Source organism: Sandarakinorhabdus sp. (genome assembly GCF_051860625.1).
Taxonomy (GTDB): domain Bacteria; phylum Pseudomonadota; class Alphaproteobacteria; order Sphingomonadales; family Sphingomonadaceae; genus Sandarakinorhabdus.
The window spans coordinates 1-56,393 of record NZ_JBHYDQ010000012.1; the positions used below are offsets into that span (position 1 = coordinate 1).

The window sequence follows — 56,393 nt, forward strand, 5'->3', positions numbered from 1 at the left end:
CAAATTACACCCAAAGCCGCCTGACGATGACGGCCCGGTGCCACACCCCAAATTACACCACATTGACGGACACGACCATGTAGCTCATGATACCCCCCGGCAAATAACGTACGCTTACGCACGTTATATTTTCTAGCCGACTTTTACGACAATGCAACCATAATGGTTGCGCCGCCGCTGCAAAAACTGGGCAATATCAGACTGATCCGGCTTGCACCTCGGGCCGCGTGATTCCAGCCCATGGTTGTTTCGCAACCATTGCTTCACAATCCAGCAATCGTGGATAACGGGTTAGCGAAAGATTAAAACGCCGCGCATTGTAAAGTTGCGGCACCAGCGCCAGATCGGCGATGCTGATATCATCCCCGATCAGACAACGGCCGCCAAATTGCTGAGCCATTGCCTCAAGCGCTGCCAGACCATCGGCCATCCAATGATGCAGCCAGCCGCTGACGGCCGCATCGTCCTGCCCCATTTCGCTGCGCAGCCAGCGCTGCACGCGCAGATTTCCCAGCGGGTGCACCTCCGCCGCCACGATCAAAGCCGCCGCCCGCGCCCGTGCCCGATTGGCCGGATCGGCCGGCAACAGCGGCGGATCGGGAAACAGCTCGTCCAGATATTCGATGATGGCCAGGCTCTGCGTCAGCACAACCCCGTCATGCTCCAGCACAGGCACCAGCCCTTGCAGATTGAGCGCCAGATGACCCTGCCCTCGTTGCTCGTTATCGAGCAAATTCACCGCAACGCTGTCATAGGCCAGGCCCTTGGCCGCCAACGCCAGCCGCACCCGCCACGCCGCCGTCGATCGCCAGTAACCGTGCAGCCGGATCATGGCTGACCCTATTTGGTATGAAACGGATTGCGCCCGCCGCGGAAACTCAACCGAATCGGCAGGCCGCCAAAATCCAGATCGCCCGACAGGCTGTTGGTCAGGTACCGTTGATAGCTGGCCGGCAATGCATCGGTGCGGTTGCCGAACACCACGAACGTCGGCGGACGCGTCGCCACTTGAGTGACATAGCGCAATTTCACCCGTGTGCCGCCAGGCGCCGGCGGCGGATTGCGGTCCGTCGCGGCTTCGAACCAGCGATTGAGCGCTGATGTCGGCACCCGGCGTGACCAGCGCGTGCGCGTGGTGAACGCCACTTCGATCAAGATATCCAGCCCCTTGCCGGTCGCGCCCGAACAGGTGAGCAATGGCACGCCCTTCACCTGGCTCAGCCCCTCGTCCAGCGCCTTGCGCACGCCCTGGAACAATTTGCTCTGGTCGTGCGCCGCATCCCATTTGTTGAGCGCGATGATCAGCGCGCGACCTTCCGAAAGCACCTTGTCGGCGATGCGCAGATCCTGCGCCTCCAGGCCCAGCGTCGCATCGAGCAGCAACACCACCACCTCGGCAAAATCGATGGCCAAGCCCGTGTCGGTCGCCGCCAGCCGCTCCAATTTGTCGGTTACCTTGGCCCGCTTGCGCAAACCGGCAGTGTCAATCAGGCGCACCTGGCGGATCTGGCCTTCGCGGTCCGGCCATTCCCATTCGATGGCGATCGAATCGCGGGTGATGCCGGCCTCGGGCCCGGTCACCAGCCGCTGTTCGCCCAGCAAGCGATTGATCAAAGTCGATTTTCCAGCGTTCGGCCGGCCAACGATGGCAAGCTTCAGCGGACCTTCCGGTGCCGGCTCTGCGTCTTCGCTGTCCGCAACGTCCATGCCCGCAGCTTCGGCTGCTTCCGCTGCAGCAACCTCAGCCTCATCCTCCAGAAACGGCTTCAGCGCTTCATAGAGATCGGCCAGCCCGAGGCCATGTTCGGCCGACATGCCGATCGGTTCGCCAAAGCCCAGCGAATGGCCTTCATTGAACCCGGCCTCGGCCGCCAGCCCTTCAGCCTTGTTGGCCACCAGCACCAGCGGCACCCCGCGCCGGCGCAACCAGGCGGCGAAATGTTCATCCAGCGGCGTGATCCCGGCGCGCGCATCATAGACCAGCAATGCCACCGTCGCCCGGCTCACCGCCGCTTCGGTCTGGGCGCGCATCCGGCCGGACAGGCTTTCCTCGCTGCCATCCTCGAACCCGGCGGTGTCCACCGCCACGAAATCCAGATCGAACAGGCTGGCGGCGCCTTCACGGCGATCGCGGGTCACGCCGGGCTGATCATCCACCAGCGCCAGCCTGCGGCCGACCAGCCGGTTGAACAGGGTGGATTTGCCCACATTGGGGCGGCCAACAATGGCCACCCGCGGTGCATCAGCGGGAAGATCGAGGATATTGCCAACATTCATGGCCAGCGCCTTACCAGCGCTGGCGATTTAGCGATAGGCGGTCAGCGTGCCATCATCGGTGAGCATGTACATCATTCCGCCCGCCACCACCGGCGGCAGAAAGGCAGGCGCCTTCAGCTTGATGCTGGTCAACTGCTTGCCCTCATAGGGGTCCACCGCAACCAGCTCGCGGTTCGATCCAGCCATCCACAGCCGTTCGCTGGCCAGCACCGGCCCGGCCCACTGGATCGGATCCTGTTTCTTCTTGGGCTTGCGATATTGATCGAGCTTGGTGATCCAGCGCACCTTGCCTTCGGCGCGGGTCACGCACAGCACTTCGCCATCGACCGTGACGATGTACAGGAATTCGCCCGCTGCCCACGGCGTCCACACGCCGGCGAAATTGCGTTCCCAGGCACGCTGCCCGGTCGCCATTTCCAGCGCCACCATGCGGCCGCCATGGCCGATGGCAAACACCCGGCCGCGGTCGATCACCGGCGATCCGTCGATATCGGCCAGCGCCGCCATTGCCGTCGAGCGGCCGGTGCGCGCCAGTTGATCCTGCCACACGGTGCGGCCGTTTTCGGCCCTCAGCGCGTTCAATTCACCCGAGCAGAACCCGGCCACCACCGTATCCTGCGCAATCGCCGGCGCGCCGGTGCCCAGGATGCAGGCGACCTCAACCGTGCCGGCCACCGTCCACAGCAATTCGCCAGACGCGCCATCCAGCGCGTGCAACTGATTGTCCTGGCTCAGGAAAAATACCCGGTTGCCGTCCACGCTCGGCGAACCGCGCAGCGGTTGCACCAGCGGGCGTTCCCACAGGATCTTGCCACTGGCCGCGTCCATCGCCGACGCGATGCCATAGCCGGTCGCGATATAGACGCGGCCATCGCCATAGGACACACCGCCGCCGAACGCCGCACGGTTGCCGCGCTTGGGCAGCCGCACTTCATTCTGCCAGGCCAGGCGCCCGGTGCCGGCATCAAATGCCCGCACTTCGCCGGCCGTGTCGATGGTGAACACCTTGCCGCCGCCGACCACCGGCTCGGCATTCAGCCGCGCGGTGCCACTGCTGCCCTTGCCGATATTGGCCGTCCACGCCTGCACCGGGTTCGCCGCCAGCGTCAGATGCCCGCCGATCTTGGACGGTGATCCGCCGGGCTGTGCCCATTCGGCATTGGTTTCGGGCGCCGGCAGCACCACGGCCGTATTCTGCAACTCGGCTTCGGCTTCGGCTTCGGCTTCGAAGCTCAGGATCGGGATACGCTCGCCGATGGTCGGCGTGCGGGTCTTGGCTTTCTTGAACACGCCGCAGCCGGCCAGCGCCACACACATCAGCAACAGAATCAGCAACGACCGCCAGGCCGTGACGCGCGTCATGTCGGGATTGGCCATATTCATCCCGATCATCCTCATTGCGGCCCAGCGCCAGGCAGTTGTGGCGGCCCATCTTCCGTTTCGCTGGGCAGGCCCAGCGTCGCCACATCAACCCCCACGGCAATCGCCAGCTGCGCGGCGCGCGTGCGCAACGACGCGCTGGCCTGCTCGTCCTTCACCAGCGCGATCAGAATCGGCTTGGCGGCCTCCGGCTGCCCGGCGCGGATATGCGCCACCGCCACCAGTTCGCCCGCCACGCCGAACCAGGCATTGCCCGGCACCGCCAGCGGCTTCAGTTTGGCCACGACATCGGCCGGGCGCATCTGATCAAATCCGGTGCGCACTGCCTTCACCAGCGCAGCATCGCGCAGCGGCTGCGGCATGGCGCCGTCGTTGGCCACAGCTTCATAAAGCCCGCGCGCCTTGGCCTTATCACCGCCGGCCAGCGCATCATTGGCCAACACCATGCGGGCCAGACCGGCGTAGGCACCGGGGCCTTCGCGCACCATCGCATCGAGCACCGGGCGGGCGCGGGCGCCATCGCCGACCTCAAGCTGTTCGATGGCACGGGTCAGCGCGGCACCGGCCGTGCCGGCGGCCTTTTCCTGCTGGTCCTGCCAGAACAGCCAGCCGGCCAGCCCGCCCAGGCCCAGCAGCAGCAGCGCCACCGCAATCCAGCCAAAGCGCCGCCACAGGCCAGCCAGTTGCGCGCGACGATATTCCTCGTCGACTTCGCGCACGAAGCTGTTGTCGGGGGTGGCTGGCGTGTTGGCCAAAGTTCAAGGCTCCACTGTTGCCGGGGCAATTGCCACGGCCTGTCTTGCCGGCGGGTGAATGCCCCACGGCGCCGCAAAGGTAAAGGCCCGCCCCGCTTATCGGTAAAGCTGCGCTTCGCCCGGAAAGCTGCGGTCGCGCACGGCGCCGGCATAGCGCTCGGCCGCCGCCGAAATATGGGTCTTCAGATCGTCGAACCGCTCGACGAACCGCGGCACCCGTTCAAACATGCCCAGCATGTCATCGACCACCAGCACCTGGCCATCACAGGCCGGCGAGGCGCCGATGCCGATGGTCGGACAGGCCACGGTTTCGGTGATAGCACGCGCCAGCGGCTCGACGACGCCTTCCACGACCAGCGCGAAACAGCCGGCCGCCGCCACCGCCCTGGCATCATCCAGTATCTTGGCCGCCTCCGCCTCGCTGCGCCCGCGCGCGCCATAGCCGCCCAGCGCATTGACCGCCTGCGGGGTCAGCCCGACATGCGCCATCACCGGAATGCCGCGCTCGGCAAGGAACTTCACCGTCGGCGCCATTACCGCACCGCCCTCCAGCTTCACCGCCGCCGCGCCGGTTTCCTGCATCACCCGCGCTGCCGTGCGGAACGCCGCTTCCGGGCTTTCCTCATAAGTGCCGAACGGCAGATCGATCACCACCACGCTGCGGTATGATCCGCGCACCACCGCCGCCCCATGCGCGATCATCATCTCCACGCTCACCTTCACCGTGGTGTCGAGGCCATAAATCACCTGCCCCAGCGAATCGCCGACCAGCAGCAGATCGCAGTGGGAATCGAGCAATTGCGCCATCCGCGCCGTGTAGGCGGTCAGCATGACGATCGGTTCGCCGCCCTTGCGCCGGGCAATGGCCGGCACGGTCAACCGCCGCACCGGCTCCGGCACCGGGTGCGCGCGGGAGGTGGCGGTATCAAGTGTGAAGGTCGTGCTCATGACCGCCGGCTCTACGCCGGCGGTCATCACACATCAACCGAACAGCTTGGCCGCTGTTTTGGCAATCAACTCGCCCTGGTGGCGCGCGCCGGCCAGATCGGTCTCGCTCGGCATCCGACTGCCGTCACCGCCAGCGATGGTGGTCGCACCATAGGGCGCGCCGCCCACCACTTCATCGATGCGCATCTGGCCCTGGTGGCTGTAGGGCAAGCCGACGATCACCATGCCGAAGTGCAGCAGATTGGTGATGATCGAAAACAGCGTCGTCTCATTGCCGCCATGCTGGGTGGCGCTGCTGGTGAAGGCACCGCCGACCTTGCCGTGCAGCGCGCCCTTGGCCCACAGGCCACCGGCGCCATCGAAGAACGCCGCCAGCTGCCCCGGCATGCGGCCGAAACGCGTCGGCGCGCCGACGATGATTGCGTCATAATCGGGCAATTCGTCGACCGTGGCGATCGGCGCCGCCTGATCCTGCTTGAAATGATTGGATGAAGCGACCGTGTCAGGCACGGTTTCCGGCACGCGCTTGATGTCCACATGTGCGCCGGCCGCACGCGCGCCTTCGGCAACGGCTTCAGCCATCGCCTCGATATGACCATAGCTCGAATAATAGAGCACCAGCAGTTTTGGCATGTTCGTCTCTCCTGATCTTGCCGGGTTATCCGGAACGAACCCAGCAATAACCCCTCGCGTTCCATCGGAAAATCTGGATAATATCGAACAGAATAATCAGGTTTTTCGATATGTCTGTGCCCGGCACGCCCACGCTCGATCAATTGGCGGTGATGATCGCCATCGCCGATCACGGCAGCCTGGCCGCCGCCGCTCGCGCGCTGGGCCGCGCCACGTCGGTGATCGCCTATCAACTGGACGGCCTGGAGATGCAGCTCGGCCTGGCGCTGTTTCATCGGGGCACCACCCGCCGGCCGCAGCTCACCGATGCCGGCAAGCTGGTGCTCGCCCACGCCCGCGAAACATTGGCCAATGTCAGCCAGCTGAAGGCGGGGGTCGCTGCACTCAGCGCCGGCCAGGAAGCCGAATTATCGCTCAGTGTCACGGTGATGTTTCCCACCAATATGCTGGTCGCCGCGCTCACCGCGCTGCAGGCACAATTCCCCACCCTGTCGGTACGCTTGCATGTCGAGGCGCTAGGCGCGGTGCAGGCCCGGCTGTTCGACGGTTCGGCGACGCTGGCCATCGGTGGCCCGATCGAGGGCGTGAATGAACGGCTCGTACGCCGCGCCCTCGCTGGTGTGCCGCTGGTGCCGGTGGCCGCCCCCGGCCATCCACTGACCCGGCCCGATATCCCGCCCGGCGAAGCCCAGCGCCATCTGCAACTGGTGCTCACTGACCGGTCACGGCTGACCGAGGGCAAGGATTTCGGCGTGCTTTCGCCGCGCAGTTGGCGGCTGGGCGACATGAGCGCCAAGCATGCTTTGCTGAAAAGCGGCGCCGGCTGGGGCAACATGCCAGTGCCGATGATCACCGCCGATCTGGCGGCGGGCACGCTGGTGCAGCTCAGCCTGCCCGACTGGCCCGGCACCATCTACCCGATCGAGTTGCTGCACCGCCCCGACCACACGCCCGGCCCGGCGGCCCGCTGGCTGATGGACTGGCTGGCTGGCCAGCCAGGCTGAACCGCGACAGAAACGCCCGGTTGCCGGTTGCAGCAATCTGGCTTATTCGCATCAATCAATCGGACCCGGTGCTGCCGGGTGGCTCATCCGGGCGCCTATCCCCCGGCAACGACTATTCCGCTTGCGTACCAGACCCGCAAAGGGCGGCAGGCGGCTGTGTGACAGGGCAATTTTTCTCATGACCAGGCTCCAGGCGCTGTCGCGCGAATGGCTGGCCAATCCGCGCGGCGATATCCTCGCCGGCATCGTCGTCGCGCTGGCGCTGATCCCCGAAGCCATCGGCTTTTCGATCATCGCCGGCGTCGATCCGGCGGTGGGGCTCTATGCCTCTTTCTCCATCGCTGTGATCATCGCGCTGGTCGGCGGCCGGCCCGGCATGATCTCTGCGGCCACCGCCGCCGTCGCTGTCGTGGTGGTGTCGCTGGTGCGCGATCATGGCGTCGAATATCTGTTCGCGGCCACCATCCTGATGGGCGTCATCCAATATGGCGCCGGCTATCTGCGCGTCGATCTCTTGATGCGCTTCGTGTCGAAATCGGTGATCACCGGCTTCGTCAACGCGCTGGCCATCCTGATCTTCATGGCGCAGTTGCCGGAATTGATCGGCGTCACACCGATCACCTATGCACTGGTCGCCGCCGCGCTGGCGATCATCTACATCTTTCCGCGCCTGACGAGGGCCGTCCCGTCACCACTGGTCGCCATCATCGTGCTCACGGCAATCGCGATCTGGCTTGATCTCGATGTGAACCGCGTGGGCGACAAGGGCGCGCTGCCCTCCACCCTGCCGTTGTTCCGCCTGCCCGATGTGCCGCTCAGCCTCGACACGCTGCGCATCATCCTGCCCTATTCGCTCACCATGGCGGCGGTCGGCCTGATCGAAAGCCTGCTCACCGCGCAGATCGTCGACGATCTCACCGACACGCCTTCAGCCAAGAAGCGCGAAGTCCATGGTCAGGGCATCGCCAATTTCGTCACCGGCTTTCTGGGCGGCATGGGCGGCTGCGCGATGATCGGCCAATCGGTGATCAACGTGAAATCCGGCGGCACCGGGCGATTGTCGGCGTTCGTCGCCGGCAGCACCCTGTTGTTCCTGATCGTCGTGCTCGGCCCCGTCGTGGCGCAGATCCCGATGCCGGCGCTGGTTGCAGTGATGATCATGGTCTCCATCGGCACCTTCAGTTGGACATCGATCAAGAATCTGCGTGTCCACCCCTGGCAATCCAGCCTGGTCATGCTCGCCACCGTCAGCGTGGTGGTCGTCACCCAGGATCTGGCCGAAGGTGTGCTGGCCGGCGTGCTGCTGTCGGGCATCTTCTTTGCTGCCAAGGTCAGCCGGCTGTTCAGCGTCACTGCCGAACTGTCGGCCGATGGCGCCACCCGCACCTACCGGGTGAAGGGCGAGATGTTCTTTGCCTCGGCCGAAAGCTTCGAAGCCGCCTTCGATTTCCGCGAAGTGATCGACCGGGTCATCATCGATGTCCACGCGGCGCATTTCTGGGATATTTCCGCCGTTGCCACGCTCGACAAGGTGGTATTGAAATTCCGCCGCGAAGGCACCGACGTGGAATTGATCGGCCTCAACGAAGCCAGCGCCACGCTAATCGATCGTTTCGCCACCCACGACAAGGCGGGGGCGACATTCGATGTCGCCGCCCATTGAGGACCGGCCCATGCAGACCATTCTTGCCCCCATCGACCCGTCCGCCTTTGCCACCAGCGTGGTCGATCACGCCGCCTGGGCCGCGGCCAAATTGGGCGCCGGCGTTGAACTGCTCCACGTCATCCAGCGCAGCGATGCCGTGATTGCCCGCAACGATCACAGCGGCGCCATCGGTCTGGCGGCCAGAAGCGGCCTGATGGAAGAATTGGTGCGCATCAACGAAGCCGAAGCCAAGCTGGCCCGCGAGCGCGGCCGGCTGGTGCTGGCCGAAGCCGAACACCAACTGACAGCCGCCGGCGTCAGCGGCATCAAACAGACCCACCGCCACGGCGGCATCATCGAAACCATCGTGGAACGCGAAGTCGATGCCGATCTGGTGGTGATCGGCAAGCGCGGCGAAGACGCCGATTTCGCCCGCGGCCATATCGGCAGCACGGTGGAACGCATCATCCGCGAAAGCATCCGCCCGGTGCTGGTTGCCGAGCGGACATTCACCGCGCCAAGCATCGCCGTGCTCGCCTATGATGGCGGCGCCAGCGCCCGTAAGGCGGCGCACTATATCGCCTCCAGTCCGTTGTTCACCGATATCGCCGTCCATGTCGTGATGGCCGGCGCCAACGACGACAATCACCGCCGCCACCGCGACTGGATCGTCGGTGTCCTGCCCGATGCCACGCTGCACGAATATCCCGGCGCCCCGGCGCAGGTCGTGCAGGAAGTCGTCAATCGCGTTGGCGCACAATTGCTGGTGATGGGCGCCTATGGCCACTCTTCGCTGCGCAATTTCTTCGTCGGCTCGACCACCACCGGCCTGATGCAGGCCTGCCAGGTGCCAGTGCTGCTGTTCCGCTGAACGCGGTGGTTTCTGAAGCCCTTCGCACCCTAGCCATATTGCCGCGTTTACACGTCGCCCCAAGCTGCTGATACTCCCGCCAAAGCGCATGGTAATCGATGCGGCACCGATGGGGATGGACAGGATGACAGCAGCGGTGCCCGGCGGCGCGCCCACGTTGCGCACCAAACTGGCCTACGGCTTCGGGGCAGCCGCCTATGGTATCAAGGATGGCGGGTTCAGCTATTTCCTGTTGCTGTTCTACAGCCAGGTCATCGGGCTGGACGCGCGGCTGGTTGGCCTCGCCATCACCATCGCGCTGATCTTCGATGCAATAAGTGATCCCATCGTCGGCTATTGGTCGGACAATCTCCGGTCGAAATGGGGCCGGCGTCACCCGTTCATGTATGCATCGGCCATCCCGGTGGCCGCTACCTATTTCCTGATCTGGAATCCGCCCGCCGGCTGGTCGCAAACAGCGCTGTTCTGGTATCTGCTTGGTTTGGCCGTGCTGATCCGCACCGCCATCACCTTTTATGAAACGCCCAGTTCCGCACTCGCACCGGAACTGGCGACGGATTATGATCAGCGCGCGTCGCTGCTCGGCTGGCGCTATTATTTCGGCTGGACCGGCGGCAGCATCATGACGGTGATGAACTTTGCCGTGCTGTTTCCGATGTTTGCCACCGCCGCCATCCCCAACGGGCAGTTCAACCGTGATGCCTATCAGGTCTATGGCATCATCGCCTCAGTGGTGATCTTCACGGCCATCATGGTGTCGTCGCTGGGCACCCACGGCCGGATCAAGCATCTGCGGCTGCCGCCGCCCAAACGTGACATCAGCTTGCGCACGGTGTTCAAGGAGATCTTCGAAACGCTTGGCAATCGCAGCTTCGGTGCAGTGTTCGGCGCCACGATGCTCGGCGCAGTTGCAAGCGGCCTGTCGGCATCGCTGTCCTTCTATTTCTCCGCCTATTTCTGGGGCTTTTCCCCGGAGCAGATCGGCCTGATCACGGCCAGCGTGTTCATGTCCGCCGTCATCGGCGCGGTGATTGCCCCCATGGCGACCAAACGCATCGGCAAGAAACGTGGTGCCATTGTCATCGGGCTGCTCGCCGGCACCATCCTGCCGCTGCCGATCGTGCTGCGCCTGTTCGGCTGGCTGCCGGAAAATGGCGATCCGTCGCTGTTCTGGCTTGTGCTGATCATCACCATGATCGATGTCGGGCTGATCATCAGCTTCCAGATCCTCGGCTCGGCGATGCTCGCGGATCTCGTCGAGCAAGCCGAACTCAAGACCGGCCGGCGCTCAGAGGGCCTGTTCTTCGCCGCTGCCACCTTCATCCGCAAATCCGTGCAGGGCCTCGGCGTGATGGCGGCGAGCTTCGTGCTCACCCTGGCCCAATTCCCCAAGGGCGCCAGCCCGGATCAGGTGCCGGCCAGCAGCCTGTGGCAACTGGGCGCCTGGTATGTGCCGGTTATCCTCACCCTCTGGCTGCTGATGATCGCGGTGATCTCCACCTACCGCCTCAGCCGTGCCGATCACGAGGAAAATCTGCGGCAACTGGCCGTCAAGGCAGCCGAATAGCGGATCAGGCCTGCGCCAGCTCCAACACCACGTCCCACTCCGCATCCGTCACCGGTGCGACCGACAGCCGGAACTGCCGAAACATCGCCATCCCCGCCAGCCGCGGCTCGGCCTTCATCGCCGCCAGCGTCACCGGCTTCGGCAACGCCGCCTTCGGCCCGACCAGCACGGCAGGAAAGCGCGCCTTGGGATCGCTGGGGTCGATGAAATGTTCGCCCACCACCTCGGCAATGCCGACCACGGCCAGGCCCTCGTTCGAATGGTAGAAGAACAGCTCTTCGCCCAGTTTCATCGCGCGCAGATATTGCGCCGCCTGGTTGTTGCGCACGCCATCCCATACAGTCTGGCCGTCCTTCACCAACTGGTCCCAGCTATATTTGAACGGCTCCGATTTCACCAACCAGCGCGCCATGTCAGGCCCCCAATTCCGCGACCCACGCGTCCGGCTTGAAGCCGATCAACGCCACATTCGCGCCTTCCAAAATCGGCCGCTTGATCATCGACGGATTGGCCAGCATCAGTGCCACCGCCCTCTCGGTATCCAGGCCTTGCTTGTCCGCCTCCGGCAATTTCTTGAAGGTCGTGCCGGCGCGGTTCAGCACCGCCTCCCACCCCCAGCGCGCCACCCAGCCGTCCAGCGCATCGGCTGGCACCCCGGCCTTCTTGTAGTCATGGAAATCATACGCAACGCCGCGCTCGGTCAAGAAACTGCGCGCCTTCTTCACCGTGTCGCAATTGGGAATGCCATATAAAATCATGATTTTGCCCCTATTTCGAGCCCGGCGTGAAATCCCGCAGCCGCGCAACGGTCGCTGCGTCCAGCCGCTTGATCAGCGCCACCACCAGATCGACCATGCCATCAAAATCCGCCCGGTCGATGATGCCATTATGGGCATGGGTGTATCGCGCCGGCACCACCAGATTGACCGTCGGCACCCCGCCATTGCTCTTCTGGATGGCGGCGCTGTCGTCGCCATAGCCCTGCACCAGGTCGCGCTGCAGCGGCACCTTGATGGCGTCTGCTGTCGCTGCCACCAGCGCGGTCAGCTTGCGGTTGGGCTGCGCCGAACTGTCATACAGGAAAATCCCCGGCCCGCCGCCAAGCACGGCCTGCGTCTCGTCCGGGTTCAGGCCGGGCTGATCGCCCGCCACACCGCCTTCGATGGCGATGCCGATATCGGCCTTGATCACGTCGGCGGCGGTTTCAGCGCCGCGCAGGCCGGTTTCCTCCTGCACGGTCGCCGCCACGAAAATCTGGTTGGGGTGGCCGTCCTTGGCCAGCCGGCGCAGCGCCTCGATCACCACGACCAAGCCGACGCGATCATCCCAGGCCTTGCCCAGATAACGGCCGCTGCCCAGCACCGCGAACGGCGCATCCGGCACCACCGGATCACCGGGGCTGATGCCCAGCGCGGCGACTTCGGCGGCATTTTTCGCACCGACATCCAGATAGATGCTGCCGCGCGAAACCACACGGGTGCGCTCGTCGGCCGGCGTCACATGCACATCGCGGATGCCGGTGATCGCCTTTACCGGGCCCTTGCTGCCGATGATCACCCAACGCTGCCCCAGCAGCGCCTGATCCAGCCAGCCGCCCAGCATCTGCATGGTCATGAAACCGCCGGGCGTCACCCGGCGCACCATGCCGCCGATCTCGTCCATATGGGCATCAAGCATGATGCGCGGGCCGGTGCTGCCGTGCTGGGCGATTACCGAGCCCAGCCCGTCATAGCTGATCTTGTCAGCCAGCGGCGCCAGTTCACGCACCATGATGGCGCGCACCGGTTCCTCAAATCCCGGCGGGCCTGGCGCATCGGCCAGTTCACCGAGCAGACGCTCGATCCGGTCGCCCGGTGCCGCCACGGCAGGCGCAGAAAGGCAGGCAGTGATGCCCAGCAGCAAGACGGCGCGACGCATGATCATTCCCCCGGTTGTTTATATTCCACTGGCACAGCCAAGCGTATGTCGCCAAGCCTGCTGCGGTGCCGCGACGCGTGACAGCGGCATTCGGGCACCTTATGTTCTGTTATAACACTGTCCTACAGCATGGCGCATCGCTATTGTGCATGACGTCGCAAACCATCACCGCTGAATACAACGAATCGATTTAACGCATGAATTCAAGCGCCAATCCCGGCATTTTCGTCAAGGCTGTCAAAACCGAAGGCCAGTAGCAAACGATGGACATCGTCTGGTTCAAACGGGATTTGCGCGTGCATGACCATGCGCCGCTCACCGCCGCGGTCGCCAGCGGCCGGCCGGTGCTGCCGCTGTACATCATAGAGCCGGAACTTTGGGCGCAGCCGGATGCCAGCGGCAGGCAGTTTGCGTTCCTGGCGGAAGCGCTGGCCGATCTCGACCGCAGCCTGGCAGTGCGCAGCGCCCGGCTCGCGGTTCGGGTCGGCGATGCGGTGCAGGTGCTGCACGATCTCCACACCGCGCACGGCATCACCGCCCTCCACGCCCACGAAGAAACCGGCAATCTGTGGAGCTTCGCCCGCGACAAGGCCGCCCGGCGCTGGGCGCGCGGCGCCGGCGTCCCGGTGATCGAAGCCCGCCAGCATGGCGTGTGGCGCGCACTGAACAACCGCAACGGCTGGGCGGCGCGCTGGGAAGCGATGATGCGCAGTCCCCGCCTGCCCGCGCCCGCCGCAATCCGCATGGTCGATGTTGCCGGCGACCCCCTGCCGGATGCCGCCGCGCTCGGCCTCGCGCCCGACCCCTGCGACCGCCAGCCCGGCGGCCGCCGCGAAGGCCTGAAACTGCTGAAAAGCTTCCTCGCTTCCCGCGGCCGCCCGTATCGCGCCGCCATGTCCGCGCCTGCCAGCGGTGCCGATCATTGCTCGCGGCTCTCACCGCACCTGGCGCTCGGCACAATCTCGATGCGCGAAGCCTATCAGGCGGCACTGGCCGCGCGCAGCACCTGGAAAAACGAGGGCGATCTCACCTTCACCCGTTCCATCGACAGCTTCATCAGCCGGCTGCACTGGCATTGCCACTTCATCCAGAAGCTGGAGGACGCGCCCTGGCTGGAGGCGCGCTGCCTGCATCCGGCCTATGCCGGCCTGCCCCAGCACGACGCCGAACGGCTGACGGCATGGGCGACCGGCACCACCGGCTGGCCCTTCGTCGATGCCTGCATGCGCAGCCTGGCCGCCACCGGCTGGCTGAATTTCCGCATGCGCGCCATGGTGATGGCCATCGCCAGCTACCATCTGCGCCTCGATTGGCGCCACAGCGGCGCGGTGCTGGCGCGGCTGTTCACCGATTACGAACCGGGCATCCACTGGAGCCAGGTGCAGATGCAATCGGGCACCACCGGCACCAACATCCCGCGCATATACAACCCGGTGAAGCAGGGCCATGATCAGGATCCGGACGGCAATTTCATCCGGCGCTGGCTGCCGGAACTGGCGCATCTGCCAACGCCGCTGCTGCACGAGCCATGGTTGGCACCCGCCGACTTGCGCGGTGCCTATCCGCTGCCGCTGGTGCACCACGAACAGGCCGCCCGCGACGCCAAGGCTGCCATCACCGCCCTCCGCCGCGACCCCGCCCACGCCGCCCCGGCCCGCGCCATCGTGATCAAGCACGGCAGCCGCAAGGCCGGCCTGCCCAGCACGGAGCGCAAGCGCAAACGAGCCGCGCCGACGGCACAAGGCAGCCTTGACCTGTGAGCGACGGCAATCCCATCACCCCGGCCGGCATGGCGAGCCTACGCGCCCGATACGATCATTTGCTGCACGGCGAACGCCCGCCGGTGGTGGAGACGGTGCGCTGGGCCGCCGGGAATGGCGACCGCAGCGAAAACGGCGATTATATCTATGGGCGCAAGCGTTTGCGCGAAATTGACCGCGAACTCGGCCACCTCGCCAAACGCATGGCCGCCGCCCGTGTGGTCGATCCCGCCACCCAGACGGAGCGCCACAAGGTGCTGTTCGGCTGCACCGTCGAAATCGCCGACGATGACGACAACCGCCGCACCCTCACCCTGGTCGGCGACGATGAGCAGGATGCCAGCCGAAACCGCATCGGCTGGAGCGCGCCGCTGGCTCGTGCCCTGCGCGGGGCAAAATTGGGCGATGTCCGCGTCGTGCGCCTGCCCGGCGGCGAAAAGAACTGGGAGGTGATGGCGATCAACTGGCCGTGAATCATGCCCGCCGCTGCGTGACCGCCGCCGCGATCAACACCAGCGCCAGACAACCCAGGCTGGCATATAATTGCACCGCCAGTTCCGGCGTCCGCGCCATCGCCACCAGCACCGCCAGCATCGCTGCCACCGCCGCATAGCGCCCCCAACTGAGCAACGGCCCGGTGCCCACGTTCAGCCGGATCGCCGCAATCACGGTGAGCATATAGACAAAGATGATGATCGCGCCGGAGGCATTGACCAGAAAGGCAAATACCACGCCGGGCGACAACACCGATGCCACCACGCTGGCAAAGCCCACCGCGGTACAGGCGATGATCGATCGCGCCGGCACGCCCCGCTGCGTGATCTTCACGCTCCAGCGCGGTGCATCGCCATTGGCGGCCAAGGTGAACAGCGCTCGCGACGCCACATAGATCGCCGAATTCAGGCACGACAACACCGCCACCAGCACAACAAGGTTCATCATGAACGCCGCCCCCGGCACCCCGACGATATCCAGCGCCATCGCGAACGGCGATTGCCCGGCCACCACGCTGCGCCACGGCACGATGCACATGATCAGGAAGATCGCGCCGATGTAGAAGATGCTTATCCGCAGGATCAGCGTGCTGGCCATCTTGGCGACCATGTCCGCCGAATCCTCGGCCTCGGCCGCCGCCACCGTCACGATTTCGGCACCGACCATGGCAAAGATCACCGCCGTCACCCCGGCCATCACCGCGCCCCAGCCCATCGGCGCGAACCCGCCATCCGCCGTCAGATTGGCCAGACCCGGCGACACGCCCGGCCCGACCCCGAACAGAAAGGCCGCACACACCATGATGAACAGCAGGATGGCGACCACCTTGATCGTGGAAAACCAGAATTCGAACTCGCCGAAGCTGCGCGTCGACAGCAGGTTGGACGCGGTCATCAACAGCATCACCACCAGCCCGATAATCCACGTCGGCAGGTTCACCCACTGCGCGATGATCGCCGCGCCGGCTATCGCCTCGATACCGATCACGATCGCCCAGAAATACCAGTACAGCCACCCCGCCGTGAATCCGGCCCAGCGGCCAATCCCGGCCCGCGAAAATTCCGTAAAGGCCCCGGCGCCAGGCAGCGCCGCCGCCAGTGCCGCAATCACCCGCATCACCAGCAGCACGATCAATCCAGCCAAGGCGTAGCTGATGACGACAGCCGGCCCGATCGTGGCGATGGCGGCGCTGCTGCCGACGAACAAGCCAGCGCCGATCACCCCGCCCAGCGTAATCATCGTCACGTGGCGGCGCTTCAGCGATTTGGCCAGCGCCGGCATATCCGCGCCGGCCACTGCCGCGTCGTTCATTCCCGTCACCTTTGCCACAAGCTACCCCCGCTCCAGCCATCGTGCTAGGCACATATGTCACCATGGCACGCCAATTGGCGGATGGACATACACCGGGGCGCCCGTGCCAGATTGGCAGCGTCGTTTGCAATCAACGAGATCGACAGCATGACCAAGGAAGAACTCAAGCAATGGATGGCCGCTCGCGCCATCGCCGAGGTCGAATGCATCGTCCCCGACATGAACGGTATCATCCGCGGCAAGGTGCTGCCGGCGCCGAAATTCCTGCGCGTGGTGGAGGATCAATCGCTGCGCATGCCATCAAGCATCTTCATGGTGACGGTCGCCGGCGGCTATCCCGAAGATCTCGACATCGCGCCGCTGTCTGACCCGGACGTCATCGTCATTCCCGACCTTTCCACCCTGCGCGTCGCGCCAGGCTACAAGACCCAGACGGCCTATGTGATTGCCGATGCGCATTATTCGGGAGGCAATCCGGTGGAGATCGCGCCGCGCAACGTGCTGCGCCGCATCCTCAATCTTTATGCGGAACGCGGCTGGACCCCGGTGGTGGCACCCGAACTGGAATTCTACCTCACTGCCACCAACGCCGATCCCGATCTGCCGCTGCACACACCCGCCGGGCGGTCCGGCCGCGCCGAAACCGTATCCGAACCCTATGGCCTGGAGGCAATCAACGAATATGAGGATCTGATCGAGGAGCTCTATGATTTCGCCGAACGCGCCGGGCTGGAGCTCGACACGCTGATCCATGAAGCCGGCGCCGGCCAACTGGAGATCAACCTGCTGCACGGCGATGCCATGGCCCGCGCCGATCAGGCCCTGCTGTTCAAGCGCATCGTCCGCCAGGTTGCCCAGCGCCACGGCATCCACGCCACCTTCATGGCCAAACCCATGCAGAACCAGCCGGGTTCGGCGATGCACATCCACCAATCGGTGATCGATGCCGATGGCAACAATATCTTCGCCCTGCCTGATGGCAGCGATTCGCCGCTGTTCCACGCCTATATCGGCGGGCTGCAGCGCCTGCTGCCGCAGATCGCGCCGCTGTTCGCGCCCAATGTCAACAGCTTCCGCCGTATGAAGCCGGCCCACGACGCGCCGATCAACGTACAATGGGGGCTGGACAACCGCACCTGTGGCCTGCGGGTGCCGCGGTCGCACGGCACCGATCGCCGCGTCGAAAACCGCCTGCCCGGCGCCGATGCCAACCCTTATCTGGCCATCGCGTCATCGCTGCTGTGCGGCCTCATTGGCATGATCGACAATATCGAACCGCGCGAGGCCATCACCGGTTCGGCCTATCGCATGGCCCGCACCCTGCCGCGCACCCTCTACGAAGCGCTCGACCGTTTCGCCAATTGCAAGCCGATCCGGCAATATCTGGGCGAGGATTTCATCAGCACCTTCATCGCCATCAAGCAGGCCGAACTCGACGCCTATCAGGAGGTCATCTCCTCTTGGGAGCGCGAGCATCTGCTGCTCAAGGTCTGAAACGGGTGAAGGCCGACATCTGCATCATCGGCGCCGGCCTCACCGGGCTCAGCGCTGGCCTGGCGCTGGCCCAGGCCGGTGCGTCAGTGATCATTCTGGAGGCCGGCCAGCCCGGCGCCGGCGCCACCGGGGCCAGCGGCGGGCAACTGATCCCCGGCTTCCGGCAGGGCGCCGTTGCACTGGTTGAACGCTTTGGGGTGGAACGCGCCCGCCGCCTGTTCGACCTCACACTGGCTGCGCGCGACCGCTCCGCCATGCTGGCAACAGACGCTTGCGCCTTCCGCCCCACCGGGCATCTCACCGCCGCCAGCTTCAAGTCCGACCGGCAATGGATGGATGCCGAAGCCCGCTGTCTGGCGGTGGACATGAATTACCCCGATGCCGAACTGGTTGAGCCGGCCGATCTGCCCCGCCACGTCGGCGCGACTCTCTATCACGGCGGCCTGCTCGATCATGGCGGCGGCCATATCGATCCGGGCGCCTATGCCCTGGCGCTTGCCGGCCACGCCATCGCCGCTGGCGCGCTGCTGCACGAGAACAACCCGGCGCTGGCCGTCACCACGACCGCCACGGACGTGACCGTCACCACCAACACCGGCACGGTGCAGGCCGACCAACTGATCATCGCTTGCGATGCCAGCGTCGATCAACTCAGCATCGACGGCAGCCGCAGCAAATTCGCCGGCCAGTTGATGCCGGTTCAAAGCTACAGCATCGCCACCGCGCCCTTGCCCGCCGATCTTGCCAACTGGCTGCTGCCGGGCAACGCCGCCGTCTCCGACACGCGCTTCGCGCTGGATTATTACCGCCTCGATGCCCAGCGCCGCCTGCTGTTCAGCGGCGGCGAACGCTACACACCCGACCCGCCCGACGATATCACTGCCGTGGTGCGCCCGCGCCTTGCCGCGGTGTTCCCGATGCTGGCCGATGCAACGCTGGACCGCGCCTGGCGCGGCACCGTCGCCATCAGCGTCTCCCGCTTTCCCATCCTCGGGCAGCAAAGGCGCCTGTGGCACGCCCACGGCTATTCCGGCCATGGGTTGCTGTTGGCGCAGGCCAGCGGCCAGGCCATCGCCGATGCCATTCTCGGCAACCGCGCAGACTTTGATCTGCTCGCCAGCCTGCCGATGCGGCGCTGGCCGGGCGGTGCGGTGGTGCGCCGGCCGCTCTACACCGCCGGCATGCTGGCACTGGCACTGCGTGACCGCCTGAAGGCCGCCGCCTGATGCGCCCCCAGAGTCGCCCGCTCATCGGCATCATCTGCTGCAACCGCCAGATCGGCAGTGAAACCGCGCAAGCGGTGATGAACCGCTATGTCCACGGCGTTGCCCGCCACGCGGCGGCCGATGCTGTGTTGCTGCCGGCTTTGGAGCCGGGCCAGGTTATCGCCAACATCGTGCGCCGCCTCGATGCCGTGCTGCTTACCGGTAGCCTGTCCAATCTCGAACCTGCCCGCTCCGGCGCCAGCGATGGCACCGGACCGTTTGATCCCCACCGCGACCATCTCGCCGTCACGCTGCTGGAGGCGGCCGCCCAGTACAACAAACCATTGTTCGGCATCTGCCGCGGTTTGCAGGAAATCAACGTCGCGCTCGGCGGCACGCTGCGCGCCGATCTGGCGGCGATCAGCGGGATGCACCATGCGCCGGCCGAAGTGGATTTTGCTGGCATGTTCGATTACACCCATGATGTCGCACTCACCCCGGGCGGCGTGCTCGCCGCCATGACCGGTCAGACCAGCCTCACCGTCAACAGCGTGCATTATCAGGGCATTGCCAACCTCGCCCATGGCCTCACCATTGAAGCGCGCGCGCCTGACGGCCTGATCGAAGCCGTGTCTGGCCGCAGCGGCAGCGCGCCGTTGCTCGGCGTGCAGTGGCATCCCGAATGGAATGCCGATAACGATCATTACAGCCGCGCTTTCTTCGCCCTGCTGGGCCAGGCCGCGCGCGGCGAAAGCGGGGATCAGTGATGCGCAATTACGATATCGACGAACTGCGGCGGCTCGACGTCGCGCATCATCTGCCGCCACAGGCCGATTTTGCCGAGATCGTCGCGCTGGGCGGCAGCCGGGTGATCACCCGCGCGCAAGGGGTCACTATCGAAGACGGCGACGGCAACCGCATCCTCGATGCCATGGCCGGGCTTTGGTGCGTGCAGGTCGGTTATGGCCGCGCTGAACTGGCGGAGGCCGCCCACGCCCAGATGCTCGAACTCCCCTATTACAACGGCTTCTTCAAGACCGCGACGCCGCCGGCGATCACCCTTGCCGCCAAGGTCGCGGAATTGACCGACTATAAACTGCCGCACGTGTTCTTCAGCAACAGTGGTTCCGAAGCCATGGACACCGCCATGCGCATGATCCGTCGATATTGGGACATCAAGGGCGAACCCGGCCGCACGCAGTTCATCGCACGGACCAACGGCTATCACGGCACCACCATCGGCAGCATGTCCTTGGGCGGCATGGCCCGCATGCATGCCCAGGGGCCGCGGCTGGAGGGCATCCATCATGTCCGCCAGCCCTATGGCTTTGGCGAAGCCGAAGGTCTGGATGATGCGGCCTTTATCGCCGCGCTGGCCGACGATCTGGAAGCCCGCATCGCTGCCGTCGGCGCCCACAATATCGCGGCGTTTGTCGCCGAGCCGGTGCAGGGCGCCGGCGGCGTCATCATCCCGCCGGCCGGTTACTGGGACGCCATCGTGCCCATCGTCCGCCGCCACGGCATATTGCTGGTGATGGACGAAGTGATCTGCGGTTTCGGCCGGCTGGGCAAATGGTTCGGCCACCAGCATTTCGGGATTTCGCCCGATATCATCACCATGGCCAAGGGCATTTCATCAGGCTATCTGCCGATCAGCGCCACCGCCGTCACCGCCAAAATCGCCGAAACCCTGCGCACCGGCGGCGAGTTCGTGCATGGTTTTACCTATTCCGGCCACCCGGTCGCCGCCGCCGTCGCGCTGGCCAATATCGCCATCATGGAACGCGAAAATCTGGTGGCCGGCGTCGCCAACGATCTGGCCCCCTATCTGGCCAGCGCGCTCGCCCGCCTGAAACCGCATCCGCTGGTCGGTGAAGTGCGCAGCATCGGGCTGCTCGGTGCTGTCGAGATTGTCGCCGACAAAGCCGACAACAGGCGGTTCGGGCCATCACCCGGCACCGCCGGGCCAATCGTGCGCGATGCTGCCATCGCCCGCGGCGTGATGGTTCGTGCCGTTTACGATAGGCTGGTGATGTGCCCGCCACTGATCATCACGCACGCCCAAATCGATTTGATCGTCGAGCGTCTGGGCCAGGCGCTGGAAGACGCCGCCCCCGCTCTGGCAGCTCTCGCATGAGCGTGTCCATTGCCCCCGCCAGCGAGTGCGAAGCCTTCCTCGCCGCCAACCCCCATGTCGACGCCATCGACATGATCTTCACCAACATGGCCGGCGTGGCGCGCGGCAAGCGCTTGCGCCGACACGAACTGCTCAGCGTGTACAAACAGGGTCGCTTCCTGCCCGGCTCCTTGCTGGTCAACGATATCCGCGGCGACGATGTGCCCGAAACCGGGCTGGTGTGGGAAGATGGCGACGCCGATCGCCTGGCCTGGCCGGTGCCGGGCACGCTGGCGCTCACGCCGCAATGCGGGCCGGGCACGGCGCAATTGCTCACCAGCCTACACGAACTCGATGGCCAGCCCTGCACCCTCGATCCGCGCCAGATCCTGTCCACACAGATCGCCGCGCTGGCCGCACGCGGGCTGACGCCGGTGGTGGCCTGTGAGCTGGAATTCTACCTGCTCGATGCCGACACCAGCACGCCCCGCCCGGCCAACGGCGCCTCCCTGCCCCACGTCTATGGCCTTGCCGAACTTGCGGCCGTGCGCCCGTTTCTCGATGCCGTGAACGCCGCAGGCGATGCCGCCGGCATCCGCATCGAGGCCGCCATCACCGAAAACGCACCCGGCCAGATGGAAATCGGCCTCACCCACCACGCCGACGCGCTGCGCGCCTGCGATGAAGCCATCCTGTTCAAGCGCATCATCCATCAATGCGCCGCTGCGCACGGCTTCGCCGCCACCTTCATGGCCAAGCCGTTCGCCGACATCGCCGGTTCGGGTATGCACATCCATATCTCCATGCTGGACGCGCACGGCCAGAATATCTTCGCCGCCGATGCCCCCGAAGGCACGCCAGCGCTGCAGCACGCCATCGCGGGCCTGCAGGCGCTGCTGCCCGACAGCATGGCGATCTTCGCGCCCAACATGAACAGCTATCGTCGGTTGCGCCCCAACACCTACGCCCCCACCGCCGCGACCTGGGGCATCAACAATCGCACTGTCGCCTTGCGCATCCCCGCCGGGCCGCCGGCCAGCCGCCACCTCGAACATCGCGTCTCGGGCGCCGACACCAACCCCTATCTCGCCGTCGCCGCCGTGCTGGCCGGTGTCGAATATGGCCTGGCCAACGCCCGCACGCCCGGCCCGATCACCATCGGCAACGGCTATGCTGCGATCGCGCCCGAGCGCATGTTGCCCACCGACTGGTCGGCAGCGCTGCACCGGTTCGCCGCCTCGCCGCCCTTGCGCGCGGCGCTGGGTGACCAGGTGGTGGACATGTTCGTCGCCGTCAAACGCCACGAACTGGAGGCCTATCAGGCAATCGTCACGGCCACGGATCACGAATGGTATCTGGCCAGCAGCTGACCGTGGCGACCCCGCCAGCCCTCGCCCGCTGCATCGCTGCCACCCAGGCAGCCTTGGCCGGGCCTGATCTGCAGCAGATCGCGGCGGCGCTGGCAGCGCTCGTGCGCCGAGACGATTGGCTGCCCGCCGCCTATGCCCGGCCGCACCCGGCGCATTATCAGCAATATCTGCTGTACGCCGATCCGCTGGGCCGCTTCAGCATTGTCAGCTTCGTATGGGGGCCGGCGCAGCAGACGCCCTTGCATGATCACGGCGTGTGGGGAATCGTCGGCCTGCTGCGCGGCGCCGAGACCAGCCAGGCCTACACCGCCGATGGCCATGCGCCGCCGCAGCCGCTGGGGCCGCCCCGCCTGTTGCAGCCGGGCGACATCGAGGCGGTCGGGCCGGGCATCGGCGACATCCACCGGGTTGCCAACCCACTGCCGGATGCCGTTTCGGTCAGCATCCACATTTATGGCACCGATATCGGCCGCCACCAGCGCCACGTCTTTCCCGATGCGGGCGGCAGCAAGCCGTTCATCTCCGGCTATGCGAACGGCCCCGAAACGCCGCCGTTTCGCGCCTGAACGGAGGCGGCGTGCCTCTGCCAGCCGCCCGCGAAGCTGGCCTTGATATAGGTTGTAACCAGGTCAACACTATCGCCGAGGATGCTAGCTGACCGAAAATGGCGATGACCGTCACCAATGTTGCGCGTTTCGCGATTTGCGCAATCCGGGGCAAATTTGCTGTCACCAGTTCCAGTCATGATATGATTGGCCAGCAAAGGAGGACAAGATGGACGCGATCAACAAATGCCCGGTGATGCACGGGGTGAGCCCCAATGCCGTGGCGCGCGGCATGGCCAACCAGGATTGGTGGCCGGATCAGCTCAACCTGCGCATGCTGCACCAGAACCCGCCCGCCGCCGATCCGATGGGCCGCACCTTTGATTATGGCGCCGCGTTCAAGACACTCGATCTTGATGCCGTGATGGCCGACCTGAAGGCGCTGATGACCGACAGCAAAAGCTGGTGGCCGGCGGATTATGGCCATTATGGCCCGTTCTTCGTGCGGATGGCCTGGCACGCGGCTGGCACCTACCGCATCGGCGATGGCCGCGGCGGCGCCGGCACCGGCACGCAGCGCTTTGCCCCGCTCAACAGCTGGCCGGACAATGTCAATCTCGACAAGGCGCGCCGGCTGCTGTGGCCGGTGAAGGCCAAATATGGCGCGGCACTGAGCTGGGCCGATCTGCTGGTGCTCACCGGCAATGCCGCGATCGAATCGATGGGCCTGAAGACCTTCGGCTTCGGCGGTGGCCGTGCCGATGTCTATCAACCCGAAGAGGATATCTATTGGGGTCCGGAAGGCGAATGGCTGGCCGACGAACGCTACAGCGGCGATCGCGAATTGCAGGGTGCGCTCGGCGCCGTCCAGATGGGCCTGATCTACGTCAACCCGGAAGGGCCGAACGGCAATCATGATCCGCTGGAATCGGCGCGTGACATTCGCGACACCTTTGCCCGCATGGCCATGAATGACGAGGAAACCGTGGCGCTCACCGCCGGCGGCCACACATTCGGCAAGATGCACGGCGCTGCCGATCCGTCGGAGCACATGGGCCCCGATCCCGAAGGTGCCGATCTGGAGCTGATGGGGCTGGGCTGGCACAACAGCTTCGGCACCGGCCACGGCGTGCACACCATCTCGTCTGGCCTGGAAGGCGCCTGGACGCCAACTCCGACCCAGTGGGACAACAGCTATTTCGACACGCTGCTGGGCAATGACTGGCAGCTGGTACGCGGCCCCGGTGGCGGCCATGTGTGGGAGCCGGTGGGCGGCGAAGCCAATGTGCCCGACGCCCATGATCCAAACCGTCGCCACAAGCCGGTGATGAGCACCGCCGACATGGCGATGAAGATGGACCCGGCCTATCGCGCCATTTCCGAACGCTTTCACCAGAATCCCGATCAGTTTGCCGATGCCTTCGCCCGCGCCTGGTTCAAGCTGACCCACCGCGATATGGGGCCCAAGCCGCGCTATCTGGGCGCGCTGGTGCCGGCCGAGGAATTGATCTGGCAGGACCCGGTGCCGACGGTCGATCATCCGCTGATCGATGCCGACGATACCGCCGCGTTGAAGGCGCAGTTGCTGGGCATGGGCATTGACCCGGCCGAACTGATCCGCACCGCCTGGGGCGCAGCGTCGTCGTTCCGCGGCTCCGACAAGCGTGGCGGCGCCAATGGCGGCCGCATCCGGCTGGCGCCGCAGCGCGATTGGGCGGTGAATGAACCGGCCACGCTGGCGCGCGTGCTGCAGGCGCTGGAAGCCGTGCAGGCGCGGTTCAATGCAGCGGCCACCGGCGGCAAGCGCGTATCGCTGGCCGATCTGATCGTGCTGGCCGGCACCGCTGCCGTGGAGGCTGCCGCCAGGGCCGCCGGCCATGCGCTGCACCTGCCGTTCAGCCCCGGCCGCACCGACGCCAGCGACGCGCAGACGGATGCCGACTCGTTCGCGCCGCTGGAGCCGCGCGCCGATGGCTTCCGCAACTATCTGGCGCCGGGCCTCGAAAATGGCCGGCTGCGCCCGGAGGAACTGCTCGTCGATCGCGCGCAATTGCTCACCCTGTCGGCGCCGGAAATGACCGTGCTGATCGGCGGCCTGCGCGTGCTGGGCGGTAACGCCAACGGCAATACGCAGGGCGTGTTCACCGATCGGCCCGGCGTGCTGAGCAATGACTATTTCCGTCATCTGCTTGATATGGACACGATGTGGGTGCCCGCCGCAGACGTTGCCAATCACTACGAAGGCCGCGACCGCGCCACCGGCAACACGCGCTGGACGGCCAGCCGCGTCGATCTGGTGTTCGGCAGCAATTCGCAACTGCGTGCCATCGCCGAAGTCTATGGCGCGGCCGATGGCGAAACGTTGATGATCAAGGACTTCGCCGCTGCCTGGACCAAGGTGATGAACCTCGATCGCTTCGATCTGGCATGATGTGGCTGGGGCGGGTTTCGGCCCGCCCTTGTTCGTGCAGACGCTGATGGCCCTGATCCGTTTCAACAAACCTTTCGGTGTGCTGTGCCAGTTCACCGATCAACGGGCGCCAGTGGCGCGGCCGACCTTGTCGGACCATATCGATTTGCCCGGCGTGTATCCGGCCGGGCGTCTGGACCAGGACAGCGAAGGCCTGCTGCTGCTCACCGATGATGGCCGTCTGCAGGCACAGATCGCCGATCCGCGCTTCAAGCTGCCGAAAACCTATCTGGTGCAGGTGGAAGGCGATCCCCCAGATGCGGCGCTTGATCGCCTGCGCCGCGGCGTGACACTGAAGGATGGTCCGACCCGGCCGGCGCTGGTGGAGGCGATCGCGCCGCCCGACCTGTGGCCCCGCGATCCACCGGTGCGGTTCCGCAAGACCGTCCCCGACTGCTGGTTGCGCATCACGATCAGCGAAGGTCGCAACCGCCAGGTGCGGCGCATGACGGCCGCCATCGGCCACCCGACTCTGCGCCTCGTGCGATGGCGCATCGGCGACTGGACATTGGATGGATTGGCACCGAGCGCCTGGGACCTCGTGCCCGGCGTTTAGGTCAGATCATTCCCACTCGATGGTGCCGGGCGGCTTCGACGTATAGTCGTACACGACGCGATTGATGCCCTTCACCTCGTTGACGATGCGGGTGGCGGTACGGGTCAGGAAGCTGGCGTCGAACGGATAGACATCCGCCGTCATGCCATCCACGCTGGTGACGGCGCGTAAGCCGCACACCCGGTCATAGGTCCGGCCGTCGCCCATCACACCCACGGTGCGGACGGGCAGCAGCACGGCGAACGCCTGCCAGATCTCGTCATACAGGCCGGCCTTGCGGATCTCGTCCAGATAGACGGCATCGGCCTTGCGCAGCGTGTCGCAGGCCTCCTTGGTGACTTCGCCGGGGATGCGGATGGCAAGGCCGGGGCCGGGGAACGGGTGGCGGCCGACGAAGGCCGGCGGCAGGCCCAGTTCCACGCCCAGCCGGCGCACCTCATCCTTGAACAGTTCGCGCAAGGGCTCGACCAGCTTCATGTTCATGCGTTCCGGAAGGCCGCCGACATTGTGGTGGCTCTTGATGGTCACGCTCGGCCCGCCAGTGAACGACACGCTTTCGATGACATCGGGATAGAGCGTGCCCTGCGCGAGGAAATCGGCGCCGCCGATCTTCTTGGCCTCGGCTTCGAACACTTCGATGAAGGTCTTGCCGATGAACTTGCGCTTGGCTTCCGGATCGGTGACGCCGGCCAGGCCATCCAGGAACAGGTCCTCGGCCTCCACATGGACCAGCGGGATATGATAATGTTCGCGGAACAGGGTGACGACCTGTTCGGCCTCGCCCAGCCGCATCAGGCCATGATCGACGAACACGCAGGTCAGTTGATCGCCAATGGCTTCGTGGATCAGCACGGCGGCCACGGCCGAATCGACGCCGCCTGACAGCCCGCAGATCACCCGCGCATCACCGACCTGTTCGCGGATCTCGGCAATTTTCGAGGCCCGGAATCCCGCCATCGACCAGCTCGGCGTGATGCCGCAAACATTGATGGCGAAATTCTTCAGCAGTGCCGCGCCATCGGGCGTGTGCACCACCTCCGGGTGGAACTGCACACCATAGCGCCGGGCGTCATCGTCGGCGATGGCGGCAAACGGCGCCCCGGCACTGGTAGCCACCGCGCGGAAACCTTCCGGAATCGCCTCGATGCGGTCGCCATGGCTCATCCACACCGTCGGGCGGTCGCCCTTCGCCCATACACCTGCGAAGAACGCGCAATCATCGACGATATCGATCTCGGCGCGGCCGAATTCGCGATGGTCGGACGCGATGACCGCGCCGCCAAGCTGATGGCACAGCGCCTGTTCACCATAGCAGATCGCCAGCAACGGCACGCCCGCGTCCAGCACCGCATCGGGGATGCGCGGACCATCCTGGTCACTGATATTGGCCGGGCTGCCCGACAGAATCACGCCCTTGGGCTGCATCCGTTGATACGCCTCGGCCCCCTTGGCGAACGGCACGATTTCACAATAAACGCCGGCTTCGCGGGTACGCCGGGCGATCAACTGTGTCACCTGGCTGCCGAAATCGAGGATGAGGATGGAATCGTCGGGCGTGTGCATCGCGAGCGTTTAAGGCGTCACCGCATCGTGTGCAACCACCAGCGGCGCCAGCATGTCGCGCCAGGCATCCGGCAGCGCCAGTGGCCGTCGCGATACCCGATCCACATAGACATGCACGAAATGCCCCTCGGCCGCCGGCGCGTCTTGGCCCGCCGTGAACAGCCCGACTTCCCAGCGCACGCTGCTGTTGCCCAGTTTGCCGATGCGTAAATGCGCTTCGACGGTTTCAGGAAACGCCACCGATCGGTGGTATCGGCAGCCGGTTTCCACCACCAGGCCGATGGGGTTGCCGTGCAGGATGTCGAGCAACCCCGCCTCGACCAGCCAGGCGTTTACCGCGGTGTCAAACCACGAATAATAAACCACATTGTTGACATGCCCGTAGGCATCATTGTCCATCCAGCGCGTCGGGATGGCGCGCATCGTGCGGTAATCGCTGCGGCTGCTCATCACTGCCCTCTGCCAGCGAATGGCGGCGGCGAAAAGCCCCCTCCTGCCGCCACTCAGGCAGCAGCGATGGCCGCCAGGATCTCCTCCGTCGGGTGCCCGGTCATCACCTTGGCGATTTCGCCCACTACCCGCTTTTGGACTTCGGTGTGGTAGGCCTTGCGCAATTCCCCCAGCGTGCGCGGCGCTGCGACGATGATCACCGCGTCCATGCGGCCCGCCAGCACCTCCCGCTTCAGATGATCGGCCGCGTCGGCCGCAAATCGATCCTCATCCAGTTGTTTGAGATCGGTCTGCTCATAACTGGAGCGGCCGGGCGAAAAGCTTTGGAAACTCGTTCCTGGCTGCTCATTCTGCCGATCAACAACATCCGGCCCCGTCTGCTCGCGTTGCTCGACCGGCGCCAGCGACGGCTCTGCAGCGCTGCCCTCGTTCACCAGCATCAGCATGCGACCGCCATCGATCACCAGCACATGCGCGTTTGCGGGAATATCCATGTCAATTGCTCCATCTCGCAAAATTGACATTTACCACGCCGGCCACCGCCGCCCAAGGCCACACCCGCAATTGACGACGAAGCGACGCAACAACGGCGATCAAAGCCACCAAACAACAAAAACCCCGGCGGTGAGGCCGGGGTTCTTGGTCGTTGTCGGCGCGATGGTGGAGCCTAACGGGATCGAACCGTTGACCTCTACAATGCCATCGTAGCGCTCTCCCAGCTGAGCTAAGGCCCCCTACCAGATATCGCGCCGTCGTATCCCTGCGCCACTGTTTCCAGCAACATCGGGAGCGGCCGATTAGGCGAAACATTCTGGCCACGCAAGCCAAAAACGTTCGCCACGTCGGCCGAAGGGATCAATTATCCTCTTCCTGGCCTTCCGACACGACGCCCAGATCATCGTCGTCGCCCAGATCGACATCGGCATCGGCCTGGCCGGCTTCCACATCGGTGTCGAGATCCAGATCCTCATCCACCGCCACGGCCGGGTCTTCACCAGCGGCAACCTGCGGCTTGGCCTGTTCGAACGGCGTCGTCTGCTTGGATTTCAGAATCGGTTCTGGCGCCCAGGCAAAGCCGCAGCTGATGCAGGCCACTGGATCATCCTTGCCCAGATCATAGAATCGCGTGTTGCATTTCGGGCAGGCACGCTTGGTGCCCCATTCAGGCTTGACCATATCGTCTCCGTGCTGCTGCGGCACCGGCACCGCAGCAAATGGCAAGAGCCGGACGGCAGATACCGGTCCGGCGAAGGCAGGCGCATTGCCACAGCCGGCAAGCCCTGTCAAAGCGCGCCCCGATGACTCACGCGTCCGGAACAGCCCAACCGCTCAGCCTGTCCACCGCTGGCCTGCTGGCCGGCACGGTGACGGTGCCCGGCGACAAATCGATCAGCCACCGCGCCATCATGCTGGGTGCGCTGGCGGTGGGCGAAACCCGCATCACCGGCCTGCTGGAGGGGGAAGATGTGCTGGCCACCGCTGCAGCGATGCGGGCGATGGGCGCGCAGATCGAGCGGCAGGACAGCGGCAACTGGCACGTGCACGGCGTTGGTGTCGGCGGCTTGCTGCAGCCAATGCAGGCGCTCGACATGGGCAACAGCGGCACGTCCACGCGGCTGTTGATGGGCCTGATCGCATCGCATCCGATCACCGCGACATTCGTGGGTGACGCCAGCCTTTCCGGCCGGCCGATGGGCCGGGTAATCACGCCGCTATCGCTGATGGGCGCCGCCATCACAGCAACGCCGGGCGCAAATGGCCGGCAGACGTTGCCGCTCACCATCACCGGCCTGTGCCCGGCCGTGGCGCTGGAATATACGCTGCCTGTCGCTTCGGCGCAGGTGAAGTCTGCCGTGCTCCTCGCCGGCCTCAACACGCCCGGCAACACGGTGGTGATCGAACCCATCGCGACGCGCGATCACAGCGAGCGCATGCTGGCCGGCTTCGGCGCGCAGCTGACCGTTGCCGAATCACCGCAGGGCCGCATCATCACCCTGCATGGCGAGGCCGAACTGCGCCCGCAAGACATTGTCGTGCCCGGCGATCCCTCATCGGCCGCCTTCCCGATGGTCGCCGCGCTGATCGTGCCGGGCAGCGACATCGTCATCCGCAATGTCGGCATCAATCCCACCCGCGCCGGCTTGATCCGCGTGCTGCAGGCGATGGGCGGCAATATCAGCCTGCTCAATGAACGCACCGTCGGCGGCGAGCCGGTGGCCGATCTGCACGTCCGCCACAGCGCGCTCACCGGCATCGAGGTGCCCCCAGACGGGGCGCCCAGCATGATCGACGAGTATCCGATCCTGTTCGTCGCGGCAGCCAATGCCGTCGGTACCACCACCATGCGCGGGCTGGAGGAGCTGCGCGTGAAGGAATCAGACCGAATCGCCGTCATGGCGCAGGGCCTTGGCGCCTGTGGTGTCGCCTGCGAGGAACTATCCGATGGACTGATCGTCCAGGGCCAAGGCGGCGATCCGCTTCCCGGTGGCGCCACGGTTGCCGCCCGGCTTGATCACCGGATTGCCATGAGCTTTGCCGTGCTTGGCCTCAACGCCGCTCGGCGCGTGACGATCGATGATGCCCGTCCGATCGCGACCAGCTTTCCGACGTTTGTGCCGATGCTGCGGGAACTGGGCGCAACAGTTCGCAATTGATCGCGGCGGCCGCGCCGCCAGCGCCATAGAGCAGCGCCGGCCGTCCCATGCGCGCCCGCTCCGCCGGATTGCCCAACACGGTGCGTACCGCTGCCACAATCGCCGCGGTTTCGCAGCCGACCAGCCGTGCATTGCCGCTGGCCACGCCTTCTGGCCGTTCGGTGGCACCCCGCAGTACCAGGCATGGCAGCCCCAGCGCCGGCGCTTCTTCCTGCACCCCGCCCGAATCGGTGAGCACCAGTGCCGCCCGGCCCATCAGCGCCACGAACGGAGCATAAGTCAGCGGGGGCAACAGGTGCACATGCGCGCGCCCATCCAGCACCGCACGCACCGGGCCTGACACCGCCGGGCTGGGATGCACCGGCACGATCACCTCCGCCTCGCCCGCCAACTCCGCCAATGCCGCCAGCACGCCCATCAACCGGGCGCCCTGGTTCTCCCGGCGATGAACGGTCGCCAATATCCACGGTCGGCCGGTCGGCACTTGCGCCACCGGTGCCAACGCAGACGCCGCCAACTGCGCATCCCCCGCCAGCCGCGCCTGCATCAGCAACAGCGCATCAATGCCGCTGTTGCCCGTCACATGCACGCCGGTGCGCACTCCCTCTGCCGCCAGTGCTGCGGCCGCGGCAGCGGTTGGCGCGAAATGCAGCTGCGCCATCTGCGCGACCATCTTGCGGTGCATCTCTTCTGGATGGGGATCATCGCTGCCCGTTCGCAGCCCGGCCTCGACATGCGCCAGCCGCACCCCGGCATAGCGCGCCGCCATCGCACCCGCGAGCGTGGAGCTGGTATCGCCCTGCACCACAACAATATCCGGCGCCTGCTGCCGCATCACATCCGCGAGCATCGGCAGCAACGGCCCCACGACGGCATCGGGCGTTGCTGCCATCGCACCAAGATCATGATCGGCCCGCAAGCCAAATTCGGCCAGCGCTTCGCCAAACATCGCGCGATGCTGCCCTGTCGCCACCAGAACCGGCGCCAGCCCCCGCCCGCGCAAATCCAGCAGCAGCGGGGCGATCTTCACCGCTTCGGGGCGGGTGCCGGCCACGAACATTATGCGCGGCGCGCCCGCGGGCGTTAACGCAAACATGGAATCCGGGGCCATTGCTCACCTGTGCGCAACAACTGACCCGATCACCATACTGGCGCAACTTGTTCGGCCTGCCAACCCGGCCTGTGCAGTTACTCGTATCGAAGAAATTCCGATTTCAATTTGGCAGTTCAGGTGTAACTTCCATGCATTGTTGGTCTCAACGAAAGACAGTGCCGTGGCGAACCCGTTGACCGGCGTGAAAGATGCGGTGTTCCGTTGGTTCGAGCCGGCAAGCATCGCCTTCATCCTGATCGTCTGGAGCCTGCTGCCGCCCGATCTCGCCAGCAACCCGATGACGATCTTCTGGGCCGGCATCGCCACCAAGGCGGTGATCCTCGCCCTGGAATTCGTGCACGAACGCCATGCCGGCTGGCGGCTCAACCGCCGCGAACTGCTCACCGATCTCTTCTACGTCGTGCTGGCCTACACGGTCGTCCAATATGCCAATGATCATGTCACCGACGCTGGCCTGTTGGCGCTGAAGCAATCGCTCGGCATCGCCACGCCGGGGCTGATGAACCTGCCCGTGGCGGTGCAGGCGCTGCTGATCGTCTTCATCATCGAACTTGGGCAATATTGGCTGCACCGCGGTATGCACAATTGGCGCCCGTTGTGGCTGCTGCACGCGCCGCATCATCATATCACCCAATTGAACGCGCTAAAGGGGGTGGTGGGCAATCCACTCGAACTGTTCCTGGTGTTTGCATCGGTGGTGGCGCTGTTCGATTTCTCGCTGCCAGCGCTGTTTTGCGCCGGTCACTTGCTCACCGCGATTACCTGCTTTGCCCACGCCAATGTGCGGTTCAATCCGCCGGCCTGGTATGCCCACATCTTCACCACCATCGCGCACCACAGCTTGCATCACAGCGTCGCCTACGAAGACACACGCTGCAACTATGCCAACGCCCTGATTCTGCTCGATCGCCTGTTCGGGACCTTCCGCACTGGCGAGACCGACACCGTCGGCCAGGACGGCCGCCGCCGGCTGAGCATCCGCGAACAGATGCTGTTCCCCGTGTTGCCAGAGATCAACGGCGCCCGCAGCAGCGCCGGCCAGATCATCTAGGCGCGCCGATTCGCCCAGGTTTCGGCCACAACGACAGGCTGTGCGCATCATGCGCGCTGGTCCACAATCCGGCAGGTGTGTAGCGCAGCGCGCCGCTGCCCACCGGTTTGCCCAACCGCGCAAGGATCGCCAGCGACTGCGCATCGATCGCCACCAGTTCCTGATCATCGGTGGTGCGCACCCACACCCTGCCGCCGCCAGTGTCGATATCGCCATAGGTCAACCGCGCGCCGATCTTCACGCGCCCACTGACAATGCCCCGCACCGGATCGATGCGCGCCAGCGTGCCGTCGCCCTGTTCCTGTACCCACACCGCGCCTTCGCCCGCCGCCAGAAAGCCCGGCTGCCGGCCCAGAGCGATGCGCATCGTCACGCGATTGCTGGCCGGATCGATGCGCTGCAGCACGGCGCCAGCACTGCTCACGGCCCACAGCGCGCCATGGCCAAACGCCAGATAACTGGTGCCCGGCGCCACCGCGATTCGCGCGGTGATAATGCCCGCCACTGGATCGACGCGCGCGATCTCGCCGTTCGCATCGCTGGCCACCCACACCGATCCGGCACCGGCCACGACGTTCAATTCGCCCGCCGGGTCGGCAATGCCGGTTGCCACCGAATGCGTGCGCATCGCCGTGCGCGTGTCGACCCGGTGTATGGCCCGCTCCGCGCAATCTGCCACCCACAGCCCGCCGCCGATGATCGCCATCGCCCCACACGGCTTCGGCAGCGCCACACTGGCCAGCCGCCCCTGCCGTCCCCATTGCTCGACCCGGCCCGTGTTGGTCATCCAGACACTCTTGCCGTCCACGACCAGAAAATCGCCATAGCCGGCAACGTGCTGCACCTCGGTCTGCTGCGCCGCGACTGATGGTAGCGGCGCGAAGACCAGGGCGGCAATCATGATGATCGGCAGGCGCACTGTGGATCCCCTAGCGCTATAAGTTCGCAAACTTCACGCCTCCCCGCAACCAAGTCGGCCCCTTGCTCCTGCTGCACCCGCCCGCTAACTCCCACGCGTGAATACCCCCTCCCCCCTTGTCATTGCCGTCGATGGCCCTGCCGCCAGCGGCAAGGGCACCATCGCCAAGGCGCTGGCCAATCACTACGGTCTGCCGTTCATGGACACCGGCAAGCTCTACCGCGCTTGCGGGCTGGCGGTGCGCCTGGCCGGCCATGATCCCTATGACGCCGATGCTGCCACCGAAGCTGCGCGCCAGATCGACACCCGGTTGCTCGATGATGCTGATCTGATGAGTGCGCTGAACAGCGATTATGCCTCCATCGTCTCCAGCCACCCCGGCGTGCGTGCCGCACTGTTCGAAACGCAGCAGACCTTTGCGCGCCAACCGGGCGGCGCCGTGCTGGATGGCCGCGATATCGGCACGGTGATCGCGCCCGATGCGCCGGCCAAATTGTTCGTCACGGCCGCGCCGGAGATTCGCGCCCAACGCCGGCATGCCGAGCAGGCCGCGCGCGGCGCGCCGCATACGCTGGCGGATGTACTGGCCGACATACGGGCTCGCGATGCCCGCGATTCCGGGCGCTCTGCCGCGCCGCTGCTGCGTGCCCCGGATGCTGCCTTGCTTGACACCAGCAATCTCAGTATAGGCGCGGCCGTTGCTGCTGCGATTGCGCTTGTCGAAAGTGCCGTCCAGCGCGGCGGCCGCTGATCATCGGCGCCCCGGCAGAAGACCCGAAAGGGCCTGCGCGGGCGCTTCTGGTTTCCGGTGAATAAACTTGAGCGGCTGGCATGGTGCCACCGCGACGGCGATGAACGGCGGGCAATGGTGCCACGTCGATGGGTTTGATGGCAGAATTTTCACCATCCCGGCCCGTGAATGCAAGGTGTTTGACTGTCTATGGCGACTTCTGCCCAACCGACGCGCGATGATTTCGCGGCAATGCTCGATGCCACGCTCGGCAAGAATCAGAGTTTCGAAGGCCGCGTTGTCCGCGGCGTCGTCACCGCAATCGAAAATGAATTTGCCGTCATCGACGTCGGCCTGAAGAGCGAAGGCCGCATCCCGCTGCGCGAATTTGCCGATCTGAACGGCAACGTCGAACTGAACGCCGGCGATGAAGTGGAAGTGTTCGTCGATCGCGTTGAAAACGCCAATGGCGAAGCGATGTTGAGCCGCGACCGCGCCCGCCGCGAAGCCAGCTGGGATGCGCTCGAAAACAAATTTGCCGCCGGTGAGCGCGTTGAAGGCGTGATCTTCGGCCGCGTGAAGGGCGGCTTCACTGTCGACCTCGGCGGCGCCGTGGCCTTCCTGCCCGGCAGCCAGGTCGATATCCGCCCGGTGCGCGATGTCACCCCGCTGATGAACCTGCCGCAGCCGTTCCAGGTGCTGAAGATGGACCGCAAGCGCGGCAACATCGTGGTGTCGCGCCGCTCGATCCTCGAAGAATCGCGCGCCGAAGCCCGCACCGGCCTGATCAGCAGCCTGGCCGAAGGCCAGATCGTTGACGGCACCGTGAAGAACATCACCGATTACGGCGCGTTCGTGGACCTGGGCGGCATCGATGGCCTGCTCCACGTCACCGACATGAGCTACAAGCGCGTCAACCATCCTTCCGAAGTGCTGAACATCGGCGACGTGTTGCGTGTGCAGATTGTGCGCATCAACCGCGAAACCCAGCGCATCAGCCTGGGCATGAAGCAGCTGGAAGCCGATCCGTGGACGACGGCCGCTGCCAAATATGCCGTGGAAACCCGCCACAAGGGCCGCGTTACCAACATCACCGAATATGGCGCCTTCGTCGAACTCGAAGCCGGAATCGAAGGCCTGGTGCACGTGTCCGAAATGTCGTGGGTCAAGAAGAACGTCCACCCCGGCAAGATCGTTTCGACCAGCCAGGAAGTCGAAGTCGTCGTTCTGGAAGTCGACGAGGAAAAGCGCCGCATCAGCCTGGGCCTCAAGCAGGCGCAGCGCAATCCGTGGGAAGTGTTTGCCGAAACCAACCCGGTGGGCAGCATCGTCGAGGGCGAAGTCAAGAACGCCACCGAATTCGGCCTGTTCATCGGGCTGGATGGCGATGTCGACGGCATGGTGCACATGAGCGACATCGCGTGGGGCATGACCGGCGAAGGCGCCCTGTCCCGCCATCACAAGGGCGAGCGCGTCTCGGCCCGCGTGCTGGAAGTGGACATCGAGAAGGAGCGCATCAGCCTGGGCATCAAGCAGCTTGATGAGACGGCTCCGGGCCCGGTGGTGCGCAACAACACCGGCGCCGATTGGAAGAAGAACGACGTGGTCACCGCCACGGTTGTCGCGGCCCGCGACGGCGGTCTGGATGTCCAGATTGGCGAAGATGGTCCGGTGGTGTTCATCAAGCGCGGCGATCTGAGCCGCGACCGTGACGAGCAGAAGGCCGAACGCTTCCAGCCCGGTCAGAAGGTCGACACGATGGTTGTCGGCTTCGAAAAGGGCCGCAAGCCGATGCTGAGCATCAAGGCGCTGCAGATCAACGAGGAAAAGGAAGCCGTTGCCCAGTTCGGCACCTCGGATTCGGGTGCCACGCTCGGCAACATCCTCGGCGCGGCCTTCAACAAGGCCCGCGAGGACGCCGAAAAGAGCTGATCAACGGCATAGCCGCATTACAAAACGCCCCGGCAGCAGCCTGCCGGGGCGTTTTTTGCTGGACATCAAAAGGTCAGATACGCAAAATGTGACAGCGAGGTTGCATTTTTCGCGGCCAGCCCTTGACCGCCTGCCCGGTATCAATAAACTTGATATCAATAACAGGGGGTGGCGCAACGGCGCCAAGCGAGGAACGCCAACATGATCCGGTCCGAATTGGTTGCCGTCATCGCTGAACAGAATCCGCATCTTACCATCCGCGACGTGGAAGGGATTGTGGGCACGGTTTTCGATGAAATCACTGATGCACTGGCGCAAGGCCGCCGCGTGGAACTGCGCGGCTTCGGCGCGTTTTCCACCCGCGCCCGCGAAGCCCGCACCGGGCGCAACCCGCGGACCGGCGACGCCGTGAAAGTCGACGCCAAGCGCGTACCCTATTTCAAGCCCGGCAAGGAATTGCGCGAGCGGCTGAACGGCTGAGCAGTTGAGACGAACCACCGGCAGCGCGCTTGCTGCCTGCTGCTCCGCCTCCTATCACGCTGCCCAGGCGGGCGATATCAAAGGCCCTCATCCTTGCGGGCGTGGCGGAACCGGTAGACGCAGCGGACTTAAAATCCGCTTTCCCATGGAAGTGCGGGTTCGAGTCCCGCCGCCCGCACCATTATTGTGAAGCGCGGCGAACGCGCCGACCCCCAACTCGCTTCCGCTGCGCTTTGTTGGGCCTGATGGTGAAGGCCCGCAACAAGACCCATTCCGTCACTGGGCAGTCTCCGCCGCGCGACACCGCTCGGCCGGCACCGGCGCCGGCGCCTGGTCCGGCGCCATAAGATACAGCATCGGCCGCTCCACATCGATGATCGCGCGATGCTCGGTCAGCACATCCTGCCCGATGATGCCGGCCACCTTGGCACCGGCCGCGACCCCAAGCGGTTCCAGCAATTGGCCGAGATCGGCAAGCACGACACGCTCCTGCCGAATCGCGATCTGCCCGATTGCGAAACTGTCGATGCCCGCCAATTGCGCCTGCGCCCCCGGCGGCGCGATGATGTTGGCGCCAAGGCCAAACACGCCCTTGTTGGCGGGATCGATGCCCAGGGCCTTGGCCTGCCCCAGCGTCACCACAGTCACATTGGCGCCTGTGTCCAGTACGAAATTGCCACTCACCGCATTGATGCGCGCTTCCACCAGATGATGCCCGGTTCGCACCACGCGCAGCGGGATCGCGGTGTACCCTAACAGGCACAGCGCATGATCGACCGTCCCGGCCTCCCGCGGCCGGTATGCGGGCGCCGGCGCCGCCGCCAGATCGCACCCACTCAGCCCAGCCAGCGCCAGGCTCACCAAAATCTTTTTCAACATGTCCATCCAACCATCGTTTGACGCCTGCGGTTCCGGAACCATCCGCCGCCCTGCCGGTCGGTTTGGCCAACGGCTGCCACTAAATTGTTCAGCATGTTCCAAATGACCCACCTGTCTTCCAGCACTTGGCGCCCGCCTTCGTGTTTCCCGCCTGAGCAGACGCTCACTGGATGACCGGCCAGATGCCGCCCCCGGATGGCGGGAGGCCGGTCGATGGCGAGTTGCGGCTGCGACCCCGTGGCAAACCTCCCCCGAATCGCGCCGGGATGTGGCTTATCGATGGCCGATATTGCCGCATTCCCTTGCAAAGAAGCCACCGAGGCCCGATTATGAACATTAGGCAATCGCGACGTGGGATTGATTCTGCGGATTGCATGGGCTGCGCGCTGCAGACATGCTATAGAGTTGCTGATGTGTTTTGCCATCAATTGGTGGTGGCAGGGGAATGATGATGTCCGACGGGAATGCCTGGATCGAAATCGTGCTGCTGGCGATGCTGGCCGCGTTCATCGGTCTTCGGCTGGTGTCGGTGCTTGGCAAACGCACCGGGCAGGAGCGGCCGATCGGCGACAGCTTCCGCCCCAGCGCCGAATTGGTGCCGGCCCCGCGCCGCGAAGCCGATCGGCCGGTCCGCGGTCGTCTGGTGCTGCCTGCCGGGACGGATGCCGCGCTGCAACCGATCCTGGAAGATATTGCGGCTGCAGATGTTGGTTTCGTACCGGAAAAATTCCTGGACGGCGCGCGTTTTGCCTACGGCATGATCCTGGAGGCGTTTTGGGCCGGCAATCTCGGCACGCTGCATGGTCTGGCGTCAGATGAAGTGCTCGACAATCTCGGCGCTGCCATCGACGCGCGCGGCGGTGGCCGGCTGGACAACCGGCTGGAGGCCATTGATGCCGCGGTCATCCACGGCGCTGATCTGGTCGGCACCATGGTGGAAGTGACCGTGCGCTTCACGGCCCGCGTGTCGACCGCCGATGGTGAAACGCAAAGCCATGATGTGTGGACGTTCAGCCGCTTGGCTGGCAGCCCGGATCCGGCGTGGGTGCTGATTGCCACCGACAACGAAGCCGACAGCAGTGACATGCTGCCCGATCAGCACGACTGACAACGAACGGCATCGCAGGACAGACAGTTGATGCGCCAGACCATCGCGCTGGCGTCGCTGTTGTTGGTCGCAGCTTGCGCCGGCAAGCCTGAGCGGCCGGCGCCGCAAACGCCGGCGCCCCCTGCTGCACAGGCGCCCGCCGCGCCCACTCCGGCACCATCGCCGCCCCTGCCAGCCCGCGCTGGCGATGTTGGCGTGGCCCGCGCCGAACTGCCCGCTCTGCCTCATGCTGCCGCGGCGCTCACCGCCTTTCGCCGCTCCTGCCCAGCGCTGCTGCGCAGGGAAGATCTGTCTGGCCTGACCACGGCAGCTGACTGGCAGCCGGCCTGCATCGCCGCAGCCAATGTTACCCCCGGCGCCGAAGCTGCTTTCTTCCAGCAATATTTCACCGCCATCAGCGTGGCCGGCGGAGATGGCTTTGCCACCGGCTATTATGAACCGGAAATCGCTGCCAGCCGCACCCGGGCGCCCGGCTATGATGTACCGATCTATCGCCGCCCGCCCGATCTGATCGACGTGCCACTGGGCGATTTCGCTACCAGCCTGAAAGGCCGCACCGTGCGCGGCCGCGTGGCTGGCAACAAACTGGTGCCCTATGCCACCCGCGCCGACATAAGCGCCGGTGCGCTCGCCGGCCGCGGGCTGGAAATTGCCTGGGCCGCCGATCCTTACGAAGCCTTTTTCCTCGAAATACAGGGCAGCGGTCGGTTGCGGTTGCCCGATGGCGAGGTGCTGCGTATCGGCTATGATGGCCAGAACGGCCGCGATTATCTCGCCATCGGCCGGCTGCTGATCGAACAGGGCCGATTGGAGCGTGGCAAGGCCGGCATGGCACAGATACTTGCCTGGCTGCGCGCCAATCCGGCCGATGCGCCGGCCGTGTTGAACGCCAACGGCTCCAAGATTTTCTTCCGCATTTTGAACGGTGAAGGCCCGATCGGTGCGCTGAATGTGCCGGTCACACCGCGGGTCAGCGTTGCTGCCGATCCGGCGTTCATCCCGCTCGGCGCGCCGTTGCTGGTCGATACAATCTTCACCCGCAGCGGCGAACGGTTTGTGGCGTTGATGGTGGCGCAAGACACCGGCGGTGCCATCAAGGGTGCCAACCGCATCGATCTGTTTCTGGGCGCCGGCGCAGACGCTGCCGCCACCGCCGGCGCCCAATCATCGCCGGCCCGGATCATCCTGCTGATTCCCACCAGCGCCGCCTCGCGCCTGATCAACTGATGCGCCGGTTGACGGCCCACGAACGCGCGTTGTGGGCGCGGGTCGCGGCCAGTGTGAAGCCCCTGCCCGGCCGCGAAGTGCCGAAGCTGCCGGCAGTTCCCACCCCAGCCCCGGCGCCAGCTCCGGTTCAGCCGCCGGCAAAAGCCGCGCTGGCGCCGGGGCTGCCGCGTCGCCCCACCGCACCAACAACAAAGCCCAAGCCCCCCCACCCGCTCGGCGCTTCGCTGGATGGCAGTTGGGACCGCCAGATCGCCCGCGGCCGGCTGGCGCCGGATCGCATCATCGATCTGCACGGCCACACGGTTGCCACCGCGCACGGCGTGCTGGCCAGCGCCATCGTGGCTGGTGATGGCGCGCGGGTGATCCTGGTGATTACCGGCAAGGGCCGCCCCGATCGCCCGGCGCGCATCCGCGATGAGCTGATGCACTGGCTTGAGCGCCCCGATCTGCGCCCCCATGTCGCCTCGCTGCGCAATGCCCATCCGCGCCACGGTGGCAGCGGTGCCTTCTACATCATCCTGCGGCGACCAAAGTAGGCGGCCCTAGCGCGAAGGGCAGTCGGCGGCAATTCGCTCTGCCGCTAAGACTCGACTCGCAAGGGAGAATAACGATGAACGAAGATGTTCTGCTGGTCAGCCGCGAGGGGCCGGTGGCCATCGTCACCCTCAATCGCCCGCAGGCGATGAACGCGCTCAGCACAGCGCTGCGCCGGGCGCTTGCCGCCACGTTCCGCGAACTGGAGGCCGACGACAGCGTGCGCGCCATCGTGCTGACCGGCGCCGGCACTCGCGCCTTCACCGCCGGCCTCGATCTGAAGGAATTGGGCCAGCAGGGCCTGGGGGCCGCCAATGCGGAAGGCCCCGACGACAATCCGGTGAAGGCCATCGAGCAGACCGGCAAGCCGGTGATCGGCGCCATCAACGGCGTGGCCATCACCGGCGGTTTCGAGGTGGCGCTGGCCTGCGATGTGCTGATCGCATCCGAAAACGCCCGCTTCGCCGATACCCATGCGCGGGTCGGCATCATGCCGGGCTGGGGCCTGTCCCAGAAACTCTCCCGGTTGATCGGGCCGTACCGGGCGCGGGAACTATCGCTGTCCGGCAATTTCCTCGATGCCGCCACGGCCGCGCAGTGGGGCCTGGTCAATCGGGTGGTGCCGGCCGACGATCTGGTGGCCACGGCGATCAAGCTGGCGCACGACATGGCCACGATCGCGCCCGAATTTTCGCGCGCCTACAAGCAGTTGATCAACGATGGTTATGCACTGCCGTTCGGCGAGGCGATGGCGCTGGAGAACAGTCGCTCCACTGCGGCCAACGCCCGCGTCTCGGCTGCAGACGTGGAGGCGGCGCGCACTGTCGTGCAGGAACGGGGGCGCGCGCAATGACCGCCCAAGAAGACTCTGGGCCCTTCCCCGGTTTCAACAGCGACAACATCGATAACATGCTGGTCAACCCGGCCGCCTACGCCGACGAAAGCATCCACGACGCCTACACCACGCTGCGCCGCGACGATCCGGTGCACTGGACTCAGCCCGATGGTTTCCGGCCGTTCTGGTCGATTACCCGCCACGCCGATATCGTCGCCGTGTCAAAGGCCAATGATCGCTTCATCAACCGCGAACGCACCTACATCAGCCCGATCGAGGCCGAAGAATGGGTGAAGTCGACCACCGGCGACAGCCATTTGTTCCGTACCTTGGTCGATCTGGACGATCCGCTGCACATGAAATTGCGGCGGATCACCCACACATGGTTCATGCCGCAAAATCTGCGCGCGCTGGAACCGCGCATTGGGCAAATCGCCAAGGCGCATGTCGATCACATGGCATCGCTCGGCGGCACCTGCGATTTCGTCAACGAAGTCGCGCTCTGGTATCCGCTGCGCGTGATCATGATGATCCTCGGGTTGCCCGCCGAAGATGAAAACCGCATGCTGCAGATGACGCAGGAGATTTTCGGGCCGCAGGACCCCGACGTCGTCGGCCGCTCCCGAATCATCACGCAGGGGATCAATCCGGAAGCCAGCGGCAACCCGCAGGTCGATCTGTTTGCGCTGGTGCAGCAATTCTTCGCCTATTTCGGTGAGGTCATCCAGGATCGCCGCGCCAACCCGCGCGATGATCTGGCCACCGTGATCGCGCAAGGCACGGTGGACGGCGAACCCATCGGTCTGCTGGAGGCCGTTAGTTACTATGCCATCACCGTTACCGCCGGCCATGACACCACCAGCAGCAGCGCATCGGGCGGCCTGCTTCAGTTGATGCGCAATCCGTCAGAACTGGCCAAGCTGAAAGCCGATCCGTCGCTGATCCCGCAGGCGGTCGAAGAAATGATCCGTTGGGTGACGCCGGTAAAGCATTTCATGCGCACCTGTACGCAAGACACCGAAATCGGCGGCAAGACCATCAAGGCCGGCGATGGCGTCGCCCTGTTCTACTGGTCCGGCAACCGCGATGAGGCGGTGTTCGACGATCCCTTCAGCTTCAAGGTCGATCGCCCCACCAATCCGCAGACCGCGTTCGGCAATGGCGTCCACCAATGCCTGGGCCTGCATCTGGCGCGCATGGAAATTCGCGCCCTGTTCGCCGAACTGCTGCCGCGTTTGGATTCGATCGAATTGACCGGTGAGCCGAAGAACAGCATCGCCAATTTCGTTTCCGGCCTGAAAACCCTGCCGGTGCGGTACGTCTTGCGATGAAGCATGACCCGCAGCGCCTGCTGGCTGCCACCTACCCCGCGCGCGTCGAACTGCCGACGCGCTTTGGCGACATGGACGCCAATTTTCACCTCAACAATGTCGCCATTGCGCAATTGTTCGAAGAAGCGCGCGTGCAGTTCAACAGCGGCAGCGCAAGATTGTTGGGCGTGCGCCCGCGGGTGATGGTCGCCCATGTCGGCATCGATTATCTGGCGGAAGGCCATTATCCCGGCCTGGTCGCGCTGCACCTCGGCATTGCCCATATCGGCACCAGTAGCTTCAAGATGGCAATGGCGGCCTTCCAGTCCGACCGCTGTTTCGCCCTGTGTGACAGCGTTCTGGTGGTGCGCAGCCCCGAAGGCGGCGCGGCACCGCTGCCGCCGCTGTTGCGGGAACGGCTTGAGGCGCACCGCTTGCTCGGCTAAGCCGCCTGCGTTGCCCCAATTGGAGACAGACCATGGCCGATGCGCCCACGACGCTTACCCTCACCCTTGAAAGCGGGGATGTCGTCATCCGCCTGCGCAATGATCTGGCGCCCGGCCATGTCGAGCGGATCAGCGGCCTTGCCAACGAAGGCTTCTACGACGGCGTTGTCTTCCACCGCGTCATCCCCGGCTTCATGGCACAGGGCGGCTGCCCGAAGGGCACCGGCACTGGCGGATCGAAACTGCCCGATCTGAAGGCCGAGTTCTCCGACGAACCGCATGTGCGCGGCGTCTGCTCGATGGCCCGGACCAGCGCGCCGAACAGCGCCAACAGCCAGTTCTTCATCTGCTTCGACGATGCGCGTTTCCTGGACCGCCAGTATACGGTTTGGGGCGAAGTGACGTCGGGCATGGAACATATCGATGCCCTGCCCAAGGGCGAACCGCCGCGGTCGCCGGGCAAGATCATCACCGCGCGGGCGGCGTAAACGGCGAGGGCGGCAGCCCTCTTTCGCCTTGCTCAAAACAGAAAACCCCGCCGGCGCATCGCACCGGCGGGGTTTTCCGTTCAATAAATCAAGCCTTACCGGCCGGCGGGGGAGCGTCGCTGGCCTTGGCGGCGCTGCTGGCCATCGCGGGCCTGCGCCGGGCGCGGGCCTTCCGGGCGGCCACCGGGCCGACCATCCGGCCGCACCGCGACGCGCGGATCGCGCGCTGGGCGCCCACCATAGCTGGTCTCCCGGCGACCACCATTGCCACCCGGCCGACGCCCGAAATCGCCACGCTCTTCGCGCACCGGTTCCGGCGGCGCCAGCTTGATCATTTTGGCAGCCAGGCCAACCATGTCGCGGAAATCGCCGGGCAGCGCCTGCACATCCAGCGGCTTGCGAATGGTGCGCTCGATATCCTTCAGGAACCCGCGCTCATCGGGGGCGCACAGCGCAATTGCCTGGCCCTTGCGGCCGGCACGCGCGGTGCGGCCGATGCGGTGCACATATTGTTCGGGCACGTTGGGCAGTTCGAAATTGAACACATGGCTCACTTCCGGAATGTCCAGGCCGCGCGCCGCAATGTCGGTTGCCACCAGCACCGTCAGCTCGCCCGAACGGAACGCGGTCAGCGCCTTGGTGCGCTGCGCCTGGCTGCGATTGCCATGGATGGCTTCGGCCGCGATGCCGTTGGCGGCCAGCTGGCGCACGATGCGATCGGCGCCATGCTTGGTGCGGCTGAACACGATGCTGCTTGCGACATCCTCCTGCTTCAGCAGATGCGCCAGCAACGCCAGCTTCTCCGGCTGCGACACATGGATGACCGCCTGCGCCACCTTCTCCACCGTGGTCGCCGGCGGCTGCACCGCCACCTTGACCGGGTTCTTCAGATAACGCTGCGACAATTCCTCGATAGAGGGCGGCAGCGTTGCGGAAAACAGCATAGTCTGGCGTGTTTTCGGCAGCAGGCCGGTGATGCGCTTCAGATCATGCACAAAACCCAGATCCAGCATCTGATCACATTCATCGAGCACCAGCATTTCGACGTGGCCGAGATCGAGCGCGCCCTTCATCACCAGATCGAGCAGACGGCCCGGCGTTGCCACCAGCACATCGACGCCCGGGAACAGCGCACGCTCCTGCCGGCCGATCGGCACGCCGCCAAAGACTGATGTGACCGACAGCTTCATATATTTACCATAGGCTTGGAAGCTGGCAGCAATCTGGCTGGCCAGTTCGCGCGTCGGCGCCAGCACCAGGCAACGCGTGGAGATTTTCAGGCGATGCTTGGGGTTGGCAGCCAGGCGATGCAGGATCGGCAGCGCGAACGCTGCGGTCTTGCCGGTGCCGGTTTGCGCCAGGCCCAGCACATCATGGCCAGACAGCGCCGGCGGAATGGCGGCGGCCTGGATCGGGCTGGGTTCGGCATAGCCCTTTTCGGCGAGGGCACGGAAAATCGGCTCGGCAAGAGCGAGATCGGAAAAATTCATGTGTTTGGCGTCCAGATATCAGGGTGCCCGGATAGCACTGCGCCAACCGGGAGGGGGTTGACCAGCAACCCGCGTGATATGGGAAGCAAGTTTGGGGGAGGGGCCTGGAGCCAATTGCTCCGATCACGCGCCCGTCGACTGCGACTGGCTATGCTGCATTGCACCCGGAAAGTCAAATCACCCGCGTTTCAACATATAGTCCACAATGCGTTCTGCCGCCGCCTCAGGGCTTTCGCGCATCGTATCGATGCGAATTTCCGGGCGCGCCGGTGCTTCATATGGGCTGTCGATCCCGGTGAAGTTGGCAATCTGGCCGGCACGGGCCTTGGCATAAAGGCCCTTCACGTCGCGGCGTTCGGCTTCCGCCAGCGGCGTGTCGATATGGACTTCGATGAACTCGCCGGCCGGCAGCATGGCGCGCACCGCGTCGCGATCCGCCGCGAACGGGCTGATCAGCGCGGTGATCACCACCAGGCCCGCGTCGGTCATCAGGCGCGCCACTTCGCCCACCCGGCGGATATTCTCGATGCGATCCGCCTCCGTAAAGCCCAGATCCCGGTTCAGCCCGTGCCGCAGATTGTCGCCATCCAGCAGGAAGCTGTGCACGCCGATCGCCAGCAACCGCTTTTCCACCAGATTGGCGATCGTCGATTTGCCAGAGCCGGACAGCCCGGTGAACCACAGCACGGCGGCGCGTTGCTGTTTCTGGGCCGCGCGCGCCTCACGCGTCACCTCCAGCGCCTGCCAATGGATATTCTGGGCGCGGCGCAAGCCGAAGTTCAACATGCCGGCGCCCACCGTGTGGTTGGTCAATTTGTCGATCAGCACGAAGCCACCGAGCGTGCGATTGTCGGCATAAGGCTCGAACACCAGGGGACGGTCGGTGGCGATTTCCGCCACACCGATGGCGTTCAGCTCCAGGGTGCGCGCCGCCAGATGATCGAGCGTTTCCACATTCAGCACATATTTCGGCTGCTGCACAGTCGCCGACACCACCTGCGTCGCCAGTTTCAGCCAGTAACCGCGGCCGACCTTCAGTGGCGCTTCGTCCATCCAGACGATGGTGGCCTCGAACTGGTTGGCGGCCTGCGGCGGCGCATCGGCGGCGGCAATCACATCGCCCCGCGAGCAATCAAGCTCGTCCGCCAGGCACAGCGTCACCGATTGGCCAGCGATGGCCTGATCCAGATCACCGTTCATCGTCACGATGCGCGTTACGTGGCTGGTGCGGCCCGACGGCAGCAGCCGCACGGCATCACCTGCTCGGACCATGCCAGCGGCAATCTGGCCGGCAAAACCGCGGAAATCCTGATTCGGCCGGTTTACCCACTGCACAGGTAGCCGGAACGGCGCCACAGCCCGATCTGCGCCATCATCGGCGGTTTCCAGCAGCGCCAGCAAGGTCGGGCCACTATACCAGGGCATATTCGCCGACGACACGCAGACATTGTCACCACGCAGACCCGACATCGGCACCGCGCCAGCCAGCGTCACCCCGATGCGCGCGGCAAAATCCTGAAAATCCTCGACAATCTCATCGAAGACAGCTTGCGCATGCCCGACAAGATCCATCTTGTTCACCGCCAGCACCATCTGGCGCACGCCAACCAGGTGGCACAACACGGCGTGGCGCCGCGTCTGCGCCAGCAGGCCATTGCGGGCATCGACAATCAGCACCGCAAGATCGGCCGTCGACGCGCCGGTGATCATGTTGCGCGTATAATGTTCATGCCCCGGACAATCCGCGACAATGAAACTGCGCACCGCGGTGTGAAAAAACCGATAGGCGACATCGATGGTGATGCCCTGCTCGCGCTCGGCCGCCAGGCCATCGACCAGCAAGGCCAGATCAAGGTCCGCCCCTTGCGTGCCGATGCGCCGCGAATCCGCCGCCAGCGCTGCCAGTTGGTCATCCGGGATCATCCCGCTGTCGTGCAACAGCCGCCCGATCAGCGTGGACTTGCCATCATCGACACTGCCGCAGGTGATGAAGCGCAACAGCGCGCGGTCATTGGCAGCCATCAGAAATAACCCGCCTGCTTCTTCTGTTCCATGCTCGCCGCCGCGCCGACATCGATCATGCGGCCATGGCGTTCGGATGTGGTGGACGCCTGCATCTCGGCAATCACTGCGGGCAGATCGGCCGCCGCGCTCTCCACCGCACCCGTCAGCGGATAGCAGCCCAAGGTGCGAAACCGCACCAGGCGCTGCACCGGCACTTCGCCGGGCGCCAACACCATCCGATCATCATCCACCACGATGATCTGCCCGCCCCGATCTACCGTCGGCCGCGCTGCAGCCAAATAAAGCGGTACAATGTCAATGCTTTCCTGCGCGATATAGGCCCAGATATCGGCCTCGGTCCAATTGGACAGCGGGAACACCCGGATGCTCTCGCCGGGGCTGAGCCGCAGATTATACAGGTCCCACAGTTCGGGGCGCTGGTTCTTCGGGTCCCAGTGATGGGAGGTGCTGCGGAACGAAAAAATTCGCTCCTTGGCGCGGCTCTTCTCCTCATCGCGCCGACCGCCGCCGAACGCTGCGTCGAAACCATGCGCATCAATCGCGGCCTTCAACGGCCCGGTCAGCAGTGTTTCGGCATAAACATCCGCGCCGGCCGTGAACGGCGTCACCCGCGCCCGGTCCGCATCGGAGGCGCTGGCAACGATCAATTGCAGGCCATAACGCGCCACCATCTTGTCACGATGGGCGAGCAGATCGGCAAAATCCCAGCCCGACGCGATGTGCAAAAACGGAAACGGCGGCGGCGCCGGGTAAAAGGCCTTAAGCGCCAGGTGCAGCATCACCGCCGAATCCTTGCCCACCGAATACAGGAACACCGGCCGCTGCGCCTCGGCCACGACCTCGCGCATGATGTGGATGGCTTGGGCCTCCAGCGTCTGCAAATGCGTCAGGCGCGGCGATGGCTGCGAAGTCGTGAGCAGGGGACTATCCTTGATCGTGGTTTCGGCCCGTCAGCTTTAGGCGGGTGCAGCGCTGGCGCACAGCTACAAAAGCTGCGCCATCGCCAAGCTCAGCCATGGCAAGCGCCTACAACGACGACGGGCGGCGGCAAGATCGCCACCGCCCGCGTCTGCTTCCCGATCCTGTTGTCAGAAACGATAGCCGGTGCGCATCCCGAAGAACTGCGGTCGGATGGTGAAGGTGCGCGATGATCCCGAACAGATCGAGATAGAGCAGAACGTGTTGCGTGTCAGCTCGCCACGGCGATCAAAGGCGTTCTGGATGAAGACATCGAACGTCCATTTGTCCTTGCGGACCCCGGCGGCAAAATCGAACGAGATGAAGCCCGATGTGTTGCCCAGCAAATCGTTCAACGCCACGTTCAGATCCTGCGTCGCGCCGGTCTGATACAGCGCTGATCCCTGCACGAACCCGCGGTAATCGCCGATATCCGTATCATAGCGTACCGAGGTGGTACCCTTGAACTTGGGTTGGCGCGGCAACCGGGTGCCATCTTCGGCGGCAACCTGCGGCGTTGGCGGGTTGCCCGGGAAGAAGGCCCCAACGGCACAGGCAGGCGCCTGCTCGATGCTGAGATTGGCGTCGTTGCGCTGGAAGTTGCAGAAATTGCCCTTCAGCTTGCCATCATTATAGGCGCCATTTGTAGAGATGGTGAACTTGCCGAGGCGCAAGTCGGCATCGAATTCCACACCGCGCACTTCGGCGTTGCCGGCGTTGCCGGTGATACCGGCGCCCTGCGCACCGGCGACAACCACCGAATATTGCAGATCATTCCACTTCTCGAGATAGATGGCCGCATTGAAGCGGAAGATATTGCTCCAGGTCGTCTTGAAGCCGATTTCATAGTTCACCAGATCTTCGGACCGGAACGGCGCCACGGCAAAGACCTGTCCGCCGACACGCAGCGGCCGACCCTGGCCGCCTGGCCGGAAACCCGTTGAATAGTTTACATAGACCAGCTTGTTGGAAGAAACCTGCCAATCCACCGCAACCTTGTGTGTCTGGCCCTGTTCTCGATAGAGCAGCTGGTGATCGGGGCGGGCAAAGTTCGTATTCAGGCAGGTCAAGCGCTCGGTTGCCGACAAGGGCGTGGGGCAGCCGGCGGCGCCTGTCGGCACGAACAGGCTGCGAGTATTGCGCGCCGACGCAGCGACACCGGCAAAGCCGACAATATCGAGTTCCGTCCAGAAATAGCGGATCCCGCCCGTCACCTTCACCGTTGGCGTGATATTGTAATGGCCCTCGGCAAAGACGGCATAGTCGCGCACGGTGCGGTCCGTTTCCGTCACATAAAAGGCTTCCCCTTTCACCGCCGGCGTGCCCAGAATCATGCTGCCGCCCTGCGATACGGGAACACCGAAGGAGGTGGCGAAATCGGCCCGATCACCACCGCCGGATTCGGTGAAGCCGACAACATCGGCAAGACCACGGGTCGCGTAGTTGTTGTTGTTGTTGTTCTTCTGCCACTGATAAAATCCGCCAACCGTGATGTCGACCGGCCAGCTTGTCGGCGTCTTGATGCGCGCTTCCTGGGTGAAGATGCGCGTGGTGTTGTCCCCAAAATAATATTGCGTCGGGTTCAACAGGGTGGTGCAGCGCAAGGTGGCGCCGGACCCGGTGCAGCCTGACCGGTCAAAGAACTGCAGATAGGATTCATAGCCGGGACCGAAACTGTCATACGCCACCGTATAATAGGTGTAATCATTCAACAGCTTGATGTTGCGGCGCAGATAGCCGGTGGCCGACACGACCTCGAAGTCGCCGATATGGCCCTTCACGGCCAATTGGGCCTGATACCATTGGTCATCCTGGCGGGTGACATCATAATCCTGCACCTGTTGATCACCGACACGCGGATCAAAGCCGAAATAACCGCGCGCGATCTGGCGCTGGGCGGTGATCATCGGGTTGATCGTCCAGCCGTCGGCCGGCTCCCACAGCAATTGCAGACGGCCGCCATATTCATCGATGCTGTTGTAGTTGTCCTGGGCAAAGGCGGCATTGTTCAACGTGAAGCTGGTCAGCGGATTTTCATCGCCCAACGCCAGCACGGCCGGCCGGCCGTCGTTGAAGCGGCCATTGTTGGCGACATTGTCGATGTAGCCGCCTTCGCGCCGGTAATAGCCCATCGCGCGCACGGCCATCGTCTCACCCATCGGCAGGTTGATGAATCCCTGCGCCTGACCGCCGAAATCGCCGCCGCCAAACTTGTTGGCCTCCAGATCGACACCGCCTTCGAATTCGCCGAGCTTGGGCTTGTTGGTGATGATGCGGATGGTGCCGGCCAGCGAACCGGCACCAAACAACGTGCCCTGCGGACCGGACAGCGCCTCGATCCGTTCCAGATCATAGGGGTGGATGTCGGGAACGCCGTTGATGTTGATCGAAATATCATCGAGATAATAACCGACCGACGGATAGGCGCCGCCCGCTGGCACGATGCCGCGGAAAAAGACGGTGGTGCGGCCTGGCCCAAGCCCGGCAAAGGACACCGATGGCAACAACACGGCAAAATCGGTGAGGCCCTTCACCTGACGCTGCTGCAGCGTGTCGGCGGTGAGCGCCTGGATCGAAATCGGTACTTTCTGAATGCTTTGCGCGCTGCGCGTGGCGGTGACGATGATCTCTTCAAAGCCGCCACTGGCCTGATCGCCAGCCTGCGCCACTTGCTGATCCTGGTCTTCCGCCGCGGCGACACCGGCAACCGCAGGCGCCGTCAGCGCCGTCAGGACGGTGGTAACACTCAACATCCGCAGCAGATTCGACTTGGCGCTCGCGTGCATTCTCATCGACATTGTCCCCCATTGGCAGAACGACACAGGTCTTCGATCGCAGCCGATGGCCGCGTTTTGAAATATTTACAGATTTGCACCCCTGAAACCCTGACCGAGGTGCCATTTTCGGCATCTCCCGGCGAACACACCAAGTCTCTTTCGCCACCAAACTTGGCGGACGCGGATATGTGTGACAAACATGCGTCAGCCAATTGGCAAGTCAATGCCCATTTTGCCACTATACGCGAGTTGACTTAGGCTCCGTTTGGCTTTGTCAACCGGCAATGCCTGCCTGCAGGAAAGAAAAATGACCGCAGCCCGCCCAGATGTGGCGACCGACCCGCGCGAAATGGACCAAGCCCTGGCCAGCGCCAACCTTTTGCTGGACACGGACCCGCTGGCCGCGCTGGCAGCAACCGATGCGCTGCTTGCGACCGCACCCGGCCTGCCGCAGGCCGAACTGCTCGCCGGCCAGGCGCTGCGCCGGCTGGGTCGCAGCGGTGATGCGCTGCAGCGGCTCGACGCGCTGGCCGCTCGCCACCCGCGGGTGCCGGCGGTGACGTGGGAACTGGCAAACGCCGCCAGCGACCATGGCGATCATCCTGCGGCGATTCAGGCGCTGCAGCGCCTGACCGAGCAATTGCCGGCGGTGCCTGGCGGCTGGTTCATGCTGGGCCGCGAACTGCGCGCCGTGGGCCGTGATGCCGATGCGTGGCGCGCCGATCTGTCCGGCGTGAACGCGGCCACCAACGACCCCGAACTGCTGAAGGCCGCGCTGGCAATGAGCCAGGGCCAGCTTGCGGATGCCGCTGCGCAATTGCAGGCCCGCCTGGCCCGCGACGGCAATGATCCGCCTGCCATCCGTCTGCTCGGTGAAACGCTGTGGCGGCGCGGCGACATGAGCGAGGCCATTGCCGCGGTGGAGCGCGCGGTTGCGATGGCGCCGGGCTTTGATCTGGCGCGCGAATTCCTGATCCGGCTGCTGATGCAGAGCAATCGCCTGACCGACGCATTGGTCCACGCCGAGGCGCTACAGGGCTCCCCTTTGCAGGCGCCCGGCCATCGGCTGATCCTCGCTTCCGTGCTGGTGCGGCTGGGGGAGCAGGAGCGAGCGCGGGCACTTTATGAAGGGCTGCTCGCAGCCGCCCCGGCGCAGCCCTTGGTGTGGCAGAATCTCGGCCATGTGCTGAAAACCTTGGGGGTTCAGGCCGATGCGGTGCACGCCTATCGCCAGGCCGTCACCCATCAGCCGACGCTGGGCGAGGCGTGGTGGAGCCTCGCCAATCTGAAGACCGTGAAGCTCACTGCCGGCGACATCGCCACGATGAACGCCGCACTCGGCAGCCTGACTGGCCAGGACGATGCCCCGGCCGAGGATATTTTCCATCTGCATTTCTCGCTCGGCAAGGCCCACGAAGATGCGGGCAACGCGGCCGCCGCCTTCCGCCATTACAGCGAGGGAAACCGCCGCCGCCGCGCGATGATCCGCCACGATGCCGATGCCTTTTCGGCCGAAATCAGCGACACCATCGCCGGCCTGACCGCACCCCTGTTGGCCACCAGCGGCGGCTGCCCGGCCCGCGATCCGATCTTCATCGTCGGCCTGCCGCGCTCTGGCTCGACGCTCATCGAGCAGATCCTCGCCAGCCACAGCCACGTCGAAGGCACGATGGAACTGCCCGAGATGATGATGATCGGCAGCCGGCTGCAAGCACGCATCGATGACGGCGAATTCGCCAACCAGGCCGCGATGCTGGCCAGCCTCACCCCGGCCGACCGGCGTCGGCTGGGTGAGGAATATCTCGACCGCACCCGCGTTCACCGCAAGACGGACCGGCCGTTGTTCATCGACAAGATGCCCAACAACTGGCAGCACGCCGGACTCATCAAGCTGATCCTGCCGAACGCCACCATCATTGACGCGCGCCGCCACCCGATGGGCTGCTGTTTCTCAGCCTGGAAACAGCATTTCGCGCGCGGGCAAAGCTTTTCCTATGATCTTGTCGATGTCGGCCGCTACTATCGCGATTATGTTCGGATGATGGCGCACATCGAAGCCGTCATGCCCGGCGCTGTTCACCGCGTGATCTATGAACAGATGGTCGTTGATACTGAAACCCAGGTGACGCGCCTGCTGGAGGCCGTTGGCGTCGATTTCGAACCCGCCTGCCTCACCTTCTGGCAAACTGATCGCGCCGTGCGCACCGCCAGCAGCGAACAGGTGCGCCAGCCGATCTTCACCGACGGCGTCGATCACTGGAAGCGGTTTGCGGATTGGCTCGGGCCGCTCGCCGATACGCTGGGCGATGTCAGCAGCGCCTATCCGGCGGTCCCCCCCAGCCTGCGCGCTATTTGACGACCCCCGCTGTCACCAGCTCGGCGCGCAGTGCCTTGTTGTCAGCCATGCTGGCCTTGCCATCGGCCCGCGCCGCAGCCACTTCGGCGGACTTGAACGGCTTGGCAGCCTTTGCCGGCTTGCCCAGCGTCACGACATGGCTGAGGATCTCGGCAATCTCGGCATCACTGATCGATGCCATGCCTGGCATCACGCCGTTCAGCTTCACGCCATCCACTTCGATCGGCCCGGCCATGCCGCCCAGCACCACCCGCGCCAGATAACGCCGCCCCTCCGGCGTCTGCGCAATCGCGGCTGCCCGACCCGACAATTTGGGAAACTGCCCGGCCAACCCATCGCCCGTCGCCTGGTGACACATGGCACAGCGCGCGACGAACGCCGCTTTCGGATCGGCCGCCGCCGGAACGGCTGCAAACATCAAGAAACACAGAATAATTCGAGAAACCACAGCCGATCCCCGCTCAACGTCACCGCCATGCTGCGGCGCAACATCAGCGAAATACTGGACAGTCATCAAGCTTTCGTCAAGCGCCGCTCTGGACGACCTACGTCACCCGGCGTAGTCTCGGGGAATGAATGACAAGAGTGGCGACGCCGCGATCAGGACCGCGCCAATCCGTCCCGGGGTCTACACCCGCGGCGCCGAAACCGTCGAACTCATTCTCGATGCCGCACTCGCCGTGCTGATCGACGAAGGCGCCAGTGCATTCACCTTCCGCCGCATCGCTGCGCGCGCCGGCATGAAGGTCGGCAATCTTTCCTATCATTTCGCCCGCAAGGAGCTGCTGATCCAGTTGCTGCTCGATGATCTGCTCGATTACTACGAACAATTGCTCGACAACACCGCGCGCCAGCCCGGCATCGCTCCGGAAGACCAGTTGCGCATCACCATCGAAATCGTCATGGACGATATCGGCACGAAGCGCACCACCCATATCTTTACCGAGCTGTGGGCACTGGCCAATCACGATGAATTCGTCGCCGAACGCGTTGCCGCCTTCTACGCCCGTGCCCACCGCAACCTGGGTGCCGCCATCGCCCCGCTCAATCCGGCGTTGTCACCGACAGACGTCGATATCGTCGCCCGCTTCATCAGCGCCAGCATGGAAGGCACCACCATCTTCGCCGGCCATGGCAAACCCTGGGCTCACCAGATGCCGCAACTCAAGGCCATCGCAGTCACCTCTCTGCTGCATCTGGCCAAAACCATCACCCCGGCCGACATCCAGCGCCTGGGCTGAGTGGTCTCACCTACGCAATTCGGGCAAGGTGCAGCGTCTTGACGAATACTTGACGCCCGTCCAGCATCGACTGGTAAATGCGATCAATCGCCGAAGGATACGGTGAGTCGCGAGAGGGGACACAGGCGTCAGACGGATTTCGGGGGACAGGTGCGATCATGAAATCAGGCTTTTTTTCATTGCGGACCAATGGCCTCGCCAGCGCGATCCTGATCGGTACGCTGGCCGCGACTGCAGCCGTTGCTCAAGCGCCGCCGCCCAGCACCTCCACACCTGGCCTTGAGCCGGAGACCCCTTACACCAACAAATTGCCCACTGCATCCGCGCACTGGGGCTTTTTCCGGGGCGGCTGGGAAGGCGGCGGCACCCGCATTTTCGATGGCGACACCGGCAAGATGGTCGGCCAGCTCAGCACCACGCGCTGGTCAGACATCACGCTCGATCCGACGCGCAAGGCCTATTATGTCTCCGAAACCATCTGGACCAAGATCAACCGCGGCACCCGCCAGGATTTCATTGCGGTCTATGATCCGTCCACGCTGAATCTTGTCACCGAAATCCCGATGCCGGGCCGGCTGATCATCGGCGCGATGAACAATAATTTCCATATCAGCGACGATGGCAAGACGGCTTTCGTCTATAATTTCAGCCCGGCCTCGTCGGTGAACGTCGTCGATCTCGAAAAGAAGAAAATGGCCCAGGTGGTCGAACTGCCCGGCTGCGCCAGCTTCGTACCAGTGGCCGGTGTCGGCTTTTCCGCGCTGTGCAGCGATGGCACTATCGCGACCGCCAACCTGACCGGCAAGGCGCCGGTGATCACCCACACCCAGCCGTTCTTCAACGCCGCCGAAGATCCGATCTTTGATAGCTATGTCTATGATCGCGCCAAGAAAATGGCTGTGTTCGTGACCTACACCGGCCTGGTGCGCACCGCCACGCTGGGCGCTACGCCGCAGGTCAGCGACGCCTGGTCGCTGCAGGCCGCCGCCGGCCTGCGCCCCGGTGACACCAAGCCGCTGGACATCAACTGGTTTCCCGGCGGCCGGCAGATGACTGCGCTGCACCGCAAGACCGGCATGCTCTATGTGCTGATGCATCGCGGCGAATATTGGACGCAGAAGGAAGACGGTGAAGAATTATGGGTGGTGGATCTGGCCAACCGCAAGATCGTCAAACGCGTGCCGCTGAAACACAAGGGCAGCAACATCAACGTGACCCAGGATGACAAGCCGCTGTTGTTCATGGCGGCCGATGGCGGCACGGTGATCGTGATGGATCTGGCCACCTATGAACAGAAACATGAACTGGAACGTGCCGGCGGCGGCGTGATCCACACCTTCGACGGCCTGTGAGACGATGGGCGGCAGCATCCTTCTGATCATCAGCGGCACCGCCGCTGTCGTGGTGGCGCTGCTGTTTCTGGTCGCCGGCATCGACAAACTGCGCCACCGCGCGCTGCTGCCCGGCGTGATCGCGAGTTATCGCCTGCTGCCCGCCGCGCTGGTGGC

General features: G+C 64.7%; 52 protein-coding genes, 2 tRNA genes and 1 other annotated feature (1 of these 55 running past the window's edge). Of the genes, 31 read left to right on the forward strand and 23 right to left on the reverse strand.

Translation table 11 applies throughout. The features are described 5' to 3' along the window. Positions 1-196 precede the first annotated feature (196 nt). From maiA to wrbA, 6 genes are all read right to left on the reverse strand, one after another. On the reverse strand, positions 197-832 hold the full coding sequence (gene maiA / locus ACTIEZ_RS11625) for a maleylacetoacetate isomerase (RefSeq protein ID WP_439546846.1): 636 nt from the start codon (positions 830-832) through the stop codon (positions 197-199). A gap of 8 nt (positions 833-840) precedes the next feature. Then, positions 841-2,277 carry a ribosome biogenesis GTPase Der gene (der, locus tag ACTIEZ_RS11630; protein WP_439546847.1) on the reverse strand — a complete coding sequence of 479 codons (1,437 nt, stop codon included), beginning with the start codon at positions 2,275-2,277 and terminating at the stop codon, positions 841-843. A 27-nt stretch (positions 2,278-2,304) separates the two neighbouring features. Next, the gene (locus ACTIEZ_RS11635; protein ID WP_439546848.1) at positions 2,305-3,669 is read right to left on the reverse strand and encodes an outer membrane protein assembly factor BamB family protein; all 1,365 of its coding nucleotides are present in this window, start codon (positions 3,667-3,669) and stop codon (positions 2,305-2,307) included. 2 nt (positions 3,670-3,671) lie between these two features. Continuing rightward, positions 3,672-4,412 (reverse strand): tetratricopeptide repeat protein, encoded by a 741-nt coding sequence (locus ACTIEZ_RS11640; RefSeq protein WP_439546849.1) that lies wholly within the window; start codon positions 4,410-4,412, stop codon positions 3,672-3,674. A gap of 96 nt (positions 4,413-4,508) precedes the next feature. Continuing rightward, a complete protein-coding gene (gene panB / locus ACTIEZ_RS11645; RefSeq protein WP_439546955.1) occupies positions 4,509-5,360 on the reverse strand; it encodes a 3-methyl-2-oxobutanoate hydroxymethyltransferase in 852 nt (283 codons plus the stop codon). 33 nt (positions 5,361-5,393) lie between these two features. Continuing rightward, entirely contained in the window at positions 5,394-5,993 is a 600-nt protein-coding gene (wrbA, locus tag ACTIEZ_RS11650) for an NAD(P)H:quinone oxidoreductase (RefSeq protein ID WP_439546850.1), read from the reverse strand. Positions 5,994-6,103: 110 nt separating this feature from the next. Here wrbA and ACTIEZ_RS11655 point away from each other — a divergent pair, with 110 nt between their 5' ends. From ACTIEZ_RS11655 to ACTIEZ_RS11670, 4 genes are all read left to right on the forward strand, one after another. Then, a complete protein-coding gene (locus tag ACTIEZ_RS11655) occupies positions 6,104-6,997 on the forward strand; it encodes a LysR family transcriptional regulator (RefSeq protein ID WP_439546851.1) in 894 nt (297 codons plus the stop codon). A gap of 58 nt (positions 6,998-7,055) precedes the next feature. Beyond that, positions 7,056-7,108 (forward strand) — a sequence feature (sul1 is cis-regulatory element that is thought to sense ions involved in sulfur or methionine metabolism; They are found in Alphaproteobacteria). Positions 7,109-7,175: 67 nt separating this feature from the next. Then, on the forward strand, positions 7,176-8,660 hold the full coding sequence (locus ACTIEZ_RS11660) for a SulP family inorganic anion transporter (protein WP_439546852.1): 1,485 nt from the start codon (positions 7,176-7,178) through the stop codon (positions 8,658-8,660). A 10-nt stretch (positions 8,661-8,670) separates the two neighbouring features. Further along, positions 8,671-9,513, forward strand: coding sequence for a universal stress protein (locus ACTIEZ_RS11665; protein WP_439546853.1), 843 nt, complete (start codon positions 8,671-8,673; stop codon positions 9,511-9,513). Between the two features lie 124 nt (positions 9,514-9,637). Further along, positions 9,638-11,080 (forward strand): MFS transporter, encoded by a 1,443-nt coding sequence (locus ACTIEZ_RS11670; protein ID WP_439546854.1) that lies wholly within the window; start codon positions 9,638-9,640, stop codon positions 11,078-11,080. A 4-nt stretch (positions 11,081-11,084) separates the two neighbouring features. Here the strand turns inward: ACTIEZ_RS11670 and ACTIEZ_RS11675 are convergent, their stop codons facing one another. The 3 genes from ACTIEZ_RS11675 to ACTIEZ_RS11685 are packed head-to-tail and all read right to left on the reverse strand — an operon-like array spanning position 11,085 to position 12,997. After that, positions 11,085-11,492, reverse strand: a complete 408-nt coding sequence (locus ACTIEZ_RS11675; RefSeq protein WP_439546855.1) for an EVE domain-containing protein — start codon at positions 11,490-11,492, stop codon at positions 11,085-11,087. A 1-nt stretch (position 11,493) separates the two neighbouring features. Beyond that, positions 11,494-11,838 (reverse strand): arsenate reductase, encoded by a 345-nt coding sequence (locus tag ACTIEZ_RS11680; RefSeq protein ID WP_439546856.1) that lies wholly within the window; start codon positions 11,836-11,838, stop codon positions 11,494-11,496. Positions 11,839-11,848: 10 nt separating this feature from the next. Then, positions 11,849-12,997 (reverse strand): M42 family metallopeptidase, encoded by a 1,149-nt coding sequence (locus ACTIEZ_RS11685; protein ID WP_439546857.1) that lies wholly within the window; start codon positions 12,995-12,997, stop codon positions 11,849-11,851. Positions 12,998-13,260: 263 nt separating this feature from the next. On the opposite strand from ACTIEZ_RS11685, the gene ACTIEZ_RS11690 reads away from it, so the two are divergent. Then, the gene (locus ACTIEZ_RS11690) at positions 13,261-14,757 is read left to right on the forward strand and encodes an FAD-binding domain-containing protein (protein WP_439546858.1); all 1,497 of its coding nucleotides are present in this window, start codon (positions 13,261-13,263) and stop codon (positions 14,755-14,757) included. After that, positions 14,754-15,230, forward strand: coding sequence for a GreA/GreB family elongation factor (locus ACTIEZ_RS11695; protein ID WP_439546859.1), 477 nt, complete (start codon positions 14,754-14,756; stop codon positions 15,228-15,230). Before ACTIEZ_RS11690 ends, ACTIEZ_RS11695 begins: the two co-directional genes overlap by 4 nt. A gap of 1 nt (position 15,231) precedes the next feature. Here the strand turns inward: ACTIEZ_RS11695 and ACTIEZ_RS11700 are convergent, their stop codons facing one another. After that, positions 15,232-16,563 (reverse strand): amino acid permease, encoded by a 1,332-nt coding sequence (locus tag ACTIEZ_RS11700; protein WP_439546860.1) that lies wholly within the window; start codon positions 16,561-16,563, stop codon positions 15,232-15,234. A gap of 147 nt (positions 16,564-16,710) precedes the next feature. On the opposite strand from ACTIEZ_RS11700, the gene ACTIEZ_RS11705 reads away from it, so the two are divergent. The 8 genes from ACTIEZ_RS11705 to ACTIEZ_RS11740 all read left to right on the forward strand — a co-directional run bounded on the left by ACTIEZ_RS11705 (position 16,711) and on the right by ACTIEZ_RS11740 (position 26,319). Then, on the forward strand, positions 16,711-18,057 hold the full coding sequence (locus ACTIEZ_RS11705; protein ID WP_439546861.1) for a glutamine synthetase family protein: 1,347 nt from the start codon (positions 16,711-16,713) through the stop codon (positions 18,055-18,057). 5 nt (positions 18,058-18,062) lie between these two features. Continuing rightward, positions 18,063-19,283: an NAD(P)/FAD-dependent oxidoreductase gene (locus ACTIEZ_RS11710; protein ID WP_439546862.1), complete on the forward strand. Its 1,221-nt coding sequence runs from the start codon at positions 18,063-18,065 to the stop codon at positions 19,281-19,283. Then, positions 19,283-20,029 (forward strand): gamma-glutamyl-gamma-aminobutyrate hydrolase family protein, encoded by a 747-nt coding sequence (locus ACTIEZ_RS11715; protein WP_439546863.1) that lies wholly within the window; start codon positions 19,283-19,285, stop codon positions 20,027-20,029. The genes ACTIEZ_RS11710 and ACTIEZ_RS11715 overlap by 1 nt, the downstream gene beginning before the upstream one ends. After that, positions 20,029-21,399: an aminotransferase gene (locus ACTIEZ_RS11720; protein ID WP_439546864.1), complete on the forward strand. Its 1,371-nt coding sequence runs from the start codon at positions 20,029-20,031 to the stop codon at positions 21,397-21,399. Before ACTIEZ_RS11715 ends, ACTIEZ_RS11720 begins: the two co-directional genes overlap by 1 nt. Next, positions 21,396-22,748, forward strand: coding sequence for a glutamine synthetase family protein (locus ACTIEZ_RS11725; RefSeq protein WP_439546865.1), 1,353 nt, complete (start codon positions 21,396-21,398; stop codon positions 22,746-22,748). Before ACTIEZ_RS11720 ends, ACTIEZ_RS11725 begins: the two co-directional genes overlap by 4 nt. Further along, complete coding sequence (locus ACTIEZ_RS11730; protein ID WP_439546866.1) at positions 22,727-23,314, forward strand: cysteine dioxygenase; 588 nt, start codon at positions 22,727-22,729, stop codon at positions 23,312-23,314. The genes ACTIEZ_RS11725 and ACTIEZ_RS11730 overlap by 22 nt, the downstream gene beginning before the upstream one ends. Before the next feature lie 208 nt (positions 23,315-23,522). Beyond that, positions 23,523-25,724 carry a catalase/peroxidase HPI gene (gene katG / locus ACTIEZ_RS11735; RefSeq protein WP_439546867.1) on the forward strand — a complete coding sequence of 734 codons (2,202 nt, stop codon included), beginning with the start codon at positions 23,523-23,525 and terminating at the stop codon, positions 25,722-25,724. Positions 25,725-25,770: 46 nt separating this feature from the next. Further along, complete coding sequence (locus ACTIEZ_RS11740; RefSeq protein ID WP_439546868.1) at positions 25,771-26,319, forward strand: pseudouridine synthase; 549 nt, start codon at positions 25,771-25,773, stop codon at positions 26,317-26,319. 6 nt (positions 26,320-26,325) lie between these two features. On the opposite strand, the gene guaA is transcribed toward ACTIEZ_RS11740, so the two are convergent. The 5 genes from guaA to ACTIEZ_RS11765 form a co-directional block, all read right to left on the reverse strand. Continuing rightward, positions 26,326-27,882 carry a glutamine-hydrolyzing GMP synthase gene (gene guaA, locus ACTIEZ_RS11745; RefSeq protein WP_439546869.1) on the reverse strand — a complete coding sequence of 519 codons (1,557 nt, stop codon included), beginning with the start codon at positions 27,880-27,882 and terminating at the stop codon, positions 26,326-26,328. Positions 27,883-27,891: 9 nt separating this feature from the next. Further along, the gene (locus ACTIEZ_RS11750) at positions 27,892-28,332 is read right to left on the reverse strand and encodes an acyl-CoA thioesterase (protein ID WP_439546870.1); all 441 of its coding nucleotides are present in this window, start codon (positions 28,330-28,332) and stop codon (positions 27,892-27,894) included. 53 nt (positions 28,333-28,385) lie between these two features. Further along, complete coding sequence (locus ACTIEZ_RS11755) at positions 28,386-28,826, reverse strand: host attachment family protein (protein ID WP_439546871.1); 441 nt, start codon at positions 28,824-28,826, stop codon at positions 28,386-28,388. Between the two features lie 164 nt (positions 28,827-28,990). Continuing rightward, positions 28,991-29,066 (reverse strand) — tRNA-Ala (locus ACTIEZ_RS11760). A gap of 121 nt (positions 29,067-29,187) precedes the next feature. Next, positions 29,188-29,508, reverse strand: coding sequence for a TIGR02300 family protein (locus tag ACTIEZ_RS11765; RefSeq protein ID WP_439546956.1), 321 nt, complete (start codon positions 29,506-29,508; stop codon positions 29,188-29,190). A gap of 122 nt (positions 29,509-29,630) precedes the next feature. On the opposite strand from ACTIEZ_RS11765, the gene aroA reads away from it, so the two are divergent. Then, entirely contained in the window at positions 29,631-30,986 is a 1,356-nt protein-coding gene (gene aroA / locus ACTIEZ_RS11770; RefSeq protein ID WP_439546872.1) for a 3-phosphoshikimate 1-carboxyvinyltransferase, read from the forward strand. Here the strand turns inward: aroA and wecB are convergent. Then, entirely contained in the window at positions 30,880-32,040 is a 1,161-nt protein-coding gene (gene wecB, locus ACTIEZ_RS11775; protein ID WP_439546873.1) for a non-hydrolyzing UDP-N-acetylglucosamine 2-epimerase, read from the reverse strand. The genes aroA and wecB overlap by 107 nt on opposite strands. Before the next feature lie 220 nt (positions 32,041-32,260). Between wecB and ACTIEZ_RS11780 the strand changes: the two genes are divergently transcribed. Next, complete coding sequence (locus tag ACTIEZ_RS11780; RefSeq protein ID WP_439546874.1) at positions 32,261-33,151, forward strand: sterol desaturase family protein; 891 nt, start codon at positions 32,261-32,263, stop codon at positions 33,149-33,151. Here ACTIEZ_RS11780 and ACTIEZ_RS11785 read toward each other — a convergent pair. Next, positions 33,144-34,052 carry a Vgb family protein gene (locus ACTIEZ_RS11785; RefSeq protein ID WP_439546957.1) on the reverse strand — a complete coding sequence of 303 codons (909 nt, stop codon included), beginning with the start codon at positions 34,050-34,052 and terminating at the stop codon, positions 33,144-33,146. The two genes, ACTIEZ_RS11780 and ACTIEZ_RS11785, sit on opposite strands and share 8 nt — an antisense overlap. A 115-nt stretch (positions 34,053-34,167) precedes the next feature. Here ACTIEZ_RS11785 and cmk point away from each other — a divergent pair, with 115 nt between their 5' ends. The 4 genes from cmk to ACTIEZ_RS11805 all read left to right on the forward strand — a co-directional run bounded on the left by cmk (position 34,168) and on the right by ACTIEZ_RS11805 (position 37,393). Further along, positions 34,168-34,821 (forward strand): (d)CMP kinase, encoded by a 654-nt coding sequence (gene cmk, locus ACTIEZ_RS11790; RefSeq protein ID WP_439546875.1) that lies wholly within the window; start codon positions 34,168-34,170, stop codon positions 34,819-34,821. Between the two features lie 189 nt (positions 34,822-35,010). Then, positions 35,011-36,732, forward strand: a complete 1,722-nt coding sequence (rpsA, locus tag ACTIEZ_RS11795; RefSeq protein WP_439546876.1) for a 30S ribosomal protein S1 — start codon at positions 35,011-35,013, stop codon at positions 36,730-36,732. A gap of 201 nt (positions 36,733-36,933) precedes the next feature. Further along, entirely contained in the window at positions 36,934-37,212 is a 279-nt protein-coding gene (gene ihfB, locus ACTIEZ_RS11800; protein WP_439546877.1) for an integration host factor subunit beta, read from the forward strand. A gap of 95 nt (positions 37,213-37,307) precedes the next feature. Further along, positions 37,308-37,393: transfer RNA gene (locus tag ACTIEZ_RS11805), tRNA-Leu, on the forward strand. Between the two features lie 95 nt (positions 37,394-37,488). On the opposite strand, the gene ACTIEZ_RS11810 is transcribed toward ACTIEZ_RS11805, so the two are convergent. Continuing rightward, complete coding sequence (locus tag ACTIEZ_RS11810; RefSeq protein WP_439546878.1) at positions 37,489-38,091, reverse strand: retropepsin-like aspartic protease family protein; 603 nt, start codon at positions 38,089-38,091, stop codon at positions 37,489-37,491. 445 nt (positions 38,092-38,536) lie between these two features. Between ACTIEZ_RS11810 and ACTIEZ_RS11815 the strand changes: the two genes are divergently transcribed. The 7 genes from ACTIEZ_RS11815 (at position 38,537) to ACTIEZ_RS11845 (ending at position 44,039) form a co-directional block, all read left to right on the forward strand. Further along, positions 38,537-39,199: a Tim44/TimA family putative adaptor protein gene (locus ACTIEZ_RS11815; protein WP_439546879.1), complete on the forward strand. Its 663-nt coding sequence runs from the start codon at positions 38,537-38,539 to the stop codon at positions 39,197-39,199. A 30-nt stretch (positions 39,200-39,229) separates the two neighbouring features. Next, positions 39,230-40,426 (forward strand): murein transglycosylase A, encoded by a 1,197-nt coding sequence (gene mltA, locus ACTIEZ_RS11820; RefSeq protein WP_439546880.1) that lies wholly within the window; start codon positions 39,230-39,232, stop codon positions 40,424-40,426. Further along, positions 40,426-40,962 (forward strand): Smr/MutS family protein, encoded by a 537-nt coding sequence (locus ACTIEZ_RS11825; protein ID WP_439546881.1) that lies wholly within the window; start codon positions 40,426-40,428, stop codon positions 40,960-40,962. The genes mltA and ACTIEZ_RS11825 overlap by 1 nt, the downstream gene beginning before the upstream one ends. Before the next feature lie 74 nt (positions 40,963-41,036). Further along, a complete protein-coding gene (locus ACTIEZ_RS11830) occupies positions 41,037-41,813 on the forward strand; it encodes an enoyl-CoA hydratase (protein ID WP_439546882.1) in 777 nt (258 codons plus the stop codon). Continuing rightward, positions 41,810-43,126, forward strand: coding sequence for a cytochrome P450 (locus ACTIEZ_RS11835; protein ID WP_439546883.1), 1,317 nt, complete (start codon positions 41,810-41,812; stop codon positions 43,124-43,126). Before ACTIEZ_RS11830 ends, ACTIEZ_RS11835 begins: the two co-directional genes overlap by 4 nt. After that, complete coding sequence (locus ACTIEZ_RS11840) at positions 43,123-43,551, forward strand: acyl-CoA thioesterase (RefSeq protein ID WP_439546884.1); 429 nt, start codon at positions 43,123-43,125, stop codon at positions 43,549-43,551. The genes ACTIEZ_RS11835 and ACTIEZ_RS11840 overlap by 4 nt, the downstream gene beginning before the upstream one ends. Before the next feature lie 32 nt (positions 43,552-43,583). Next, positions 43,584-44,039, forward strand: coding sequence for a peptidylprolyl isomerase (locus tag ACTIEZ_RS11845; protein WP_439546885.1), 456 nt, complete (start codon positions 43,584-43,586; stop codon positions 44,037-44,039). A 95-nt stretch (positions 44,040-44,134) separates the two neighbouring features. On the opposite strand, the gene ACTIEZ_RS11850 is transcribed toward ACTIEZ_RS11845, so the two are convergent. From ACTIEZ_RS11850 to ACTIEZ_RS11865, 4 genes are all read right to left on the reverse strand, one after another. Beyond that, positions 44,135-45,529, reverse strand: coding sequence for a DEAD/DEAH box helicase (locus ACTIEZ_RS11850; RefSeq protein WP_439546886.1), 1,395 nt, complete (start codon positions 45,527-45,529; stop codon positions 44,135-44,137). 177 nt (positions 45,530-45,706) lie between these two features. After that, positions 45,707-47,551, reverse strand: coding sequence for a sulfate adenylyltransferase subunit CysN (gene cysN / locus ACTIEZ_RS11855; RefSeq protein ID WP_439546887.1), 1,845 nt, complete (start codon positions 47,549-47,551; stop codon positions 45,707-45,709). Continuing rightward, complete coding sequence (cysD, locus tag ACTIEZ_RS11860; protein WP_439546958.1) at positions 47,551-48,474, reverse strand: sulfate adenylyltransferase subunit CysD; 924 nt, start codon at positions 48,472-48,474, stop codon at positions 47,551-47,553. Before cysD ends, cysN begins: the two co-directional genes overlap by 1 nt. 168 nt (positions 48,475-48,642) lie before the next feature. After that, positions 48,643-51,297, reverse strand: coding sequence for a TonB-dependent receptor (locus ACTIEZ_RS11865; RefSeq protein ID WP_439546959.1), 2,655 nt, complete (start codon positions 51,295-51,297; stop codon positions 48,643-48,645). Between the two features lie 298 nt (positions 51,298-51,595). On the opposite strand from ACTIEZ_RS11865, the gene ACTIEZ_RS11870 reads away from it, so the two are divergent. Continuing rightward, positions 51,596-53,644, forward strand: coding sequence for a tetratricopeptide repeat-containing sulfotransferase family protein (locus tag ACTIEZ_RS11870; protein WP_439546888.1), 2,049 nt, complete (start codon positions 51,596-51,598; stop codon positions 53,642-53,644). Here ACTIEZ_RS11870 and ACTIEZ_RS11875 read toward each other — a convergent pair. Next, the gene (locus tag ACTIEZ_RS11875) at positions 53,637-54,062 is read right to left on the reverse strand and encodes a c-type cytochrome (RefSeq protein ID WP_439546889.1); all 426 of its coding nucleotides are present in this window, start codon (positions 54,060-54,062) and stop codon (positions 53,637-53,639) included. The genes ACTIEZ_RS11870 and ACTIEZ_RS11875 overlap by 8 nt on opposite strands. A 154-nt stretch (positions 54,063-54,216) precedes the next feature. Here ACTIEZ_RS11875 and ACTIEZ_RS11880 point away from each other — a divergent pair, with 154 nt between their 5' ends. The 3 genes from ACTIEZ_RS11880 to ACTIEZ_RS11890 form a co-directional block, all read left to right on the forward strand. Further along, entirely contained in the window at positions 54,217-54,885 is a 669-nt protein-coding gene (locus ACTIEZ_RS11880; protein WP_439546890.1) for a TetR/AcrR family transcriptional regulator, read from the forward strand. Between the two features lie 158 nt (positions 54,886-55,043). Next, entirely contained in the window at positions 55,044-56,237 is a 1,194-nt protein-coding gene (locus tag ACTIEZ_RS11885; RefSeq protein WP_439546891.1) for an amine dehydrogenase large subunit, read from the forward strand. A 4-nt stretch (positions 56,238-56,241) separates the two neighbouring features. Beyond that, positions 56,242-56,393, forward strand: the start of a protein-coding gene (locus tag ACTIEZ_RS11890; protein WP_439546892.1) for a MauE/DoxX family redox-associated membrane protein. 403 nt of this gene lie beyond the right edge of the window; 152 of the gene's 555 nt are visible here — the first part of the coding sequence; the start codon lies at positions 56,242-56,244; the stop codon falls past the right edge of the window.

Bases quoted from the DNA above. Each gene is read 5' to 3' on its own strand.
- ACTIEZ_RS11850 (WP_439546886.1), bottom strand. From the start codon at position 45,529: ATGAATTTTTCCGATCTCGCTCTTGCCGAGCCGATTTTCCGTGCCCTC.
- ACTIEZ_RS11825 (WP_439546881.1), top strand. From the start codon at position 40,426: ATGCGCCGGTTGACGGCCCACGAACGCGCGTTGTGGGCGCGGGTCGCG.
- maiA (WP_439546846.1), bottom strand. From the start codon at position 832: ATGATCCGGCTGCACGGTTACTGGCGATCGACGGCGGCGTGGCGGGTG.
- ACTIEZ_RS11815 (WP_439546879.1), top strand. From the start codon at position 38,537: ATGATGATGTCCGACGGGAATGCCTGGATCGAAATCGTGCTGCTGGCG.
- ACTIEZ_RS11725 (WP_439546865.1), top strand. From the start codon at position 21,396: ATGAGCGTGTCCATTGCCCCCGCCAGCGAGTGCGAAGCCTTCCTCGCC.
- ACTIEZ_RS11730 (WP_439546866.1), top strand. From the start codon at position 22,727: ATGGTATCTGGCCAGCAGCTGACCGTGGCGACCCCGCCAGCCCTCGCC.
- rpsA (WP_439546876.1), top strand. From the start codon at position 35,011: ATGGCGACTTCTGCCCAACCGACGCGCGATGATTTCGCGGCAATGCTC.
- cysN (WP_439546887.1), bottom strand. From the start codon at position 47,551: ATGGCTGCCAATGACCGCGCGCTGTTGCGCTTCATCACCTGCGGCAGT.
- ACTIEZ_RS11715 (WP_439546863.1), top strand. From the start codon at position 19,283: ATGCGCCCCCAGAGTCGCCCGCTCATCGGCATCATCTGCTGCAACCGC.
- ACTIEZ_RS11660 (WP_439546852.1), top strand. From the start codon at position 7,176: ATGACCAGGCTCCAGGCGCTGTCGCGCGAATGGCTGGCCAATCCGCGC.
- ACTIEZ_RS11870 (WP_439546888.1), top strand. From the start codon at position 51,596: ATGACCGCAGCCCGCCCAGATGTGGCGACCGACCCGCGCGAAATGGAC.
- wrbA (WP_439546850.1), bottom strand. From the start codon at position 5,993: ATGCCAAAACTGCTGGTGCTCTATTATTCGAGCTATGGTCATATCGAG.
- ACTIEZ_RS11880 (WP_439546890.1), top strand. From the start codon at position 54,217: ATGAATGACAAGAGTGGCGACGCCGCGATCAGGACCGCGCCAATCCGT.
- ACTIEZ_RS11675 (WP_439546855.1), bottom strand. From the start codon at position 11,492: ATGGCGCGCTGGTTGGTGAAATCGGAGCCGTTCAAATATAGCTGGGAC.
- mltA (WP_439546880.1), top strand. From the start codon at position 39,230: ATGCGCCAGACCATCGCGCTGGCGTCGCTGTTGTTGGTCGCAGCTTGC.
- ACTIEZ_RS11685 (WP_439546857.1), bottom strand. From the start codon at position 12,997: ATGCGTCGCGCCGTCTTGCTGCTGGGCATCACTGCCTGCCTTTCTGCG.
- ihfB (WP_439546877.1), top strand. From the start codon at position 36,934: ATGATCCGGTCCGAATTGGTTGCCGTCATCGCTGAACAGAATCCGCAT.
- ACTIEZ_RS11740 (WP_439546868.1), top strand. From the start codon at position 25,771: ATGGCCCTGATCCGTTTCAACAAACCTTTCGGTGTGCTGTGCCAGTTC.
- ACTIEZ_RS11720 (WP_439546864.1), top strand. From the start codon at position 20,029: ATGCGCAATTACGATATCGACGAACTGCGGCGGCTCGACGTCGCGCAT.
- ACTIEZ_RS11840 (WP_439546884.1), top strand. From the start codon at position 43,123: ATGAAGCATGACCCGCAGCGCCTGCTGGCTGCCACCTACCCCGCGCGC.
- ACTIEZ_RS11635 (WP_439546848.1), bottom strand. From the start codon at position 3,669: ATGATCGGGATGAATATGGCCAATCCCGACATGACGCGCGTCACGGCC.
- ACTIEZ_RS11785 (WP_439546957.1), bottom strand. From the start codon at position 34,052: ATGATTGCCGCCCTGGTCTTCGCGCCGCTACCATCAGTCGCGGCGCAG.
- ACTIEZ_RS11655 (WP_439546851.1), top strand. From the start codon at position 6,104: ATGTCTGTGCCCGGCACGCCCACGCTCGATCAATTGGCGGTGATGATC.
- ACTIEZ_RS11845 (WP_439546885.1), top strand. From the start codon at position 43,584: ATGGCCGATGCGCCCACGACGCTTACCCTCACCCTTGAAAGCGGGGAT.
- ACTIEZ_RS11875 (WP_439546889.1), bottom strand. From the start codon at position 54,062: ATGTTTGCAGCCGTTCCGGCGGCGGCCGATCCGAAAGCGGCGTTCGTC.
- ACTIEZ_RS11765 (WP_439546956.1), bottom strand. From the start codon at position 29,508: ATGGTCAAGCCTGAATGGGGCACCAAGCGTGCCTGCCCGAAATGCAAC.
- ACTIEZ_RS11830 (WP_439546882.1), top strand. From the start codon at position 41,037: ATGAACGAAGATGTTCTGCTGGTCAGCCGCGAGGGGCCGGTGGCCATC.
- ACTIEZ_RS11885 (WP_439546891.1), top strand. From the start codon at position 55,044: ATGAAATCAGGCTTTTTTTCATTGCGGACCAATGGCCTCGCCAGCGCG.
- guaA (WP_439546869.1), bottom strand. From the start codon at position 27,882: ATGCACACGCCCGACGATTCCATCCTCATCCTCGATTTCGGCAGCCAG.
- aroA (WP_439546872.1), top strand. From the start codon at position 29,631: ATGACTCACGCGTCCGGAACAGCCCAACCGCTCAGCCTGTCCACCGCT.
- ACTIEZ_RS11835 (WP_439546883.1), top strand. From the start codon at position 41,810: ATGACCGCCCAAGAAGACTCTGGGCCCTTCCCCGGTTTCAACAGCGAC.
- ACTIEZ_RS11690 (WP_439546858.1), top strand. From the start codon at position 13,261: ATGGACATCGTCTGGTTCAAACGGGATTTGCGCGTGCATGACCATGCG.
- ACTIEZ_RS11700 (WP_439546860.1), bottom strand. From the start codon at position 16,563: ATGAACGACGCGGCAGTGGCCGGCGCGGATATGCCGGCGCTGGCCAAA.
- katG (WP_439546867.1), top strand. From the start codon at position 23,523: ATGGACGCGATCAACAAATGCCCGGTGATGCACGGGGTGAGCCCCAAT.
- ACTIEZ_RS11810 (WP_439546878.1), bottom strand. From the start codon at position 38,091: ATGTTGAAAAAGATTTTGGTGAGCCTGGCGCTGGCTGGGCTGAGTGGG.
- ACTIEZ_RS11680 (WP_439546856.1), bottom strand. From the start codon at position 11,838: ATGATTTTATATGGCATTCCCAATTGCGACACGGTGAAGAAGGCGCGC.
- ACTIEZ_RS11665 (WP_439546853.1), top strand. From the start codon at position 8,671: ATGCAGACCATTCTTGCCCCCATCGACCCGTCCGCCTTTGCCACCAGC.
- ACTIEZ_RS11750 (WP_439546870.1), bottom strand. From the start codon at position 28,332: ATGAGCAGCCGCAGCGATTACCGCACGATGCGCGCCATCCCGACGCGC.
- ACTIEZ_RS11755 (WP_439546871.1), bottom strand. From the start codon at position 28,826: ATGGATATTCCCGCAAACGCGCATGTGCTGGTGATCGATGGCGGTCGC.
- ACTIEZ_RS11705 (WP_439546861.1), top strand. From the start codon at position 16,711: ATGACCAAGGAAGAACTCAAGCAATGGATGGCCGCTCGCGCCATCGCC.
- panB (WP_439546955.1), bottom strand. From the start codon at position 5,360: ATGAGCACGACCTTCACACTTGATACCGCCACCTCCCGCGCGCACCCG.
- der (WP_439546847.1), bottom strand. From the start codon at position 2,277: ATGAATGTTGGCAATATCCTCGATCTTCCCGCTGATGCACCGCGGGTG.
- ACTIEZ_RS11670 (WP_439546854.1), top strand. From the start codon at position 9,638: ATGACAGCAGCGGTGCCCGGCGGCGCGCCCACGTTGCGCACCAAACTG.
- ACTIEZ_RS11865 (WP_439546959.1), bottom strand. From the start codon at position 51,297: ATGCACGCGAGCGCCAAGTCGAATCTGCTGCGGATGTTGAGTGTTACC.